The sequence below is a fragment of the Bradyrhizobium sp. ARR65 genome (genome assembly GCF_000472385.1).
GTDB lineage: Bacteria > Pseudomonadota > Alphaproteobacteria > Rhizobiales > Xanthobacteraceae > Bradyrhizobium.
Window position 1 is genome coordinate 56920 of sequence record NZ_AWZU01000026.1, and the last position, 50318, is coordinate 107237.

The 50318-nt window shown below is 63.5% G+C and carries 44 protein-coding genes, 1 tRNA gene and 3 pseudogenes (1 of these 48 running past the window's edge); 20 read left to right on the plus strand and 28 right to left on the minus strand.

What is annotated here, in order from left to right; translation table 11 throughout:
- From mctP to F758_RS50940, 3 genes are all read right to left on the minus strand, one after another.
- Positions 1-140 carry the beginning of a monocarboxylate uptake permease MctP gene (gene mctP, locus F758_RS0125655; protein ID WP_024510564.1) on the minus strand. The gene continues 1360 nt to the left of window position 1, outside the view, so the window shows 140 of its 1500 coding nt (coding positions 1-140); the start codon lies at positions 138-140; its stop codon lies beyond the left edge, outside the window.
- 11 nt (positions 141-151) lie between these two features.
- Positions 152-331, minus strand: a complete 180-nt coding sequence (locus F758_RS0125660; protein WP_024510565.1) for a DUF3311 domain-containing protein — start codon at positions 329-331, stop codon at positions 152-154.
- A 135-nt stretch (positions 332-466) separates the two neighbouring features.
- A complete protein-coding gene (locus tag F758_RS50940; protein WP_198026565.1) occupies positions 467-754 on the minus strand; it encodes a hypothetical protein in 288 nt (95 codons plus the stop codon).
- A 164-nt stretch (positions 755-918) separates the two neighbouring features.
- Here F758_RS50940 and F758_RS0125670 point away from each other — a divergent pair, with 164 nt between their 5' ends.
- Positions 919-2010 carry a peptidyl-alpha-hydroxyglycine alpha-amidating lyase family protein gene (locus F758_RS0125670; protein WP_024510567.1) on the plus strand — a complete coding sequence of 364 codons (1092 nt, stop codon included), beginning with the start codon at positions 919-921 and terminating at the stop codon, positions 2008-2010.
- On the opposite strand, the gene F758_RS0125675 is transcribed toward F758_RS0125670, so the two are convergent.
- Positions 2001-2912, minus strand: coding sequence for a LysR family transcriptional regulator (locus F758_RS0125675; protein ID WP_024510568.1), 912 nt, complete (start codon positions 2910-2912; stop codon positions 2001-2003). The two genes, F758_RS0125670 and F758_RS0125675, sit on opposite strands and share 10 nt — an antisense overlap.
- A 143-nt stretch (positions 2913-3055) precedes the next feature.
- On the opposite strand from F758_RS0125675, the gene F758_RS0125680 reads away from it, so the two are divergent.
- From F758_RS0125680 to F758_RS0125690, 3 genes are all read left to right on the plus strand, one after another.
- Positions 3056-4210, plus strand: a complete 1155-nt coding sequence (locus F758_RS0125680; protein WP_024510569.1) for an HlyD family secretion protein — start codon at positions 3056-3058, stop codon at positions 4208-4210.
- Between the two features lie 191 nt (positions 4211-4401).
- The gene (locus tag F758_RS0125685) at positions 4402-5952 is read left to right on the plus strand and encodes an MDR family MFS transporter (RefSeq protein WP_157450159.1); all 1551 of its coding nucleotides are present in this window, start codon (positions 4402-4404) and stop codon (positions 5950-5952) included.
- Positions 5953-5978: 26 nt separating this feature from the next.
- Positions 5979-6443 (plus strand): carboxymuconolactone decarboxylase family protein, encoded by a 465-nt coding sequence (locus F758_RS0125690; RefSeq protein ID WP_024510571.1) that lies wholly within the window; start codon positions 5979-5981, stop codon positions 6441-6443.
- A gap of 756 nt (positions 6444-7199) precedes the next feature.
- On the opposite strand, the gene F758_RS0125695 is transcribed toward F758_RS0125690, so the two are convergent.
- The 3 genes from F758_RS0125695 to F758_RS0125705 all read right to left on the minus strand — a co-directional run bounded on the left by F758_RS0125695 (position 7200) and on the right by F758_RS0125705 (position 10196).
- Entirely contained in the window at positions 7200-8372 is a 1173-nt protein-coding gene (locus F758_RS0125695) for an aspartate kinase (RefSeq protein ID WP_245286592.1), read from the minus strand.
- Between the two features lie 166 nt (positions 8373-8538).
- A complete protein-coding gene (locus F758_RS0125700) occupies positions 8539-9699 on the minus strand; it encodes a M15 family metallopeptidase domain-containing protein (RefSeq protein ID WP_063614948.1) in 1161 nt (386 codons plus the stop codon).
- A 263-nt stretch (positions 9700-9962) separates the two neighbouring features.
- Positions 9963-10196 carry a hypothetical protein gene (locus tag F758_RS0125705; RefSeq protein WP_084305651.1) on the minus strand — a complete coding sequence of 78 codons (234 nt, stop codon included), beginning with the start codon at positions 10194-10196 and terminating at the stop codon, positions 9963-9965.
- An 87-nt stretch (positions 10197-10283) separates the two neighbouring features.
- Here F758_RS0125705 and F758_RS52045 point away from each other — a divergent pair.
- Positions 10284-10367: pseudogene (locus F758_RS52045) on the plus strand (bleomycin resistance protein); the annotation flags it as partial.
- Between the two features lie 56 nt (positions 10368-10423).
- On the opposite strand, the gene F758_RS0125715 reads toward F758_RS52045, so the two are convergent.
- The 7 genes and pseudogenes from F758_RS0125715 to F758_RS0125745 form a co-directional block, all read right to left on the minus strand.
- Positions 10424-11281, minus strand: a complete 858-nt coding sequence (locus F758_RS0125715) for a D-amino-acid transaminase (RefSeq protein WP_024510575.1) — start codon at positions 11279-11281, stop codon at positions 10424-10426.
- Between the two features lie 210 nt (positions 11282-11491).
- Complete coding sequence (locus F758_RS0125720; protein ID WP_024510576.1) at positions 11492-12223, minus strand: amino acid ABC transporter ATP-binding protein; 732 nt, start codon at positions 12221-12223, stop codon at positions 11492-11494.
- Between the two features lie 10 nt (positions 12224-12233).
- Positions 12234-12926 carry an amino acid ABC transporter permease gene (locus F758_RS0125725; protein ID WP_024510577.1) on the minus strand — a complete coding sequence of 231 codons (693 nt, stop codon included), beginning with the start codon at positions 12924-12926 and terminating at the stop codon, positions 12234-12236.
- 2 nt (positions 12927-12928) lie between these two features.
- On the minus strand, positions 12929-13660 hold the full coding sequence (locus F758_RS0125730; RefSeq protein WP_024510578.1) for an amino acid ABC transporter permease: 732 nt from the start codon (positions 13658-13660) through the stop codon (positions 12929-12931).
- Between the two features lie 242 nt (positions 13661-13902).
- Positions 13903-14819, minus strand: a pseudogene (locus tag F758_RS44545) (amino acid ABC transporter substrate-binding protein).
- 74 nt (positions 14820-14893) lie between these two features.
- Positions 14894-16195 carry an MFS transporter gene (locus F758_RS0125740; protein ID WP_024510579.1) on the minus strand — a complete coding sequence of 434 codons (1302 nt, stop codon included), beginning with the start codon at positions 16193-16195 and terminating at the stop codon, positions 14894-14896.
- A gap of 1 nt (position 16196) precedes the next feature.
- Entirely contained in the window at positions 16197-17591 is a 1395-nt protein-coding gene (locus tag F758_RS0125745; RefSeq protein WP_024510580.1) for a M20 family metallopeptidase, read from the minus strand.
- A gap of 148 nt (positions 17592-17739) precedes the next feature.
- Here F758_RS0125745 and F758_RS0125750 point away from each other — a divergent pair, with 148 nt between their 5' ends.
- Positions 17740-19116, plus strand: coding sequence for an LLM class flavin-dependent oxidoreductase (locus F758_RS0125750; RefSeq protein WP_024510581.1), 1377 nt, complete (start codon positions 17740-17742; stop codon positions 19114-19116).
- A gap of 104 nt (positions 19117-19220) precedes the next feature.
- On the opposite strand, the gene F758_RS0125755 is transcribed toward F758_RS0125750, so the two are convergent.
- The 4 genes and pseudogenes from F758_RS0125755 to F758_RS0125770 form a co-directional block, all read right to left on the minus strand.
- On the minus strand, positions 19221-20882 hold the full coding sequence (locus F758_RS0125755; RefSeq protein ID WP_024510582.1) for a thiamine pyrophosphate-binding protein: 1662 nt from the start codon (positions 20880-20882) through the stop codon (positions 19221-19223).
- A 277-nt stretch (positions 20883-21159) separates the two neighbouring features.
- The gene (locus F758_RS0125760; RefSeq protein WP_024510583.1) at positions 21160-21663 is read right to left on the minus strand and encodes a GFA family protein; all 504 of its coding nucleotides are present in this window, start codon (positions 21661-21663) and stop codon (positions 21160-21162) included.
- A 107-nt stretch (positions 21664-21770) separates the two neighbouring features.
- A pseudogene (locus F758_RS44550) lies at positions 21771-22897 on the minus strand (alkene reductase).
- A 348-nt stretch (positions 22898-23245) separates the two neighbouring features.
- The gene (locus F758_RS0125770) at positions 23246-24742 is read right to left on the minus strand and encodes an aldehyde dehydrogenase family protein (protein WP_024510584.1); all 1497 of its coding nucleotides are present in this window, start codon (positions 24740-24742) and stop codon (positions 23246-23248) included.
- A gap of 232 nt (positions 24743-24974) precedes the next feature.
- Between F758_RS0125770 and F758_RS0125775 the strand changes: the two genes are divergently transcribed.
- From F758_RS0125775 to F758_RS44570, 6 genes are all read left to right on the plus strand, one after another.
- Positions 24975-25826 carry an SDR family NAD(P)-dependent oxidoreductase gene (locus F758_RS0125775; RefSeq protein WP_024510585.1) on the plus strand — a complete coding sequence of 284 codons (852 nt, stop codon included), beginning with the start codon at positions 24975-24977 and terminating at the stop codon, positions 25824-25826.
- Positions 25827-26159: 333 nt separating this feature from the next.
- Positions 26160-26702 (plus strand): hypothetical protein, encoded by a 543-nt coding sequence (locus F758_RS50945; RefSeq protein WP_024510586.1) that lies wholly within the window; start codon positions 26160-26162, stop codon positions 26700-26702.
- Positions 26703-26974: 272 nt separating this feature from the next.
- Positions 26975-27430, plus strand: coding sequence for a MarR family winged helix-turn-helix transcriptional regulator (locus F758_RS0125785; protein WP_024510587.1), 456 nt, complete (start codon positions 26975-26977; stop codon positions 27428-27430).
- A gap of 12 nt (positions 27431-27442) precedes the next feature.
- Complete coding sequence (locus tag F758_RS0125790) at positions 27443-28003, plus strand: isochorismatase family protein (protein WP_024510588.1); 561 nt, start codon at positions 27443-27445, stop codon at positions 28001-28003.
- 15 nt (positions 28004-28018) lie between these two features.
- Positions 28019-29245: an MFS transporter gene (locus tag F758_RS44565; protein WP_035723045.1), complete on the plus strand. Its 1227-nt coding sequence runs from the start codon at positions 28019-28021 to the stop codon at positions 29243-29245.
- An 80-nt stretch (positions 29246-29325) separates the two neighbouring features.
- Entirely contained in the window at positions 29326-29913 is a 588-nt protein-coding gene (locus F758_RS44570) for an alpha-ketoglutarate-dependent dioxygenase AlkB (protein ID WP_035723048.1), read from the plus strand.
- Between the two features lie 12 nt (positions 29914-29925).
- On the opposite strand, the gene F758_RS0125805 is transcribed toward F758_RS44570, so the two are convergent.
- The 5 genes from F758_RS0125805 to cpdR form a co-directional block, all read right to left on the minus strand.
- The gene (locus F758_RS0125805; RefSeq protein WP_024510589.1) at positions 29926-30486 is read right to left on the minus strand and encodes a DUF488 domain-containing protein; all 561 of its coding nucleotides are present in this window, start codon (positions 30484-30486) and stop codon (positions 29926-29928) included.
- Between the two features lie 54 nt (positions 30487-30540).
- Positions 30541-30756: a hypervirulence associated TUDOR domain-containing protein gene (locus F758_RS0125810; protein ID WP_024510590.1), complete on the minus strand. Its 216-nt coding sequence runs from the start codon at positions 30754-30756 to the stop codon at positions 30541-30543.
- A 133-nt stretch (positions 30757-30889) separates the two neighbouring features.
- Positions 30890-31855, minus strand: coding sequence for a Bug family tripartite tricarboxylate transporter substrate binding protein (locus F758_RS0125815; protein WP_024510591.1), 966 nt, complete (start codon positions 31853-31855; stop codon positions 30890-30892).
- Between the two features lie 436 nt (positions 31856-32291).
- Positions 32292-32366, minus strand: a tRNA-Val gene (locus F758_RS0125820).
- 95 nt (positions 32367-32461) lie between these two features.
- The gene (cpdR, locus tag F758_RS0125825; protein ID WP_024510592.1) at positions 32462-32821 is read right to left on the minus strand and encodes a cell cycle two-component system response regulator CpdR; all 360 of its coding nucleotides are present in this window, start codon (positions 32819-32821) and stop codon (positions 32462-32464) included.
- 312 nt (positions 32822-33133) lie between these two features.
- Here cpdR and F758_RS0125830 point away from each other — a divergent pair, with 312 nt between their 5' ends.
- Both F758_RS0125830 and hisN read left to right on the plus strand, forming a co-directional pair.
- On the plus strand, positions 33134-34021 hold the full coding sequence (locus tag F758_RS0125830) for an N-formylglutamate amidohydrolase (RefSeq protein ID WP_024510593.1): 888 nt from the start codon (positions 33134-33136) through the stop codon (positions 34019-34021).
- 623 nt (positions 34022-34644) lie between these two features.
- Positions 34645-35427: a histidinol-phosphatase gene (gene hisN, locus F758_RS0125835; protein WP_024510594.1), complete on the plus strand. Its 783-nt coding sequence runs from the start codon at positions 34645-34647 to the stop codon at positions 35425-35427.
- Between the two features lie 93 nt (positions 35428-35520).
- Here hisN and F758_RS0125840 read toward each other — a convergent pair whose 3' ends face one another.
- Both F758_RS0125840 and F758_RS0125845 read right to left on the minus strand, forming a co-directional pair.
- Positions 35521-35910: a tautomerase family protein gene (locus F758_RS0125840; protein WP_024510595.1), complete on the minus strand. Its 390-nt coding sequence runs from the start codon at positions 35908-35910 to the stop codon at positions 35521-35523.
- 121 nt (positions 35911-36031) lie between these two features.
- Positions 36032-36928 (minus strand): LysR substrate-binding domain-containing protein, encoded by an 897-nt coding sequence (locus F758_RS0125845; RefSeq protein ID WP_024510596.1) that lies wholly within the window; start codon positions 36926-36928, stop codon positions 36032-36034.
- An 87-nt stretch (positions 36929-37015) separates the two neighbouring features.
- Here F758_RS0125845 and F758_RS0125850 point away from each other — a divergent pair, with 87 nt between their 5' ends.
- Entirely contained in the window at positions 37016-37777 is a 762-nt protein-coding gene (locus F758_RS0125850; protein WP_024510597.1) for a sulfite exporter TauE/SafE family protein, read from the plus strand.
- 227 nt (positions 37778-38004) lie between these two features.
- Complete coding sequence (locus F758_RS0125855; protein WP_024510598.1) at positions 38005-39804, plus strand: adenylate/guanylate cyclase domain-containing protein; 1800 nt, start codon at positions 38005-38007, stop codon at positions 39802-39804.
- Between the two features lie 4 nt (positions 39805-39808).
- Here F758_RS0125855 and F758_RS0125860 read toward each other — a convergent pair whose 3' ends face one another.
- Both F758_RS0125860 and F758_RS0125865 read right to left on the minus strand, forming a co-directional pair.
- Positions 39809-40453 (minus strand): LysE family translocator, encoded by a 645-nt coding sequence (locus F758_RS0125860; protein WP_024510599.1) that lies wholly within the window; start codon positions 40451-40453, stop codon positions 39809-39811.
- Between the two features lie 6 nt (positions 40454-40459).
- The gene (locus F758_RS0125865) at positions 40460-41407 is read right to left on the minus strand and encodes an alpha/beta fold hydrolase (RefSeq protein WP_024510600.1); all 948 of its coding nucleotides are present in this window, start codon (positions 41405-41407) and stop codon (positions 40460-40462) included.
- A gap of 233 nt (positions 41408-41640) precedes the next feature.
- On the opposite strand from F758_RS0125865, the gene F758_RS0125870 reads away from it, so the two are divergent.
- Complete coding sequence (locus F758_RS0125870) at positions 41641-42117, plus strand: Hsp20 family protein (protein WP_024510601.1); 477 nt, start codon at positions 41641-41643, stop codon at positions 42115-42117.
- Positions 42118-42364: 247 nt separating this feature from the next.
- Here the strand turns inward: F758_RS0125870 and F758_RS0125875 are convergent, their stop codons facing one another.
- Positions 42365-43105 (minus strand): hypothetical protein, encoded by a 741-nt coding sequence (locus F758_RS0125875; RefSeq protein WP_024510602.1) that lies wholly within the window; start codon positions 43103-43105, stop codon positions 42365-42367.
- A gap of 418 nt (positions 43106-43523) precedes the next feature.
- Between F758_RS0125875 and gltB the strand changes: the two genes are divergently transcribed.
- The 3 genes from gltB to F758_RS0125890 form a co-directional block, all read left to right on the plus strand.
- On the plus strand, positions 43524-48257 hold the full coding sequence (gene gltB, locus F758_RS0125880; RefSeq protein WP_024510603.1) for a glutamate synthase large subunit: 4734 nt from the start codon (positions 43524-43526) through the stop codon (positions 48255-48257).
- Between the two features lie 153 nt (positions 48258-48410).
- Positions 48411-49865, plus strand: coding sequence for a glutamate synthase subunit beta (locus F758_RS0125885; RefSeq protein WP_024510604.1), 1455 nt, complete (start codon positions 48411-48413; stop codon positions 49863-49865).
- A gap of 207 nt (positions 49866-50072) precedes the next feature.
- Positions 50073-50318 (plus strand): hypothetical protein (locus tag F758_RS0125890; protein ID WP_024510605.1); only part of this gene is annotated, 246 nt, incomplete at its 3' end.

Consider the following 50318-nt stretch of genomic DNA (forward strand, 5'->3'; position numbering starts at 1 on the left):
CGGCCGCCCAGTCCCCATTCGTCAAGATGCGCATCCACGGGACCGGATTTCCAGCGCGCCGCCAGAAAGCCCATCACCGTGACGAGCACGAAGAAGAAAATGAAAACCGAGAGTGCGACCCACTCAAGCTCAACGGACATGACGGCTCCTCTCAGCGAGCTTCGTCATGCGGCTGGCTGCGGTAAACCAGCCAGATCAGAACCGAGGTAATCGGCACCCAGGCGAGCTGATACCAATAAAAGAAGGGGAAACCGAACAGCGCGGGGTCTTTGAAATTGTAGAAGGGCACCCACAACAGACCGATAAACGGCAGCAGCAACAACATCCACATCAGCGATCTCAGCAACGAGCCGGTTCCTCCGGCCTCTCTGATCCAACGAACTGGGCGGCGGCTTAGAGGCAAATGAACTATATTGCAACGTGCGATGCCGAAAATGTGATCGAGCGATCGGCCGAGCTCCGTCGTCTATTCGACCTTGATGCCGGCCTGATCGATCACGTGACGCCAGTGCTCCTCCTGGTCACGAAAATAGCGATCGAGCTCGTCCGGCGGACGCGCCACCAGGACGAGGCCCTCACTGACGCTGAGCTTCTTGAACGCTTCCGATTGCACGGCCTTGGCAGCCGATTTGTTCAACCGATCGCGCTCAGGATAGGATGCGCGCGCAGGACCGTTCGGCAGCAAGCTCAGCGACACACATGCTGCCAACGCGAACAGATACCAGCTCAGCCGCCCCTTGCTTGGCAAGCCCATGGGATCTTCCTCGCTGAAAGCACACGCTTCCTTGACCCTTCTCTTCTCCGCCATGCATCCGACGAAGAACGCCCGCGCGCCATTCTGCGTGGACGTTCGGACTTTGGTGAGACTAGCATCCGCCTCGCATCTAAAAGGCAAACAAAACGATCGGGGAGGAATGCATGAAACGCGGACTGTTCGGCCTGTTGCTGCTGATCGCGTCGCCCGCGCTGGCGCAGCAATCGGTCCCAAGCATAGCCTTCGATTCCGTCCCCAATCCGCTTCACCTGCCACGCAACGTGTATTTTGGCGAAGCCTCGGGCGTCGCCGTCAATTCCAAGGGCCATGTTTTCGTGCTCTCGCGCGGCAACACCTCCGGGCCTGCTTATGCGGCGGCTGCGGCGCAGCTCTTCGAGTTCGATGCCAATGGCGATTTCATCGGCGAGATCGGCAAGAACCTATATGCCTGGTCGTTCGCCCACACCGTGAAGGTCGATCCCGCCGACAACATCTGGGTCACCGACAAGGGCTCGGACATGGTGATTAAATTCGATCCCGACGGCCGGGTCCTGATGGTGTTCGGCCGCAAGCAGGAGGCCTCCGACGAAGAGACCGGGCCGCTCAAACATCCCAAGCCACCTCTGCCCGCCGAAGAGGGCCGATTTCGGCAGGTCACCGACGTCGCCTTCGACAAGGACGGCGATACTTTCATCAGCGACGGCTACATCAATTCGCGCGTCGCCAAGGTCGACAAGGACGGCAACTGGCTGAAATCCTGGGGCGACCGCGGCAAGGAGCCTGGCCAGTTCAATACGCCGCACTCGATTGCGACCGACGCCCAGGGCAATGTCTATGTCGCTGATCGCGGCAACCGGCGCATCCAGGTGTTCGACGGCGAGGGAAAATTCCTCCGCCAAATCACCATCGACGTGCCGGTGCCATCGGACGCCAGACCAGCCATCGGCAAGATACCCGACGAAGCCATGATCGCAGGCGGCACGTTCGCGCCGGGCTCGCCGTGGGCCATTTGCATCACGCCGCCGCCGAACCAGGTGCTGTATTCTTCCGATGCCTGGCCCGGCCGCATCTACAAGCTTTCTCTCGACGGCAAGGTGCTCGGCGTGCTCGGCCAGTCCGGCAAACAACTCAAGCAGTTCGGCTGGATTCACGCGATGGCATGTCCATCGGAGAATGTGCTCTACGCCGCGGAGTTACTGAACTGGCGCGTGCAGAAGCTGATCTTGAAGCAGTCGCCTAACGACACTCACGAATAGGGATTGATCAGTTTCTGCTGCTCGGCCGAGTGGTGCACCAGCATGTCGATGAAGGTTCTCACCTTCGCCGACAAATGATGCCGGTGCGGGTAAACCGCACTCATCGAAAGCTCTACCGGTCGATATTCCGGCAAGAGCCGAACCAGACGACCTGCCTCCAGATCGTCGTGCACCAGAAANCCCGCCGCGAGGCAAATGCCGACGCCCTGCAGCGCGACGATCCGCAAGGCTTCGCCGCTATTGGTGACGAGGCTGCCCGCCACCCGCACCTTTGCCGGCGCGCCCTTGCGGTCCGCGAACTGCCACTCGTCGCCAAAAGGATACATCAGGTGGCGAATGCAGTTGTGGCTGGCGAGGTCGGATAATTGTTCCGGTCTATTGTGCTTTTCGAGATAGCCGTGCGAGCAACAGAGCACATGCCGCCAAGTGGCGAGATTGCGCACGATTAGGCTCGAATCGGGCGGGGGCGTCATCCGCAACGCGACGTCAAAGCCCTCTTCGATCAAATCGACGTTGGACTCGCCCATGCGAAGATCGACCTTCACTTCCGGATAGGTCGCGAGAAACTCGCCGATAACAGGCGCGATGAAGGGCACCATGTGGGTCGCGCTATGCACACGCAGCGTGCCGCGCGGCGTCGACTGCAGGGCGCTGGCGATATCGTCGGCCTGTTCGAGGTCGGCGAGGATTTGCGTGGCCCGGTCGTAATAGGCGCGGCCGACTTCGGTCAGGCTCACTTTGCGCGTGGTACGGTTGAGCAGCCGCACGCCGAGGCGCTCCTCCAGCGCCTGCACGTGATTGCTCACCATGGTGGTCGACATGTTCAGTTTGCGTCCGGCGGCCGAAAATCCGCCGCTGTCGACGACCCCGACGAAGGTGGTGAGGCTCGTAAGCCGGTCCATCGGCGCCCTCTGATTGTTTTCTTCTGCTGGATAATGCTTCCCGTTTTTAGGAGATTATCAGACCGGAGGGGACATTGCATCTTGCTTGCCGTGAGGCAGCGGCCACGGCGTTGGCCGCTGTCCAAAAGGTTTTGGAGGGTGTCATGTCGACGGCGTCTTATGTCTCTGAAGAAAAAGGGAAAACCCGCCTTCGCCTATCCCGGTCGGCGATCAAGCGGACCGGCCTTGTCCTGGCATTGACGCTTGGGGTCGCCGCCGCGGCCGACCTTGGTTACGGCTATCTCACCACCGGTCGCTATCTGGAGACCACCGACGACGCCTACGTCAAAGCCGATTCGACGATCGTGGCGCCGAAGGTATCTGGCTATATCGCGGAGGTTGCGGTCTCCGATAATGAACCGGTGAAGGCCGGCCAACTCCTTGCCCGCATCGACGACCGCGACTTCAAGGCCTCGCTCAACCAGGCGCAGGCCGATGTTGCGGCGTCCGAAGCCGCCGTGCGCAACCTCGATGCGCAGATCGAGTTGCAGCAGCCGATCATTCAGCAGCAGGAGGCCGAGGTCGACGCCGCCGACGCCAATCTGAAGTTCGCCCAGCAGGAACGCACCCGCTACGACGACTTGATGAAGACCGGCGCCGGCACGGTGCAACGCGCGCAGCAGACTGACGCCGCGCTGCGCGCCAGCGCGGCGCAATTGCAGCAGGGCAAGGCCGCGCTGATGGCGGCCAACAAGAAGCTCGACGTGCTTTCGACCGAACGGGCCAAGGCAGTCGCTCAGCTTGCCCACGCCCGCGCGGTGGAGCAGCAGGCGGCGCTCAATCTCTCCTACACACGGATCACCGCCCCGGTCGACGGCACCGTCGGCGCGCGTTCGTTGCGCGTCGGCCAATATGTGCAGGCGGGAACGCAGTTGATGGCGGTCGTGCCGCTCGACGCGATCTATGTCGTTGCGAATTTCAAGGAGACCCAACTCACTTACGTGCGCGACGGCCAGCCCGTTGAGCTGCGGATCGACAGCTTCCCCGGCCACAAGCTACGCGGCCATGTCGACAGCCTGTCGCCCGCGAGCGGCCTCGAATTCGCACTGCTGCCGCCCGACAATGCCACCGGTAATTTCACCAAAGTCGTGCAGCGCGTGCCCGTGAAGATCGTGCTCGATGATCACAGCCTGACCGGACTGTTGCGCCCCGGCATGTCGGCCGAGCCGACCGTCGACACCAAGGCGACCGTGCTTGCCGAGCGCGAGCGTCATAGCCAGCTTGCCGCCAATCCCGTCTCCGTCCGCCACGGCAGCTAGCGGGTGCGCGAGAGCCGAGATCTTCAAGTCCCGCCGGATAGTCCTTCGCGCTTTTGTCCAATTATCGAACTCCCTGCTTCAATGCATCTTCCTCGCCAAGACGAGAGGAGACATCCATGACCGCGCTCCAAGCCGCCCTCGGGCCCACGGACAAGACCAGTGAAGTCCGGACCTCGACCGCAGCGCCGCCGATGGCTCCGAGCGTCTCCGCGAAGACCTGGATCGCCGTGTTGGGGGCAACGCTGGGCGCGTTCATGGCGGTGCTCAACATCCAGATCGTCAACGCGTCTCTTGCGGACATCCAGGGCGCGATCGGCGCAGGCATCGACGATGGCGGCTGGATCTCGACCTCCTATCTGATCGCCGAGATCGTGGTGATCCCCTTGAGCGGCTGGCTCGCCCAGGTGTTCTCGGTCCGCATCTATCTTTTGACCAACGCCGTGCTGTTCCTGGCGTTTTCCGCGGCCTGCGCGCTGGCTCAGGACCTGCCGCAGATGATCGCGATCCGCGCGTTGCAAGGCTTCAGCGGCGGCGTGCTGATCCCGATGGCCTTCACGCTGATCATCACGCTCTTGCCGAAAGCAAAACAACCGATCGGCCTTGCCCTGTTCGCGCTCTCTGCAACCTTTGCCCCGGCGATCGGCCCCACCATCGGCGGCTATCTCACCGAGAACTGGGGCTGGCAATACATCTTCTATGTCAATCTGGCCCCGGGCGCGTTGATGGTCGGCATGCTCTATGTCTCGCTGGAGGCCAAACCGATGAAGCTGCATCTGCTGCGCGAAGGCGACTGGCCGGGCATCATCACCATGGCGATCGGTCTCGCCGCGCTGCAGACCGTGCTGGAAGAGGGCAACAAGGATGACTGGTTCGGCTCGCCCTTTATCGTCCGTCTGTCGGCGATCGCAGCGGTCGCGCTGACGCTGTTTCTGGTGATCGAGCTGACGACCAAGAAGCCGCTGCTCAACTTGCGCCTGCTGTTCCGCCGCAATTTCGGCTTCGGCATTCTTGCCAACTTCCTGCTCGGCGTCGCGCTCTACGGTTCGGTTTTCATCCTGCCGCAATATCTGTCGCGCATTCAGGGCTACAATGCCGAGCAGATCGGCATGGTGCTGGCCTGGACCGGCCTGCCGCAGCTCGTGCTGATTCCGCTGGTGCCGCGCCTGATGAAGCGGCTCGACCCGCGCATTCTGATCGCCATCGGCTTCGCGCTGTTCGCCGCCTCCAACTTCATGAACATTTATATGACCGCCGATTATGCGACCGATCAGCTCTTCTGGCCCAATGTGGTGCGCGCGATCGGCCAGGCGCTGGCGATGACGCCGCTGTCGGCGGTCGCCACCGCGGGCATCGAGGCTGAGAACGCCGGTTCCGCATCGGGCCTGTTCAACATGATGCGGAACCTCGGCGGCGCCGTCGGCATCGCGCTGCTGCAGACCTTCCTCACCAAGCGCGAACAGTATCATTCTAACGTACTGGCACAGTCGGTCTCGCTGTTAGAACCGGCCACCCGCAATCGGCTGGATCAGCTCACGCATTATTTCATGAGCCACGGCGTCGCCAACCCTGCCGATGCGCTCAATCGTGCCTACGTCGCGATCGGGCACGTCGTGCAGAAGCAGGCGTTCATCCTGGCCTTCAGCGACACCTTCTATCTGCTCGGTGCCGGGCTGATCGTCGCGCTGATCGCAGGCCTTTTGCTCAAGAAGCCGGATCACATGCAATCCGGTGGCGCTCATTGAATCGTTCACAGCAAGGAGAGACCACCATGAAGCCCCGAATGGACTTTTACAAAGCCGCGCCCGAAACCATCGATGCTCTCGTCGCACTGGAAAAGAAGGTGCAATCCAGCGGCCTTGAGCAGTCACTGATCGAACTGGTCAAGACCCGCGCGTCCCAGATCAATGGCTGCGCCTTCTGCATCAACATGCACACCCAGGACGCGCGCAAGCACGGCGAGACCGAGCAGCGGCTCTATCTCTTGAACGCCTGGCGCGAAGCACCCGCCTATAGCGAGCGCGAACGCGCGGCGCTGGCCTGGACCGAAGCACTGACGCTGATCTCCGAAACCCACGCGCCGGACGACGTCTACGCGCAGGTCCGCGCGCAGTTCTCGGAAGCCGAGACCGTCAACCTCACCATGCTGATCGCGGCCATCAACGCCTGGAACAGGCTGGCGATCTCCTTCCGCGCGATGCCGCCGGTAAAGGCGAAGGCTGTGAGCCCGGCGTGAGGAGTCGGGAAGTTGTTCGTCCCTATTCAATTGTCAAAACAGCGGGTGGCGTCATTGCGAGGAGCGAAGTGACGAAGCAATCCAGAGTCGCCGCGAGGCTCTGGATTGCTTCGCTTCGCTCGCAATGACGAGAGGATGCGACTCCGCATTCCCGCGGCGCAGTTCGCGCCCGAGCTTTGCCAAAGATCACCCTCTCGAAAATCAAAGAGGGCGCAGGGAATGCCGGGTGCTGGCCTCACCCATGGCCCCCGCGCGAAAAAAGTGCGCGGGGCGTTGACCACAGGTTCAGCCGAGACAGCCCGGCATTCCCTGCACAGTGGTTTTACGGCTTACTCCGCGCTCTCCCCGGTGAACCAGACGTTGTTGTCACCGTCAGCCGCGCGATGCGAGAAGCATCGTCGCGACCTTAGCGCCAGCCATGGGGCGCCAGACCACGCGGCTTCGCCGTCCGCGCTGGTGCCGCACGTCCATCGGCACTAACGCGTCCACCGCATCCCGCACTCAACGTCCGTGACGACGCGTACGCCCCTCATCGAGGCGGGATGGATGCAGTAATCACCGAGTTCGGAAAAAAAGAAAGCAGAATATTTTTGCGCCGCCGTCTTGAACGCCTCCACACGCTTGATTCCGCTCCGAAAACTTCTCTTTGCGCGCACGAAAATGCGAGGCTGCGAAGCTGCGTCCAGGCAAGGGCCAAAGCAAAATTGAACTCACTTGCGCGCGCTCGCAGCTTTGCCGCGTCCACGAACGCGCTTGTCAGATCAGCGAGTGCAACGCCTTGACCGCGGCCTCGCGGCTTTCCACGGAAACAAACAGATTCACCGAATGCGGCGACAGGAGATATTTGTCGACGGTGATCCCGTCCTGTTGCAGGATCTGAATTGCCCGGAATGGCAGCTCGGAAGAGACGCCGCCGAAGCAGGTGAGGCTCACCGAGCTCAAGGTCTCGCGCTGTTTGCGCAGGCCTTTGCTGCCTTCGAGCGTGCGCAGCAAAGTGTCGAGCGACTCCGGGTCGCAGGTCATCATGATGCGCGTTTTTCCGCCGGAGAAAGCCGAGGCGAGGAGCTGCGGCCAAGATAAGCCGTTTTGCTTGAGATGCTCGGCGAATTTCGCAAAGCCCTGATTGAGATCAGCCGAATCGATCTCGACGTGCTCGATGCGAGCCAACGAGTTGACGGCCAGGACTTTTCCGCTTTCCATCCCCGCGACCTCCTTCATAACCTCGGTGCTGTGTTCGGCGGCGCCCCATTTTTTAACGGTCAAAACTACATTTTGGCTTTGCGCCAACTCGACGCTGCGAAAATGCAAGACCTTGGCGCCCCAAAAACACATTTCGGACAGGGACGCAAAATCAAGCTGACGCAAGGGTCTTGCATTCGCCACGATGCGCGGATCGGCCGAGCAAACCCCGTCGACATCTTTGATGATTTCGCAGCAGTCGGCCTTTAGCGCGGCCGCCATGGCGACCGCCGTGGTATCGCTGCCGCCCCGTCCCAGGGTGGTGATTTCCTTGGTTACCGGATTCACGCCCTGAAAGCCCGCCAACACGACGACGCGTCCGCGGTCGAGTTCTTCGCGCACGCGAATGGGCCGCACATCCAGAATGCGCGCGGAGGAATGCGAGTCATCGGTCATCACTCCGGCTTGACTGCCGGTAAAACTGATGGCCGGCACGCCGAGATCGGCGAGCGCCATGCTCATGAGCGACATGCTGATGCGCTCGCCCGTGGTCAGCAACATGTCGAGTTCACGGCGATTGGGATGCGGGCTGACCTGATAGGCCATCTTGATCAGTTCGTCGGTGGTCCGCCCCATCGCCGAAACGATCGCCACGACACGATGACCGCGGCTGTGCAAATCGGCGAGAGCGCTCGCGACCGCGCGGATTTTTTCCGGTGTTTCAAGGCAGGCGCCGCCGTATTTTTGCACGATGATGGAACTGTTCCGCATTCTGCTTAGTCGGTCAGAAATCGCCTCCCTGTTTTGTCTAACCGCCGGCGCTCCCGCCAGAGCGAGCAGCAGCGGCTTGTGAGATCGCTGGCCGCTTCAACCTTGTAGCACGGTCCGCATCGTATTGGATCTGTGCTTGAACGGATCAGATCGTTCTCACCTTCGACGACCTTGCGGTCCTCGGGCGTTTGCCAGTGCTACGGTCGTCCCGCACAGCCAGTCGCTTGTGCTTCTTCGTCTCCGATGCAATGTGTTGAAGTTTTGTCCCGCCGCGGTGGGCGGCATATTCCTTGCCGTCGATCGGCGCCACATGCGGCGGGTCTCTATCAAGGTACGGTCGCCCGATTCCAAATTCGCCCCCGTGTGCATCGATCCATTTCCAAAGAACTTCAGTGGAGATCCACCGCTCCGCCCGCGTGCCGCCTTTGACGCTCACGATATCGGCCGCAAGCCCATGGCCATAGCCGCCGCGTAAGCTTCCGCCGTGATACGACCTGTTCGTCGCCGCCGTCAGGCCGCTTGCAATCGATTGGCGGTAATCATCGCGGAACGCGCTGGTGATGCCAGGCGACAGTCCGGCCTGCTCTGCCGCGTAAAGCGCGTGAAAGAGCCTCAGCTTGAAGCTCCGATCCATGCCTCCGATCACGTAGTCCGGCATGGGCATGCCGGCTCTTTCGGCCGCCTTCACGTCCTTCCAGGCGAACTCCTCGTCGACAAGCTTGGTAACTGTTTTGGTGACGCTGATCGTTTTGCCCTTCTTCTTGACCGTCACCTTCCTCCGCTCCTGCACCTTGATGGTGTCCTCCTTGGGCGTGCGCTCGTAAAGCGCCCACAGGTATCGGTCGATACAGGCGTCCCCTGCCAGGCACTCATCGAGAATTCCGCTGGAGCTCGCCGCTTCCTTGTCGCCAGGCACCGGATCGGAGGCGGCTGCCGTCGCCACCTGCACGGGCGGCGTTTCCGGGGACGGCATCTGCGGCGACGCGGTCAACGCGCCCTGGGCGATCGTTTCCGACTCATTCGGCGGTGCCGTCGTCTCGGCGGCCGTTCCCGTGAGCGGTTCAGTGGCTGTCGCCGGGGCGCCAGCAGCAGCAGCAGCGGCGTTTGCCATTGGGGTTGCCCGCGGTACGTCCAAGGGCTCGGCGTCGGCCGTGAGAGAGGGGGCGCGTCGCTCCACCACTGCGGCTGCGCCAGTGTTCTCGATGGCGGCCGAACCGAAGCCAGCGAGCCACGCGACAAGCGAGGCCGCGAGAACGACCGTTCCGCACAACGCCGGCGTCACTATCGCAAATCGCCGCGGCCTCATGATCGCAGCCTCCATCTGGGCCAGATTGCACAGCCAAGCATGCGACGTCGCTAATTGTTCGGATCACGATAATGGCCGCGCCATGGCGAAAACTGCTGGCCGTCAATTTATCGAAGGAATGTTGCCCGAATGCAACGAGCACGAGCAAGCAACCTGGCGTACCGCTTTCTCTCGGGCGATGCGGCTTCGGTTCGGCGGGCCTTCGTGCAGGCGCCGGTAAGTCAGCATCACTTTGTGGAATTATTGTGCGGTGCACTGTAATGCTACGCGCCAGGAAATTCACCCCTGAAAGGGTCGCTGGCACCTAACTCTGGCGCGGCAAGAGATTCCTGCAGGAGCTGGGAGATTTTCTTGAAGCGCATTTCATTTGCCGCCATGCGGTCCATCCAACTGAAGATTGCCTCGATTGCCGGCCTCGCAACCACGGCATCGTCCTGATCGCGCCTGTTATCGACCGAGCGGATGAACCCTACGTCACCGACGAAGTGATGCAGCATGATCTTTTCGGAAAACCGGTTTCCAGTTTTCCGGATCATGCTCCTGGGTCAGGAGCCGTCGTCAAAGCTCTCCCAGTCAACAAAGGAGAGGAGCGCGGCAACAGGCAATTCCTGGTGCAGGATCCTGATGGCTATCTCCTGCGCTTCGCACAAGATTTGGGAACGAGGTAACCTCGTCCGAGGGTCCCATCGAGCGACGACCTGAGACGAGACGCTCCGTCAGAGGATCACACTGCCGTTGCCCGCGCGAACTCGATATAGATCTCGCGCAGTCGGTTCGTCATCGCGCCCGGCTTGCCGTCGGCGACCGGCTTGCCGTCAATGGAGACCACCGGCTGCACGAACAGGCTGGCGCTGGTGGCGAAAGCTTCCTTGGCTGCGAGCGCCTCCGAGACCGAAAACGGCCGCTCCTCGATGCGGAGCTGGCGCTCTTGTGCGAGCTTCACTACCGCTTTCCGCGTGCAGCCGGGTAGAATCTCGTTGCTGTTGTGCCGCGTCACCAGCACGTTGTCCTGCGTCAGGATGAATGCCGAAGACGAGCCGCCTTCGGTCACCATGCCGTCCTCGATCATCCAGGCTTCGGCCGCGCCGGCTTCGGCCGCGGCCTGCTTGGCAAGCACCTGCGCGAGCAACGCAACACTCTTGATGTCGCGCCGCTCCCAGCGGATATCGGGTACCGTAATCACGGCGATGCCGGTCCTGGCGGAAGGCGCGTTGATGATGTCCTTCACCGAGGTGAACATGATCAGCGTCGGCTTGAGGCCCTTGGGAAAGGCAAAATCGCGGCCCTTGTCCGCGCCGCGCGTCACCTCGAGATAGACCAGGCCGCTTTCGAGCTTGTTGCGCGCGATCAGCTCCTTCTGGATTTCTTCGATCCGCTCCAAACTCTCCGGCAGCTCGAGCGAGATTTCGCCGACCGAGCGCTGCAGCCGCGCCAAATGCGAAGCGTTGTCGACGAGCTTGCCATCGAGCACAGCCGAGACCTCATAAATGCCGTCGGCGAACAGAAAGCCGCGGTCGAGTATCGACACTTTGGCCTCCGAGAGCGGCACAAACGAGCCGTTGACGTAAGCGATGGGGTCCAAGCGAATGTCTCCTGTGGGGACCGGAGTTGGTTGTGATGAGAACGTATAGGACAATCGTCAATGCCGATAAACCCTTGGACGCCGATAAACGTTCTCGACGTCATTCCGGGGCGGTGCGAAGCACCGAACTATGGTGCGCAATTGCGCACATGAGAATCTCGAGATTCCGGGTTCGCTCGCTCCGCGAGCGCCCCGGAATGACGGTGGGCGTCAGTGCGACAGGATCTTCGACAAAAACTTCTGCGCGCGGTCGCTGCGGGGCTTGCCGAAGAAATCCGCCTTCGGCGTGTCCTCCACGATCTCGCCCTGGTCCATGAAGATCACGCGATGCGCGACCTTGCTGGCGAAACCCATTTCGTGGGTGACGACCATCATCGTCATGCCCTCGCGCGCGAGATCCACCATGACATCCAGGACCTCGCTGATCATTTCGGGGTCGAGCGCCGAAGTCGGCTCGTCGAACAGCATGGCGATCGGGTCCATGGCGAGCGCGCGCGCAATCGCGACGCGCTGCTGTTGGCCGCCGGAAAGCTCGGCGGGGTATTTGCGCGCATGGGTCGTCAGGCCGACGCGCTCGAGCAGCTTCATGGCCTTGGCCGCCGCCTCGTCGTGCGAGCGGCCGAGCACCTTCTCCTGCGCCAGGCAAAGATTGTCGATGATCCGCAAATGCGGAAACAGCTCGAAATGCTGGAACACCATGCCGACCCGGGCGCGCAGCTTCGGCAGGTTGGTCTTGGGATCGGTGAGACTGATGCCGTCGATGATGATCTTGCCCTGCTGGAACGGCTCCAGCGCGTTCACGCATTTGATCAGCGTCGATTTGCCCGAGCCGGACGGACCGCAGACCACCACGACCTCGCCCCTGGCCACGGAGGTTGTGCAATCCTTCAGCGCCTGGAACAGCGGGCCGTACCATTTGCTGACGTGGTTGATCTCGATCATGCGCCCTCGCTTAGCGGACAATGGCGATGCGTGCCTGCAGCTGGCGGACGCCAAATGACGCGACACAGGAAATGACGAAGTAGACCAGCGCCGCGAACAGGTACATTTCCACCAGTCGCCCGTCGCGCTGCCCGACGATGCTCGCCGCACCCAGAAAGTCCGGGATCGACACCACATAGACCAATGAGGTGTCCTGGAACAGCACGATGGTCTGCGTGAGCAGCACCGGCAGCATGTTGCGGAAGGCCTGCGGCAGCACGACGTAACGCATGGTCTGGCCGTAGGTCAGGCCCAAGGCTTGCGCCGCCGCCGGCTGCCCCCTCGAGATCGACTGGATGCCGGCGCGCATGATCTCGGAGTAATAGGCCGCCTCGAACATGATGAAGGTAATGAGCGAGGAGGCGAAGGCGCCCACCTTGATCGGCCGCGCCGCGCCGGTCAGCCATTGTCCGATATAGGGCACCAGGAAATAGAACCAGAAGATCACCAGCACCAGCGGCAGCGAGCGTATCAGATCGACATAGAGCGCGGCGATGCGGGACAACAGCCGGAAGCCGGACAGCCGCAGCAGCGCGATCAGCGTCCCCACGACGATTCCGCCGAGCGCCGAGAGCGCGGTCAGCGTCAGGGTAAAGACCATGCCCTCGCGGAATAGATAGGGCAGCGCGCGGGCGATGACGTCGAAATCGAAATTGCCGAACATGCTCATTTCCCCGCGATGTAGCCGGGGATCGCGACACGCCGCTCGACGATGCGCATCGCGGTGACGACGACGATATTGATCAGGAGGTACATCACGGTCGCGGCGGTAAAGGCCTCGAACACCTGGAAGGAAAATTCCTGCATCGAGCGCGCCTCGCCGGTCAGCTCTAGCAGGCCGATGGTGATGGCGACCGCAGTGTTCTTGATGGTGTTGAGAAACTCGGAGGTGAGCGGCGGCAGGATGATGCGGTAGGCGATCGGCAGCAGCACGTAAGTATAGGTCTGCGCCGTGGTGAGCCCGAGCGCGGTCGCGGCTTGCTTCTGCCCGCGCGGCAGCGCGCCGATGCTCGCCCGCACCTGCTCGGCAACGCGCGCCGACATGAACAGGCCGATTCCGATCGCGGCCGTATAGAACGGCGCATACGGAAGCTGCTTCAGCCACAGGCCCCAGGCGTGCGGCAGCAGCTCCGGCAGCACGAAGAACCACAGGAAGATCTGCACCAGAAGCGGCATGTTGCGGAAGAATTCGACATAGGCGAAGCCGAACCAGGACGCCGCCTTCGACGGCAGCGTGCGCATCACGCCGACGACCGAGCCGAAGATCAGCGCAATCACCCAGGCGCAAATCGAGGTCTCGATGGTCAGCCACAGTCCCGACAGCAGCATGTCGAGATAGGTGCCGGCCCCGGTCGGGTTCGGTTCAAAGAAGATGTGCCAGTTCCAGTGATAGTTCACGGGAGCTTTCCGCTTGAGGGGCTCAGGTAGCCGCGTCCAGGTTCACCTCTCCCCAGCGGGGAGAGGTCGGATTGCGGAGCAATCCGGGTGAGGGGCCGCAGTTCTCGGTCGAGACCGTAACCCCTCACCTGGATCGCATCTTTCGATGCGCCCCGACCTCTCCCTACGGGAGAGGTGAAGCTTCGGCACCGCCCATGTGATAGCCCGCCATCACGTGAGCAGCCGCCTCCCCTCATCGGGGCCTACTCCACCCTGTAGGAGGCCGGGTCCGGCGAATCCGACGGCTTGGCGAATTCAGCCTTCAGCTCCGGCGACATCGGCGTGTTCAGGTTCAAGCCCCTGGGCGGGATCTTCGACATGAACCATTTGTCATAGAGCTTCTGGCCTTCGCCGCCGGTATAGACCGCGGCCACCGCGGCATCGACCACCTTCTTGAACGCCGGATCGTCCTTGCGCAGCATGATGCCGTAAGGCTCGGGCGTGGAGAACGCGTCCTTGGAAATCGCGTAAATGGAAGGATCTTTCGATGAGGCGACCAGGCTCGCCAGCAGAATGTCGTCCATCACGAACGCGACGGCGCGATCCGTCTCCACCATCAGAAACGCCTCGGCATGGTCTTTGGCCGGAATGATGTTGGCGCCAAGCTTGCGCGCGGCGTTGGCCTCGGTGAGCTGCTTGATGTTGGTGGTGCCGGCGGTCGAGACCACCGACTTGCCTTTCAGGTCATCGATTGACTTGAGATTGCTCGACTTCTTGAAGACATAGCGGCTCGCCGTGAGAAAATGCGTATAGGTGAACGCGACCTGCTTCTGGCGCTCGGCATTGTTGGTGGTCGAGCCGCATTCGAGATCGATGGTGCCGTTGGCGAGCAGCGGGATGCGGTTCGACGAGGTCACCGGCTCGAGCTTGCGTCGAGCTTGTCGAGCTTGAGCTCCTTCTTCACGGCATCCACGATCCGGTAGCAGATGTCCATGGCGAAGCCGATCGGCTTCTGGTTGTCGTCGAGATAGGAGAACGGGATCGAGGACTCACGATAGCCAAGCGTGATCGTGCCGGTGTCCTTGATATTCTTCAGCGTCCCCGTCAGCTCCTCGGCCTTGGCCGAGCCGGCGCAAAATGCGGCCGCGACCGCGAGGGCAAGGATATCCAAACGCTTCATGATGACTCCCCCTTCTTGGATTGGCGGAATGCTTGCACAAACCGGGCCAGAATAGAAATGTGACTTTCGGCGGGTCAGGCCCCGAAAGCATCCGCGGATGCCCGCCGGATGGTCACCAGCGCGAACAGGCTCAAGATGGCAATACCGGTGAGGTAGTAGCCGGGGGCAAGATCGCCGATCAGCGCAAAGCTGCCGAGCCAGGTCATGGTCGCCGGCCCCATGCCGCCGAACAGGGTGACGCCGATATTGTAGCTCAGGCCGAGCCCCGTCGCCCGCGTGCCGGGCGGAAACAGTTCCGACATCAGTGCCGCCAGCGGCCCGTAATAGAGCCCCTTCAGGACACCGAGCCACAGCACCCCGATGACGACGAGGGCGGGCGTCGGGTGCCCCGTCAGCAACAGGAAGGTCGGGAAGATGAAGAAGAGGAGCAGCGCGCCGCAGGTGATCATATGCGTGGTGCGTCCGATCCGGTCGGAGACGGCGCCGGCGATCGGCGACAGCAGCATGACCGCGGTCTGCCCGGCGAACGCCGCGATGAAGCCGACCGACGGCGGCAGATTGAGCGTCTTCACCACATAGGTCGGCATGAAGACGATGAGGTAGTTGACCGCGGTCGAGACCGCGAGCGCGCCGATCGCGAGAATGACGCGCAGCTTCTGCTCCTTCAGGACTTGTCCGATCGGGGAACCATGCTTGGCTGCGGCTTGCGCCGGCGGCTCATCGATGTGGTTGCGGATATAGATGCCGACCGGCCCGATCAGGACGCCGAACAGGAACGGAATGCGCCAGCCCCACGCCTGCAGATCGGCGGGAGACAGCACCGCCGTCAACAGCGCGCCGAAGCCGGCCCCTAGCAGGCCGCTGAGACCCTGGCTGGCAAATTGCCAGCTCGCGACGAATCCGCGCCTATGCGGCATGTGCTCAACCAGGAAGGCAGTCGACGAGCCGAACTCGCCGCCGGCGGAAAAGCCTTGCACCAGGCGGGCGAGGATGACCGCAAGCGGCGCCAGCACGCCGATGGTCGCAAAGGTCGGCATCAGCGCGACCGCCAGCGTGCCCAAGGTCATCATCACGATCGAAACCATCAGCGAGGCCTTGCGGCCGCGACGGTCCGCATAGGCGCCGAGCATGACGCCGCCGATCGGGCGGATCAGGAACGACAGGCCGAACGTGCCGAAGGTCAGCAGCAGCGAGGTGGTCGGATCGTCGGCCGGGAAGAAGGCCTTGGAGATATAGACCGCGAAGTAGCCATAAATGGCGATGTCGAACCACTCGAGCGCATTGCCGATTGAGGTGGCGGCGATCAGCCTGGTGACATTTTTCCGGGCACCGGCCACGCGTGTGCCTTCGTCCTGCTCGACGTGAGCCAGCGCCATCTCAATGCCCTTTCCCGAGCGGGCGCGGCATCTCGCCGAGATCCCAGAACAGGCCGGCCATGATGCCGAGCGCCTCCTCGGTCACCGGGAGCAGAATGTGCTCGTCGGGCGCATGCTGCGAGCAGCCGGGGTAGGAATGCGGTACCCACAGCGTCGGCAGGCCGAGCGTGTCGGAAAACACGTCGTTGGGCAGCGAGCCGCCGAAATTCGGCAGCACGGCCGGCGCCTTTCCTGATGTCTTTTGGATCGAATCCGCCGCCCATTTGATCCAGGGACTGTCGAAATCGGTCCGCGAAGCGGCAAAGCGCTGCGCGCCCGAGACCTCGATCATCGGAAAGCCGTGTTCGTGCAGATGGGCGCGAATGGCTTCGATCAGATCATCGATCCTGGTGCCGACCACAAAGCGCAATTGCAGCACGGCGCGCGCCCGTCCCGGAATGGCGTTGGCGGGATTGTCGACGTTGCCGGCAGAGATCGCCAGCACCTCCAGCGTATTCCAGGCATAAAGCCGTTCGGCGGCGGAGAGGCCTTCCTCGCCCCAGTTCTCCGACAGCGCCGGCTCATCCGCCGTGGGCTCGACCTTGACGTCGGCGAGCCACTGCCGGATCTGGTTGGAGAGGCGCGGGGGCTTGAGCTGTTCCATCAACAGCCGCCCGCGGCCATCGACCAGCGTCGCGATCGCATTGGCCAGGATCGTCGCGGGATTGGCGAGCACGCCGCCCCAATTGCCGGAGTGATGCGCGCCCTCGCGCAGGTTGACGTCAAGGTGGATGCGATAGCCGCCGCGGCAGCCGAGAAACAGCGTCGGGCGATCCGCCGACAGCCGCGGCCCGTCGGACGCGATCAAGACGTCGGCCTTCAATTCGTCGCGCAAGGAGGCGCAGACCTTGCCGAGATCTGGAGAGGCAATCTCCTCGCCCATCTCGATGATGAACTTGGCATTGAAGCCGAGCTTGCCGCTACGCGCCTTGCGCACGGCCCGCAAGGCCGCGAGATTGATCGAATGCTGGCCCTTGTTGTCGGCGGTGCCGCGGCCATAGACGCGGTTACCGACCTGTGTCGTCGCCCAAGGGTTCAAGCCGTCGCGCCATTCGCCGACCATGCCATCGACGACATCGCCATGGCCGTAGATCAGCACGGTCGGCGCGGACGCATCTTCCTGATGCGATGCGACCAGGAAGGGCGACTTGCCGCTGGGGGATTCGACGACCCGGCTCTCGAAGTCGAGCGCGGCAAAGGTCGGCTTGAGCTCGTCTTCCAGATACGCCCGCAGCACGTCGCTGCGCGCGGCATTCTGGCTTTCGGTCTTGTAGGCCACCCTGCGATCGAGTTCGCGCAAAAATTCGCCGGAGCGGAGCTGCTCTCGCGCATGTGCGATGGCGTCGTTTCTGGTCATGTCGTCCTTCGTAAACTACTTTGTCGGCACCGCATCGATACACGGCGGCGCCCGTCAGTGGCAATTCCCGTGCCAGATTTGTATTGCCAAAGCGAGCCCCGATGTAACAATTCAGTCGCGATCCCGCGTTTCGGTTCCCTGGTCTGTCATGCCCAAAGAAATCCGGCTCAATGCCTTCGCCATGAACTGTGTCGCGCACCAGTCGCCGGGACTGTGGACGCATCCGCGCGATCGCACGGCTGAGTACAACCGCCTCCCCTATTGGCTCGATCTGGCGAAGACGCTGGAGCGCGGCCGATTTGACGGCCTGTTTCTGGCCGACGTGCTCGGCGTCTATGACGTCTACGGCAACAGCCCCGATGCCGCGCTGCGTAATGCCACGCAGACGCCGGCGAACGAGCCGCTGCTCCTGATCTCGGCGATGGCCGCGGTGACCAAAAATCTTGGTTTCGGCGTCACCAGCAATCTTTCCTTCGAGCCGCCCTATCCGTTTGCGCGGCGGATGTCGACGCTCGACCATCTGACCGAAGGCCGGATTGGTTGGAACGTCGTCACCGGCTATCTCGACAGCGCCGCGCGCGGCGCGGGCAAAGACAAGCAGACCGCGCATGACGACCGCTACGACATCGCCGATGAATATATGGAAGTGGTCTACAAGCTCTGGGAAGGAAGCTGGGAAGATGGCGCCGTGCTGCGCGACCGTATCAGCGGCGTCTTCACCGATCCCTCCAAAGTGCATCGCGTCACGCATGAGGGCAGGAACTACCGGCTCAATGCGATCCACCTGAGCGAACCGTCGCCGCAGCGCACGCCCGTGCTGTACCAGGCCGGCACCTCGCCGCGCGGACGGCAATTCGCGGCGCAGCACGCCGAATGCGTGTTCATGTCGGGACCTTCGGCCAAGGTGATCGCGCCGCGGGTGAAAGCAATCCGCGAATTGGCCGCGGCGCAGGGACGCAAGCCCGCGGACATTCTGATGTTCAGCATGTTCACCGTGATCCTTGGAGAGACCGAGGCGAAGGCCAAAGCGAAATACGAGGACTATCGGCGCCATATCAGCGCGGAGGGGGCGCTGACGCTGATGTCCGGCTGGACCGGTGTCGACTTCTCGACCTACGCGCTCGACCAGCAAGTGCGCCATGTCACCAACGATGCCGGCCGCACGGCCATGGATAATATTACGCGCGCCGATCCGGATCGCGTATGGACAGTGCGCGAGGTCGCCGAGCATGTCGGCATCGGTGGCATCGGGCCTGTCTTCGTCGGCACGCCCGACAAAGTCGCCGACGACATCGAGGCCTGGTTCGAAACGACCGATGTCGATGGACTCAATATTCCTTTTGCGGTCTCGCCCGGCGATTTCGAAGATATCGCGGACATGCTGGTGCCGGAATTGACCCGACGCGGGCGCTACAAGCACGCTTATGCGGAAGGCACGTTGCGCGAGAAATTATTCGGTGCGGGACGTGCGCGGCTGGCCACGCCGCATCCTGCGGCGCAGTATCGGCCGAAGGTGTCGCGGTGATCACCACACTGCCAGTTCCGTCGTCCTGAGGTGCTCGCGATAGCGAGCCTCGAAGGATGACGGGAGAAAGCTGAGCTTGCTTCGCTCGGCTGTGGTGCGGCTCCTCAAACGCTCCCGTCCACCACAACTTCAATCAGCTTCGTTCCCGGTCGGCCAAACGCTGACGACAGCGTCGGCTTCAACTCCGCAGGGTCGGTGATCTTGATCGCTTCGAGCCCGAGCGACCGGCCGATGCCGGCAAAGTCCACCGGCGGATCGACGAAATCCATGCCGATATAGTTATCGTCGCCATGGAACGAGAGCAGCCGCTGCTTGATGATGCGGTAGCCGCCATTGTTGACGATCACGACCGACAGCGGCAGCTTGTGATGCGCGGCGGTCCAGAGCGCCTGGATCGAATACATCGCGCTGCCGTCGCCGGAGTAGCACACGACCGGCCGGTTCGGATTGGCGAGGCTGACACCGACCGACGCCGGCACGCCCCAGCCGATGCCGCCCGATGCCAGCGCGTGGTAGCCGTAACGATCGCGGTGCGGCCGCAAGCTCAGGATCTGGCGCGAGGAGGTGAGCCCTTCGTCCACCAGGATCGCATTGTCCGGCATCGCCTCGACGACTTGCAGCGCCAGGACATCGGGATCGATCGGGGATTTGCCTTTGGCTTTGGCAATCTGCTCTACCAGGGCGGCGCGCTTCGCGCTCCAATTCCGCGATGCGAGCTCGGCAAGGCTCTGCTTGGCGCGGGCTTCCAATGCGCTGCCGCCGGCCTCCTTCAATGCCGGCACCAGCGCGCGCAACGTCTCCTTCACGTCGGCCTTCAGCGCGATCTCCACGCCGTAGTTCTTGGCGAGGTCCCATTCGACGAGGCCGATCTGCACAATGGCAAGCCCCTCTGGCATCGGATCGGTCTCGCTATGCACCGACATGCGCAGGGGATCGGCGCCCAGCACGATCATGAGATCGTAAGGCGATAATACGTCGCGCACCTGTTTCTGCAGGCGCGACAGACCGCCCATGAAGCTCGGGCTTTCCGAGAGGAAATGCGCGCCGTAAGCAACCGACTGCTGGTAGGCCGGACAGCCGAGCGTTGCCGCGAGCGCGGCGGCCTCCTCCAGTGCATCGCTCTTGACGATCTCATCGCCCGCGATGATCACGGGCCGCTGCGCTCTCAGGATGCGCTGTGCAAGGAGCTGCAGGGCTTCATCGGAGGGGCGCACGCGGGTATCGACGCGCGTGGAGCGGCCGAGCTCGATCCCGGCCTCCGAATTGAGAATATCGCCTGGCAATGAGATGAACACCGGCCCGGTCGGCGGCGTGGTCGCGACCTTGGCGGCGCGGCGCACGATGCGCGGCAGATCTTCCAGCCGCGTCACCTCGACCGCCCATTTCACCAAGGGCTCGGCCATGCGGACCAGCGGGCCATAGAGCAACGGCTCCATCAACCCATGCCCCTGCTCCTGCTGGCCGGCGGTGAGGATCATTGGCGTGCCCGTGAACTGCGCGTTGTAGAGCGAGCCCATCGCGTTGCCGAGGCCCGGCGCGACATGGACGTTGCAGGCCACCAGCCGGCCCGACGCGCGCGAAAAGCCGTCGGCGATGGCGACCACGAGGCTCTCCTGCATGGCCATTACGTAGGTGAGGTCGGAATGGTCCTTCAGCGCGTGCATGATCGGCAGCTCGGTGGTGCCGGGATTGCCGAACAGGTGCGTGATGCCCTCGTCCTTGAGCAGGGCGAGAAATGCCGAGCGACCGGTAATGCGATTTTTCATGTTTCCTCCCACCCGCGGCCGTTCTCGCGCGGTGTGCGCACATGACCAAACTTAACCCGACGAGGCAATGAAGCGCGCTCATGGCTGACCTGCGGGCTGGTCGCACGGACTTCCCGGGCCTCATGGTTGGAGACGGCGCCGCGCGCCTCCTCACCATGAGGGTCCGGCGGCGTGCCAAGTAGACGACCTCATCCTGAGGAGCGGCCGCCAGGCCGCGTCTCGAAGGATGGGCCACGACAAGGCCGCCGCCACGCATTCCGCAAAACGGCCGGTGCGTTCACGGCTCCTCACGCGCGAGCTCGAAGGGATCCTCGCCGGCCGAACGCCGCTTCTTTTTCGAGCGCTGCCAGACGACGCCGGGAAAGCCTTTGAGCGGCACCAGCGGCTCGCCGGTATAGGCCCATTCCTGCAGCTCTTCGATCGCAATGTGATAGAGCGGCTGCCGCCCGGTGCGCCCCGAAAACAGCGCGCGTGGGATGTTGACCATGTGCGGCGAGCGGGCGCGTTCGTAGATCAGGGGTGTGCCGCATTGCGTGCAGAAACTGCGCACGGTGCTGGTTGCCTTGTCCTCGTACCGCGAGATCGCCCCCTCGCCCTTGGTAATGCGGAAGCGTTTGCGCCAGCTTCCGACATAGGTGGCATAGGCCGCGCCATGCGCGCGGCGGCTCGCGGCGGAGTGATCATGCCAGGCCCAGCGTGCCGGCACGTCGATCTCGAAGGCAACCTTGCCGCACAGGCATTGGCCCTTTGCGAGTCCGGCTGGTGATGTGGGTTTTGTCATGCGCCGTTACCTCCGCCGTCATTCCGGGGCGATGCGTTAGCATCGAACCCTGAATCTCGAGATTTCCGGGTTCGCCTCTGCGAAGCGCCCCGGAATGACGCCACCCGTCAAACCGGCTCCAGCTCGTCATACACCGGATAGTCGGTATAGCCGACCTCCTCGCCGCCATAAAAGGTCCCGCGGTTGTAAGGCGTGATCGGAAAGCCATGGCTCAAGCGGCGCGGCAGATCGGGGTTGGAGATGAAGATGCGGCCGAAGGCGATCGCATCCGCGTGGCGCTCCGCAATCGCGGCATCCGCCGTGTCGCCGGCAAAGCCGCCGGCGGCAATCAGTACGCCGCCCCAGAGCGGACGAAACAGCACCATCGCGGACGGCACGTTCTGCCAGTTGACCTCCGCACGGCCGGCGCCGCTCGACCGCGGCTCGATCAGGTGCAGATAGGCCAGCCCAAGCTTGTCGAGCGATCTGGCCACGTAGCTGTAGAGCGGCATCGGATCCGGCTCGCCGGAATCGTTGGCGATGCCGTAAGGCGACAGCCGCACCCCGACGCGGTCCGCGCCCCAGACATCGATCGCGGCCTGGGTGACCTCCAGCAAGAGCCGCGCACGATTCTCGATCGAACCGCCATACTGATCGGTGCGCAGGTTAGTGCGCGATTGCAGGAACTGCTCGAGCAGATAGCCGTTGGCGCCGTGGATCTCGACGCCGTCAAAGCCGGCGGCAAGCGCATTGTGTGCGGCCTGCCGAAAGTCGGCAATGATGCCGGGGATTTCGTCGGTCTCAAGCGCCCGCGGGGTTTCATAGGTGGTCGGCTTACCCTCCGCGGTCATCGTCTTGTATTCGGTCGAAATCGCTACCGCCGACGGCGCGACCGGCAACGCTCCATTCGGCTGGAACGAGGAGTGCGAAACGCGTCCGACATGCCAGAGCTGGAGGAAGATGACGCCGCCCTTGGCATGGACGGCATCGACGACGCCGCGCCAGCCCGCGATCTGCCGTCCGTGTAGATACCGGGCACGCCGGGATTGCCGAAGCCCGTTGCTGCCACGGGCGAGGCTTCGGCGACGATCAATCCGCCGGGCGTGGCGCGCTGTCCATAATATGCCGCGTTCAGCGCGCGCGGCGCGAGCGACGGCTTTGCCGCGCGCATCCGCGTCAGGGGTGCCATCACGACGCGGTGCTTGAGTTGGTAAGGACCGATCTTGAGCGGTGAAAACAAGTGCGGGAATTTCATTTCTGCCCCGAAGGTCTGTTTAGAGGATCATCGTCATCTTAAAATCATAAGGAGCGGCTGCCGAACAGACAGCCACTCCCCATGACACTCTTCCTCGCCCCGTTCTTACGGGGACGCGACGAGCAAAGCTCGCACTGTGAGGGTCGGGGTGAGAGGCCTGCCTCCACGCAATGAGCTCATGGAGAGTGCCCCCTCACCCGGATCGCATCTGGCGATGCGATCCGATCTCACCCCGACGCAAGTCGGGCCTGCCAGACTTACGCATATTGAGATGCGCAACCGGGGTAAACCCCGGTTATTGAGATGCGCAACCGGGGTGAACCCCGGTTGCGGTGGGGCGAGTTGGATCTAAGCCGTCTTGATCCAGACCGCCTTGATGTTGAGATATTCTTCCAGATGCTGCTTGCCGGACTCCCGGCCGTAGCCGCTCATCTTGTAGCCGCCGAAGGGCACGGCTGGATCCATCGCCTGGTAGCAGTTCACCCAGACCGAGCCGGCGCGCAGCGCCTTGGAGACGTGGTGCGCCTTGGCGACGTCGCGCGTCCACACGCCGCTGCCGAGGCCGAAGGTGGTCGCATTCGCCCGGCGGATCAGCTCGTCCATGTCCTTGAACTTGATCGCCGAGATGACGGGGCCGAAAATTTCCTCCTGCGCGATGCGCATATTGTCCTGCACATTCGCAAACACCGTCGGCTGCACGAAATAGCCCTTCGCCAGTGGCCCCTCGGTCACGCGTGCGCCGCCGGCGAGCGCCTTGGCGCCTTCCGTCTGGCCGATCGCGAGATAGCCGGTGACGCGCTCGAGCTGCTGCTCGGAGACCAAGGGACCGATCTGCGTGTTGGGATCGAGCCCGTTGCCGACCTGCAGCTTCCTGCCGAATTCGGCGACGCGGCCGACGAACTCGTCATAGATCTTTTCCTCCACGAACAGCCGCGTGCCGGCGCTGCAGATCTGACCCGAATTGGCGAACACCGCCATCGATGCCCCGGGCACCGCCGCATCGAGATCGGCGTCCGCGAACACGATATCAGGCGACTTGCCGCCGAGCTCGAGCGAGACGCGCTTGAGATTGCCGGCGGATGCACGCACGATCGATTGCCCGGTGATGTGCGAGCCGGTGAACGCGACCTTGTCCACATCCGGATGCGCGGCGAGCGCCGCGCCCGCGGTTTCGCCGAAGCCCGGCACCACATTGACCACACCAGGCGGAATGCCGGCTTCCATCGCAAGCTCCGCGAGCCGCAGCGAGGTCAGCGGCGCCTCCTCGGCGGGTTTGAGCACCACCGTGCAGCCGGTCGCGATAGCGGGGCCGATCTTCCACACGGTTGCCGCCAGCGGCCCATTCCAGGGAATGATGGCGCCGACCACGCCGACCGGTTCCTTCAGCGTGTAGGAGAAGATCTCGCCGGGCAGCGAGTTCTCGATCGTCTCGCCGTGGAGCGAGGTGGCCTGGCCGGCATAGTAACGCAGCATGCCGAGCACGCGGAGGCGGTTGCCGCGGGTCCGGCTGATCGGCGCGCCCATGTCGAGCGTATCGAGCTGCGACAGCTCCTCGAAATTCTTCTCGACAAGCTCGGCAAGCTTCAACAGCAGGTTCTGCCGCTCGAACGGCTTTGCCTTGCTCCACGGACCCTCGAAGGCCCGGCGAGCGGCGGCGACCGCGCGGTTGATATCCTCCGCATCGCCTTCGGCGACGGTCGCGAGCATTTCACCGGTGGCGGGATTGAGCGTCTCGAATCTCTTGCCGGAGGCGGCATCGACCCATTTGCCGTCGATCAGCATCTTCTTGTAGGAACCATCCGCAAAGGGATGGCGCGTGATCGGAACAGCCTGTGATACGGCCATAGTCTCTCTCCCTGTTGTCGCTTGATCTCGTATGAATTGATTCAGTGAGTTGATTTAGTTGATGTCCATCGCTTGCGTGGGACCGTTATAAATGAAAATCTACAGCGGCAAATTTATGCCGTAAAGCTGACAGGGCGACGCGCCGCGCGAAGACCTCCCATGCTTGCGCGTAGGTGGTTTGCACCCCGCGCACGACTTAGCTCCAAGCTTGATTGATCACAGGAGACCTCACGTGCCACATTCCGTGCTTGTTGCTGACAATGTTGCCGTGATCACCGGCGGCGCCTCCGGCATCGGCCTCGCCGCCGCGTTTGCATTCGCGCGGCTTGGCATGAAAGTCTGCATCGCAGATGTCGGCGGTGAACGGCTGCGTGAGGCTGAAACAAAACTGTCATCTGTCGCCCGCGGTGGCGCCGCCAGCGTCATGGCGGCGGCGACCGATGTCGCAAACGCCGAGAGCGTGAAGCAACTGGAGGCCGCGGTGCGCCAGCGCTTCGGCGGCACCGACCTGTTGATGAACAATGCCGGCATCCAGCCCGGCAGCAAGATGTTCGGCCCCTCGGACAATTGGCAGCGGATCATTGCGGTCAATTTGTGGGGCGTGATCCATGGCTCGCAGATCTTTGCCCCGCAGATGATCGAACGCGGCCGGCCCGGGCTCATCATCAACACCGGCTCCAAGCAGGGCATCACCACGCCGCCCGGCGATCCCGCCTACAACGTCTCCAAGGCGGGCGTGAAGGCCTTCACCGAAGCACTGCAGCACGAATTGCGCAGCACGCCGAACTGCAAGATCAGCGCGCATCTTTTCATTCCCGGATTCGTGTTCACGCCACTGACGGCGCAGGGCCGCACCGCAAAGCCGGCCGCTGCCTGGACGCCGGAGCAGACGGTCGACTTCATGCTGCAAAGTGTGGAAGCCGGCGACTTCTATATTCTCTGCCCGGACAATGACGTGCCGCGCAAACTCGATGAGCGCCGCATCCTCTGGGCGGCCGGCGATATCATCGAAAACCGCCCCGCGCTATCACGCTGGCACCCGGATTATGCGGAGAAGTTTGCCGCCTTCGTGAAGGGTGGTTAGCTCTCTACTCGTCCCGGCCAATCCGCGCTCGCGATCGCTCGCTTGTCCGGGACCAGGTGCGATGGTTTCGATTTCATTTCTCAGGCTACTCCGTCGTTGCGAGCGTAAGCGAAGCAATCCAGAGCCACGCGGACGATACTGGATTGCTCCGTCGCTCCGCTCCTCGCAATGAGGACTTCCCCGTCGTTCACGCCAACGCGATTTTGAATTCTTGTTTAATGAGTCTCGCGCCGAGTTGAGCGGCGGACACGGGCAATCCTGACGCGCCATCGCCATCTGCAAGACGTCCGACACGACGTGGTTGGGAGCGAAATCCTTGGACGGAGAATGATGATGTTACGCAAGAAACTCTTCGCGTTGTTTGCCGTTGCCGCGGTTGGCTTGGCGTCGCCGACGATAGCGCTTGCGCGTGGTGGCGGTGGTGGTGGCGGTCATGGCGGTGGCGGCTTTGGTGGTGGCTTCGGCGGTGGCGGCTTCCATAGCGGCGGTGGTGGTTTTGGCGGCGGCTTTCATGGCGGCGGCTTCGGCGGCGGATTTCACGGTGGCGGCTTTGCAGGCGGCTTCCATTCCGGCGGCTTTGCCGGCGTGCATCCGGGCGTCGTTGGCGGCATGGCGGCAGCCGGCGCCATTCACGCTGGCGGCTTCGATCGTGGATTCCGTGATCACGGGTTTCGTGGTCGCGATTTCGCCCACCGCCGCTTCGTAGGCCTGGGATTCGGCTTCTATCCCTACGACTATTACGACGACTACGCCTACGATTATCCGTACGGCTATTACGACGATACGTATTACGACAACGGCAGTTGTTACGTCGTGCAGCGGCGCGTGCACACGACGGCCGGCTGGCGCCTGCGGCCGGTTGAGGTGTGCGGCTAGACGGCTCGCAGCCCGGATGAGCGGAGCGACATGCGGGTCAGCCCCGGGTGTCGCTGCGTCACCCGGGCTGCCGCTAAGGGCGTGGAAGAATCGCCTTCATCCGCATCACATCTTTCGATGCATGCGACCTCCCCCGCAAGGGGCGCGGGCTTAAAGAACCTATCGGCCGAAGCCACAGCTCCCGAGCCCGATCACTTCACTTCCGCTTGATGTGAAGGATAGCTACAAAGTTTAGCTTTGTAGTTGTCCTTCATATCTGCTAGTCAGGCCGCATGAGCAAACGCAAGGCGGAACCTGCTTCCTCGCCGGCGGAGGCGCTGGCCTCGGAGCTGGGCGGGCTATTCGGCAAGCTGAAGCGCCGGCTGCGCGAGCAGGCCTCTGCCGGCGACCTCACGCCGTCGCAGATCGCCGTGCTGGTGCATCTCGATCGCGAGGGCCCCGCCACGGTCAGCGCGCTGGCGCGGCTGGAAAGCGTTCGCCCGCAGTCCATGGGCGCCACCGTCGCCAGCCTCGAAGCGTTAGCCCTGGTCAGAGGCTCTCCCGACCCCACCGACGGAAGGCAGACGATCCTGTCTCTGACCCCGCGGTGCCAGGAGATGATCCGCAGCGGGCGCGCCGCGCGTCATGAATGGTTGCTGCGCGCCATCCAATCGAAACTCACACAGCAGGAGCAGGCACAGCTCAAGGCTGCGCTGCCCCTGCTCAATCGCATTGTCGAAACCGAGTAGATGGAGAACAAGATGGCGATAAGCACGCTCGATCCCAACACCGCCTTGCTGGTCATCGACCTGCAGAAGGGCATCGCAGCGCTGCCGACCGCGCACCCGATGCAGGACGTGATCAACAACGCGGCCACCTTGCTCGATGCGTTTCGCGGCCGCGATCTCCCCGTCGTGCTCGTCAATGTCGACGCCCGCGCTCCCGGCCGCACCGAGCGCTCGTTCTCGACCGACGGCTTTCCCGCCGATTGGACCGATCTCGTGCCCGAGCTGAAGCAGCAGCCCGGCGATCATGCCGTGACCAAGCGCACCTGGGGCGCTTTCACCAACACCGATCTCGAAAGATACTTGCGGCAACGCGGCGTCACGCAGGTGGTCGTGGCCGGCGTCGCCACTTCGGCCGGGGTCGAATCCACCGCGCGGCACGCGCATGAGCTCGGCTTCAATGTCGCGCTCGCGGTCGATGCCATGACCGACATGGACAGTGAGGCACACCTCAACAGCGTGACGCGGGTTTTTCCCCGGATCGGCGAGACTGGCACGACGCGCGAACTGATCGATCGGCTTGGCTCTCACGCATAAAGGAATGGCCCAGCCTTGAAAGGTCCGTTTCGTTCGCTGGCGAACGCCAATTACCGAATCTGGGCGGCGGGCGCGCTGATCTCTAACATCGGCACCTGGATGCAGCGCACCGCCCAGGACTGGCTGGTGCTCACCGGGCTGAGCCATCAGAACGCAGCCGCGGTCGGGATCGTGATGGGCCTGCAGTTCGGCCCGCAGATCCTGCTCCTGCCCCTCACCGGCTATGCTGCGGATCATTTCGATCGGCGCAAGCTGCTGTTCTGCACGCAAGCCGGCATGGGCGTGCTGGCGCTCGGCCTCGGACTCCTGGCCGTCACCGGCCTGGTCCAGCTCTGGCACGTCTATGTGTTTGCGTTTCTGCTGGGTTGCGCGGCCGCGTTCGACGCGCCAGTGCGTCAGGCCTTCGTCTCCGAGCTTGTCGAGGAGCGCTACCTGGCGAACGCGGTGGCGCTCAATTCGACCTCGTTCAATGCCGCGCGCATGATCGGGCCGGCGATCGCCGGCGGCGTCATCGCGGCTGTCGGTTCGGGCTATGTGTTTCTGGTCAATGCCGTCTCGTTCCTGGCGGTGCTGAGCTCGCTCACCTTCCTGCGCCTGGAGGGACCTGCGCCCGGCCATCGCCTCTCCGCTTCGCGCGGCGGCTTCGCCGAGGGTTTTCGCTACGTCTCGCAGCGACCTGATCTGCGGGTCGTCCTGCTCATGCTGTTTCTGGTCGGCACGTTCGGGCTGAATTTTCCGATCTTCATCTCGACAATGGCGGTGACCGTGTTTCACGTCGGCGCCGGCCAGTACGGGCTGCTGACGTCGATGATGGCGGCCGGCTCCGTCAGCGGCGCGCTGCTCGCCGCGACACGCGCCCGGCCCAGCCTGCCGCTGTTGCTGACCGCTGCAGCCATGTTCGGCCTGACCTGCGCGGCCGCGGCCGCCGCGCCGAGCTATCTCGCCTTCGGCCTCACCCTGTTCACGATCGGCCTCGCCGCGCAGACGTTCACCACCTCTACCAACAGCCTGGCGCAGATCTCCACCGAGCCTCACATGCGCGGCCGCGTGATCGCGATCGTTCTTGCGATTGCACTCGGCGGCACGCCGATCGGCGCACCGATCGTGGGCTGGATCGCCAACACTCTCGGTCCGCGCTGGGCGCTCTGCGTCGGCGCAGCGTCCGGCCTCGTGGCCGCCGCGGTGGCCGGGCTTTACCTCGCCGAACGCCGCCGCCCCAATCCCGACGCCGGCCCGGCTTGAGCCGCTCGAGCGCGCCCTTGCCTACCAAAGCGTCGGAGCGCACCCATATAGAGGCGGCCGGTGAAAGTCACGGTTGGTTGATGACTCAGCTCGCGCTCTTTGAACAAGAACACGCGACCGGTCCGCAAGGACTGCGCTATATGCCTGAATTCGTCCCTGCGGCGACGGAGCAGGCGTTGATCGCGCACATTACCGAATTGCCGTTAAAGCCGTTTCAGTTCGGTGCGTTCGAAGGCCATCGTCGGGTCAAATCGTTCGGCTTCCGCTACGACTATACCGAGCAGCGGCTGGTCGGGGCGGAGCCGATCCCGCGATGGCTCCACGGCATCGCGCACGCGGTCGAGGCCTTTGGCGATTTGCCCGAGCACAGCGTGCGCCAAGTGCTCTGCACCGAATATGATGTCGGCGTCGGCATCGGCTGGCACCGCGACAAGCCGCATTTCGAGAAAGTCTTCGGGCTCTCGCTGGGCTCAGCCTGCAAGTTCCGCTTTCGCCGCCGCATGGGCGACAAATGGGAGCGGTTTACGCTGCAAGCCGAGCCGCGCTCGCTTTATCTGATGGACGGCGAGGCGCGGCGGGTCTGGGAGCACAGCATCCCCGGCGTGGAGCAGCGCCGCTATTCGATCACTTTTCGCACGATGAAGCGTGACAGCGGCACGCGGGGCTGAAGATTTCGGCCTCTACGGCTGCTCACCGAACAGATCACGCTGCTCCGGCGGATAAATCATACTGCCGTCGGCTTGAGGCCTTGCTGCCTCATTCATCTTCGCCTCTTCGACATGTCCGGGGCCGAGAATGTGCAACACCGTCTCGCCGGCCGCGAGCAGGTAATCGGTGATGATGCGGCGATGGCAGCGCCACCACACGGTTTCCGCGCACATGATGGCGCAGCGCTGCGCGTGACCGCGTTCGCGCAAGTGCCTGAGGCCCTCGCGAAACGGCTTGCTCATGGCATAGTCGGCATAGTTGTGAAAACTGTCGTTCTCCCAATAGCCATTGAGGTGCGCCGGCACAGTGCGTTCGCGGCCGCGCAGGCCGCCGAGCGCCGCCATGTGCTCATAGGCGATGGCGAACGGCATCAGCGATTGCGGCAGGGTGTCCCGGTTGTATTGCGGATTGGTGCGCGAGCGCGGCACGGTGCGGACGTCGACGAGCAAGTTGACCTCGACGCTGCGCAGGAGATCGACGAACTCATGGAGAGTCCGGGTCCCGTGGCCGATGGTGTAGAATGGATGCGGCATCCGCAAATCCAGCTTGCATGCGAAGGCGCTGCTCTCGTTGCGCCGATCGGGACGTCAACGCGCAAGATGCCGTAATGCGCGCCCCTTGTGCAGGGCGATATGATCGGTCTTGTCGCTCTTGATCTCGTATTGCGGGTCGTCGGGGCTGGCGTGATGGATATAGCCCTTGTAGTTCACGTCCTTGGTGTGCACGCGCAGGACGGTGCCGCGCACGCGCCCCGCTTCGGAATTCCAGCTCACGTGATCGCCGACTTTGAATGTTCTCGCCATGAGGACACCCGCAACGAGACCGAAAGACGCCCACTACAGGAGCACCCGCAATCAATATAAGCGCGAACCGCGGCTTCCGGTTGCATATTGAGCCCCGCGCCGCGGCACGCCCGCGGGCATCAACGCAAGCCGGTCAATCGGCCTTGATATCGGCGTCACGCACCACGGGAAGCCATTTGGCGTCCTGGCCCTCGAGATAGGTCCTGAACTCCGCAGGTGTCATGATGACCGCCTCCGCGCCCAGTTTCGTGAATTTCTCCACGACGGCCGGATCCTTCAGGATCGCCGCCGTCACCTCGTGCAGCGTCTCGACGACGGCGGCCGGGGTACCGGCGGGCGCGAACAGGCCGGTGAAGGACTGCGCGTCAAACGTGGCATAACCGAGTTCGGCGAAAGTGGGCACGTTCGGCAAGGTCGACAGCCGATGGGCGCTGGTCACGGCCAACGCGCGGAGTGCTCCGCTCTTGATGTAAGGCAGCGCGACCGAGATATGGTCGAACGCGAATTGCACGTGCCCGGCGACGAGGTCGTTGGTCGCGGGCGCGTTGCCGCGATACTGCACGGTGGTCCATTTCACGCCGAGCGTAGACTGCGCGAGTTCGCCCAGGAGATGGTTGGTCGTGCCGGCGCCGGGAGAGGCCATCGTCACTTTGCCTTGCCGCTCGCGCACGAGGGCGAAAAATTCCTTCGCCGTGCGGGCCTGCACGGAGGGATGCACCTCGAGCACCAGCGGCGTCATCGAGATCGTGGTGATCGGAGCGAAATCCCGCTTCCATTGATAGGCATCGCGCTTGTTGATCGCGGGCGCGAACAACACCGGGCCGTTGGCGCTGACGAACAGGGTGTAGCCGTCATTGACAGACTTCGCGAAGGCCTCGCCCGCAGCCAGCCCCTCGGAACCGGGCTTGTTTTCGACGATGAAGGGCTGGCCGAGGCGCTCCTGCAGCTTGCCGGCCAGGATGCGGGCGGCACCATCGACATTGCCGCCGCGCGGATAGGGGACGATGATGCGAACATTGCGGATCGGCCATTGCTCGGCCGCGGCCGGGGCGGCCAATGTTGCCGCGACGACAGCAAGCATGATGGCCAAAAATCTCATCGCATTCTCCGGAAGACCTTGCGGCGGTTCGAACCCGCCTGATTGTTTGAGCGCCGATCGTTACCGCTACGATGGCGGTCCGATCCCACTGCCATCATTCGGTCGGGAACATTGAGCTGTCGACCGAATTATGCCGGCCCTGCCCCTGTTGTGGACAACGCAGCGTGACCTGATGGCGCGCGAATCGAGGGGCGCACATCTCAGAGAGAGGTTTGAGACTGAATGTCGTCGGAACCGACCGGACGCCCCGCATTTCCGGCCGTCCGTCTTCGCCTTCGCTGTGCTCCAGCTACGCCGGACACGGTTCGCCCTTCGGGGCTATGCGCGGAGAGCGGCCCGCCTTCGCCAACGCTTCGGCGGGGCAGCCTTCGCTCACTTCGCTATGAAAGCGCGGAACGTGGCTTGCCCAGCCGTAGCTCGCGAAGCGAGCGAAGGCTGGTGGGCACGACAGGGATCGAACCTGTGACCCCTACCATGTCAAGGTAGTGCTCTCCCGCTGAGCTACGTGCCCGAAAGGTCTTAGATCGGTTGCGGTCCGTATATCGGCTCAGGCGCGGGCAGGCAAGGACCGTTGCCCCCGGTCGGCGCCGATTTTGGACGGCCGAATCAGGCCGCCAGCATCTTGTTCACCTCGCTGACCAATTCGCGCAGGTGCACCGGCTTGGACAGCACCTTGGCGTTCTTGGGCGCTTCCGAATCGGAGTTCAACGCCACCGCGGCAAACCCGGTGATGAACATGATCTTGATGTCGGGATCGAGCTCGGAGGCGCGCCGGGCAAGCTCGATACCGTCCATCTCCGGCATCACGATGTCCGTGAGCAGCATCTCGAACGGCTCCTCGCGCAGCCTCTGATAGGCCGACATGCCGTTGTCGTGAGGGGAAACCTGAAAGCCGGCATTTTCCAGCGCCTTGACCAGGAAACGGCGCATATCGTTGTCGTCTTCGGCGAGAAGGATCTTGGGCATGGACGGACTTTCGGCGGATCAGGGCGTTTACTAAGCCCGACAGACGGTAAATTTCGGGTGAAAGTCGGTCGGGCACAATCAACCCAAACCTACATCTATTTCTGAACCGGAACGCGCCCTAAATCAATCAGAGCGGCGAGCCCGACGCCTCTTGAGAGACGTTTTGAGAGACGTTCCAGCCCGAGCGAAGACTTTTTCGCTTGGCAGAATGATTGTGATTATCGACAATGCACGCCCACAAAAGCCCCGCTTTCTGGCAGAATCGCGTCAGCGAGCTCGAAGCGGATCAGAAGCGAAGGGACGGCGCCCGACATGACCCGGCTTGATGGCGAAGTGTCGCCCGCGTTCGAAATCATCGAGCCGGAGGCGTGGCGGGCACCGATCATCTTCAACTCTCCGCATTCCGGCTCGGTCTATCCAGAGGCTTTCCTGAATGCGTCCCGGATCGACCTGCCGACGCTGCGCCGCTCCGAAGATTCCTTCATGGACGAGCTGATCGGCAATTTGAGCGCGCTCGGATTTCCTGTCGTGCGGGTCAATTTTCCCCGCTCCTATGTCGATGTGAACCGCGAACCTTACGAGCTCGACCCCCGCATGTTCTCCGGGCGGCTGCCCAGCTTCGCCAACACGCGCTCGATGCGGGTCGCCGGCGGGCTTGGCACGATCCCACGGGTGGTCGGCGACGGTCAGGAAATTTACCGCGAGCGGCTGTCGGTTGAGGATGCGCTGAGCCGGATCGAGACATTGTACAAGCCCTATCACCGGGCGTTGCGCCGGCTGATCGCGAAGGTACACCAGAGTTTTGGCACCGTCGTTCTGGTGGATTGCCACTCCATGCCGTCGATCGGAGTGTCGCGGGATGAGCCGCGGCGACCGGACGTGGTGATCGGCGACCGCTACGGCACGAGTTGCGCGCCGGTCCTGCCCGACATGGTCGAAGAGACCATGATCCGTCTCGGCTATTCGGTCGGGCGCAACAAGCCCTATGCCGGCGGCTTCATCACCGAACATTACGGCAATCCGGCCAGCGGCCTTCACGTGGTTCAGCTCGAATTGAACCGGGCGGTTTATATGGACGAGCGGCGGCGCGAGAAGGGACCGCGCTTTGCGCAAGTGGCCGCGGATTTCGGCACGCTGGCAGAGACGCTGGCGAACGTTCCCCTCGGGGACCTCGGCCCGTTCCAGGCCGCCGCGGAGTAAAGTCAATTCTCGCTCGACGGTCATCCCGGGGCGCGCAAGGCGCGAACCTCAGACGCGCAATCGCGCATCGGGGAATATCGAGATTCAAGGTTCGGTGCTTGCGTGCCCCGGAATAACGGAGCCAAGAACTGAGCGACGAGCTGAAACGATGGCCAAAAGAAAAAAGGGCCGCTTGTGATGACAAGCGGCCCAAGTCTAGGGAGGAAACGCCCAAGGAGGGCAGCGATAGCCAGCGGCTACCGCACCGCAACAATATGCGACCGCGCTGCACAAAGCGCAAGGGTTTTTGACGCTTTTTCCATGCAAAATTCGCAGCCCTGGCAGAACCGCAACGGTTCCCCCTCGGCACGACATCCTGCTGTATTTTCAAATACTTACCCACTAAAGCGGTTCGCAGCGAGCCGCCCGTGCCCTGCAAATCCGGCAGCTCTCGATTTCGTGATCACTTTCGATACCAAGGAATTCGCCTGGTAGCTCGACAAATTCGGCATTCAAAATGCCAGCCGAAAACTCTTCACTCCCGTCGCGCAGCGGAACGGATTGGGCTAGGCAGGAACGCAGGAACAGGGACTCCATCCGCTCGCTCCCTGTTCCCGGCTCGCTCTCGATTTTAAGGAATCGCCGTGACGGTCATCGATTTCAAAGCCTTCATCGGGCGCCTGGCGACGACCTCCGGCGAAACCATCCTGCCGTACTTCCGCACCTCCCTGTCGATCGAGGACAAGAGCCTCAACCGCGATTTCGACCCCGTGACCGAGGCCGACCGCGCAGCGGAAGCCGTGATGCGGCGGCTGATCAAGGCCAGTTTCCCCCAACACGGCATCGTGGGCGAGGAATTCGGCAATGAACGCACCGATGCCGAATATGTCTGGGTACTGGATCCGATCGACGGCACCAAATCCTTCATCGCGGGCTTTCCGATCTGGGGCACGCTGATCGCACTTCTGCACAAGGGCATGCCAGTGTTCGGCATGATGCACCAGCCCTTCATCGGCGAGCGCTTCTCTGGGGACAACGGCTCGGCCCGATACCAGGGCCCATCGGGCGAACGGCGGCTCGCGGTGCGCCGCTGCGCCTCACTGCAAGAAGCCACCTGCTACACCACGAGCCCGCTTCTGATGAATGAAGCTGACCGAGATGCCTTTACGCGCGTGCAGAACACCGCACGGCTCGCGCGCTATGGCGGCGACTGTTATTCCTACTGCATGCTCGCGGCCGGCCATCTCGACCTCGTGATCGAGACCGAGTTGAAGCCCTACGACATCGCCGCGCTGATCCCGATCATCACCGGCGCCGGCGGCATTGTCACCACCTGGGAGGGCGGACCCGCCCAGAGTGGCGGCCGCATCATCGCGGCGGGTGATCCTCGGGTGCACGAGGCGGCGCTGAAGCTGCTCAACGGCTGACAATCCCATGGCGCTTGCCCATGGCGCTTGCGCTCGCAAATGACGCCGGAGTTCGGGCGCGTCTCCTCGATTCGCGCAGCTCGGCGAGTGCTCCTAGACCGTGATCTCGTAGCCGATGTCGAGATCCGAGGCGGCAACCCCGCCCCGCATTCCCACGCTTTCCGGCGGCACCTCGATCAATATGACTTTGATGTCGCTTGCTGGGACACCGAAGGGCCCGAGATGCCGGACGATCGCCTTGTAGAGCGACCGCTTGGTGGCAGGCGTGCGGCCCGCAAACATCGTGATCTCGATATGGGTGTAGCGCTCGCCGGCTGATGCCGGAATCGCGAAATGTGTCGGCGGGTGTTCGACGAGGCGCAGCACCTTGTCGTGCTCCGGAGTATGCAGCGTCTCGACGATGGCTGTGTGGATGGCACTCAGGAACGCGGCCCCCTGCTCTTTTATCCAGCCTTGCCTCACCTCGGCCAGAACGTCCGGCATGTCTTCCTCCCATGCGCTGTACATAGACAAGCATGCCCCGGCCCAGCGGCTCGGACAATCCGGGAGTGACCAAGCCCAGCTTCGCCGCAGACGAAGGCTGTTTGTCGGCGCGACGAGCTCATCAACGTGCGACAGCAGTCGAGCGCAGATGCTCCACCAACAGCTTCGCCGGCCGCGGCAGGCTCTTGAAATTGCGGGCGCAGATCACGAGCCTGCGGTCGGCCCAGGAATCCCTGATCCGCACGATCGCGATTGGCATCGACCGCGCGCAGCGTCTGGCTGCAGCTTCCGGCACCACGGCAACGCCGACATCGGCCGCTACCATCTGGCAGATGGCGTCGAAGTCGCGCAGGCGAGCGCGGAAATGCAGGCGCATGCCGAGCCGTGCGGCATGCTTGCCGATATGGACCTGCAGCGCGGTGGCGCTGGTGAGGCCGACAAAGGCGTGACCCGCGGTATCCTTGAAATCGATCTGCCGGCGCCCACCCAAGACGCTGCGGCGCGACGCCACCAAGGTCAGGCGGTCCTCGCTGAAGAGAAAGCGCTCGATGGTCTCGGGCAGTGCGTGCTCGGCGGCGAAGCCGAGATCGGCGGCGCCGCTCGCGATCGCCGCGGCGATGTCGGTGCTCTCGCGCTCCTCGACATCGACATTGATGTCGGGATGCTCACGCAAGAAGCTTGCCAATGCGCGTGGCAGATGTTCCGACAATCCGGATGTGTTGGCGAGCAGGAGCACGCTGGCGCGAACGCCCGAGGCAAAGCGGGCGAGATCGCCGCGCATCGCTTCCACGTTATGGATCACGAGGCGCGCATGATCGAGCAGGCTTTCGCCGGCGGCGGTGAGCTCGACACCGCGGCGGCCACGCTTGAAGAGCGCAACGCCAAACGCCTGCTCCAAGCCCTTGATCCGTTCGCTCGCGGAGGCGAGCGCGAGGTGAGCGCGGTCCGCCCCGCCCGTGATGCTGCGGGCATCCGCCACCGCGATGAAAAGCTGCAGATCGACGAGATCGAAGCGCATGCGAGCCTCCTGCCTTCGGTGTTCTCGAAGGCTGTCTCCGTAACCTCCAGATTGTGCGCATTTCGCCGATCGGTCAATGTGCCCGGCATGTTCGAGCCCATGCTGTTGCTGATCGCCGCCGTCTTCCTGCTTGCCGGATTCGTGAAGGGGGTGATCGGGCTGGGCCTGCCCACGGTCTCCATGGGGCTTCTGGCCGTGACGATGCAGCCGAGCAAGGCGCTCGCCATCGTCATCGCGCCCGCCATCATCACCAATATCTGGCAGACCTTCGGCGGCCCCTATTTGCTTGATATCGTCAAGCGGCTGTGGCCGTTGATGCTGTGCACGGTGGTGGGCAGCCTGTTGAATGCCGGGGCGATGAGCGGGCCTTACGCCCGCTACGGCACCATCGCGCTCGGGCTTCTGCTCGTGATCTACGCCGTCATCGGCTTGCGGCAATTCCGCCTGCGCGTCGAGCGCCGCAATGAGAAATGGGTCGGCGGCATCGTCGGCTTCGTGACCGGTATCATCTCCGCCTCCACCGGCGTGCAGGTGATCCCGTCGATGCCGTTCATGCAGGCGATCGGCATGGAGAAGGACGAACTGGTCCAGGCGCTCGGCGTGTTCTTCACGGTGGCGACGCTAGCGCTCTCGGTCAATGTCAGCGCCGCCGGCATGCTCACCGCGGCCACCGCGATCCCCGGCGGCATCGCCCTGGCGTGCTCCTTCGCCGGCATGTTCGTCGGCCAGGCGGTCCGCGCCAAGATGCCGACCGAGGCCTTCCGCCGCTGGTTCCTGGTCGCGATGATTCTGCTCGGCCTCTATCTGGCGGGCAGCGCGACCTACGAGCTGGGTGTGCACCGGAGCTGATATTCAGGGGCGCATCGCAGGCCGGCCTCCTTCGGGGGCGGCTCCACATTAAGAATATCCCCCGACTTTGCCGGATCTCTGCGACTGCGATGCTTGGCAGCGGTGCCAAGCCTGGCCGAGTTAGGTTACACTCGATTTCCGAAAGGCTTCCGCCGGTAACAAGGTGTTCCCTAGGGCGGGCGGCCCGCCGCGTCCTGATCAGCCTGCAATCTGGAGCGCCCGAATCAATGGAGAGACGTCTCGCGGCCATCATTTGCGCTGACGTCGCCGGCTACTCGCGCATGATGGGCGCTGACGAGGCAGGGACGCACGCGGCCTTCAAGGCGCATCGCGGCGCCATTTACCCCGTTATTCTCAACCATGGCGGCCGTGTCGTCAAAAATACCGGCGACGGCTTCCTGCTGGAATTTCCCAGCATCGTCGGCGCCACGCAAGCGGCCATCGCAATGCAAATGCTGATGGCGGAGCGCAACAAGCACCTGCCGGCCGATCGCGCCATGCATTTTCGCCTCGGCGTGCACATGGGCGATGTGATCGCCGATGAAGACGAGGTCTTCGGCGACGATGTGAACATCGCCGTTCGCCTCGAGCAGGTCGCGCCGCCGGGCGGGCTCGCGATCTCGGCAAAGGCCTATGGCGAGGCCGGCAGGCATCTCGCCGTCACGATGCACGGCGCCGGGAGCCATCGTTTCAAGAACATCGCCATGCCCGTGGACGTCTGGACCTGGCGGCCGACAGGCTCCGACGCGCGCCCTCGGGAGTTCGAGGGAATTCCCGGCCTTTCGGCGCAATACCGGCTGGCGATCGTGGGCGTTCTCCCCTTCGCCAATCTCAGCGACAGCGCCGACGAATATTTCTCCGACGGATTGACGGAGGACCTCATCCACGCGCTCTCGCTGCAATCCTTCTATCGGGTGCTGAGTCGAAATTCGACCTTCCCGTTCAAGGGACAAAGCTTGAGCGCACGCCTGATCGCGCGGGAGATCGACGCGACCTATCTGGTTCAGGGCTCGGTCCGCCGCGCGGGCGCGAAAATTCGCGTGACCGCCGAGCTCGTCGCTCCCGAGAGCGGCGAGCAACTATGGACCGGTCGTTACGACAGGGACATGGGCGAGCTGTTCGCGCTGCAGGACGAGATCACCACGAGCCTGTCGGCGGCGATCGCACCGGAGATTTTTCGCGCCGAGGCTTCCGCGCCGAACCGGTCACCGGCCACCGATCTGACCGCCTGGGATCGCTTCCTGCGAGGTCTCTCCCACTATTATCGCCAGACCAAGGCGGATTTCGAAACCTCGATCGACCTGTTCAAACAGGCCATCGCGCTCGATCCGGCACTCTCGATCGCACACGCCTATCTTGCGACCATCATGGTGCAGGGCGTGCATTATGGATGGATCAAGAGCACCCGCGACCTCTGGAGCTCGGCGATGACGCTCGCGGAGACCAGCGTGCGCCTAGATCCGCGCTCGTCGTTTGCGTTCTCGATCCTGGCCTATCTGCACGCGATGGGCGGGCACCACGAGGCCGCGCAGGATGCGATCAGAAAGGCGGTCGCCTTGAACCCCTACGACATGGGCGCGCGTGGCGTTCAGGGACTATGCCACCTTGCGAGCGGCGAACAGCGAGAGGCGATCGAGCTGTTTTCGATGGCGGTCCAACGCGGCAACAGCGATCCAAGATATCAATGGGCGGCACTTTCCGCGTTCAGCCATTACCTGCTCGGACAATATGATGCCGCGCTGTCCTGGGCGCGCGAGGCGCTTTATTCGAATCCCAATCACCTTCAGGTTCTCGCGATACGCGCTGCTTCGCTCGCGCAGTTGGGGCGGGCCGAAGACGCGACAAAGGCTGCCGGAGTTTTGCTGAAGAACTATCCGGGTTTCACGGTCGAACGGCATTTGCGGAATTTCCGCTGGAAGAATCCTGATGATATCGCCCACTACCGCGATGGGCTTTTGAAGGCGGGCGCGCCCTTCGCGCGACTGACGCTCGTCGAATCCGGCCCCAAGCGCGCGGCCGATTCGTGATGCTTCACCTCGCCTGCAGCAGAGCGATGCGGGCGCCGAGATAGACGAACATGCCACCCAGCGCGCGATTGATCCAGGCCATCGCCCGGCCCGATCCCCTGACACGGTGCGCCGTCCTTGCCGCGAACGCTGCAACGCCGAGGCACCACAGCAAACCGTTGCAAATGAAGATCAGGCCCAGCGCCAGGAAGGCCAGCCCCTTATGCGCCGAATCCGCCGCCACGAATTGGGGCAGGAAGGCAAGGAAAAACAGCGCCACTTTGGGATTGAGCACGTTGGTGAGCGCGCCCTGCCAAAACACAGGGCGCAATGAGATCTCGCTGTCCTTGGTCGCCGTTTGCTCGGGCTGCGCGTGTGCCGTTTGGCGCGACAGCAGCATCCTGATCCCGATGAAACACAGATAGGCCGCGCCGGCCCACTTCACCACCGTGAATGCCGTCGCCGACGCCGCCAGCAGCGCCGAGAGCCCAGCCGCGCAGGCAAAGACATGGACAAGGCAACCGGAGCTGATCCCGAGCGCCGCCGCCGCTCCGCCGCGCCAGCCGAGCTGCGCGCTGCGGCCGACGATGTAGGCCGTATCAGGTCCCGGCGTGATGTTGAGCACGAGACCCGAGACGATGAACAGCCAGAGATCGTGAATGCCGAGCATGGTGTCTCACTTGAACGGCGGCGAGCCCGGGATGAAGGCGTCGAAGGCCGCCCAGAACTGCGAGCGGTAGCGGTCCTGCTCCTGCAGGATCTCGTGCTTGGAGCCGGCGATGACGAGATGCGAGCCGGCGCGCAAGTGATAGGCGAACTCTTCAATCGCCGGCGTCGACACGACAGTGTCGTTGGAGGCCGCGAGCATCAGGATCGGCTGGCGGATTTTCGATGGGTAGTCGTATTTGCGAAAGGTGACCATGGCGCGAAAGGCGCTGTCGGCCCAGGCGACGGTTGGCGCGGCGATGCCAAGCGTCGGGTCCTCGTCCAGGATCGCGGCGTTGCGGGCATAGCGCACGGGATCGCTGGTCACGGGATTGCTGAGGAAAGCGTCGGTACCGGTGAGCTTGCCGCTGCCGCCCGGCACATACTGTCCACCCTGGCCCAAGAGCCGGAGCGCGCGCGCAAATGCGCGCACCGGAAGCGTCGTCAGACGTCCCGGCAGATCGATCATCGGCGCCGACAACACCACGCGGTCGAACCAGCGCTTGCCGGCATGCGCGATCCGCAGCAGCACCGTCCCGCCCATCGAGTGGGCGAGCGCGAAATAGGGCGGCGGGCAATCCGGCAGCACGACCTGCTGCACGAAGCTTTCGACGTCGATCTCATAGTCGGCGAAACTTCGCACATAGCCCTTGCGCGGATCGCGCAACCGCCGCGACGAATGGCCCTGCCCGCGCCAGTCGATCATCGCCACCGCAAAGCCGCGGTCACGCAGATCGCGCACGGTCTCGAAATATTTCTCGATCATCTCGCCGCGCCCGGTGAACACGCAGACCGTGCCCTTGCGGCCCGACGGCGGCAACCAGCGCGCGAAGCGCAGTTCGGCACCGTCAGGGGTCTTGATGATGCCGCTGACCGCGCCCTCGGGGACGGGATTGGCGGGGATGGAGACCAGCGTCATGACGTTTCGCGCGGTAGGTGAAGAGTGCTGGAATTCAAGGGATGGACAAGGGAGGGAACATCAAAAAGGGACGTCGGTCGCGCCCTCTTGAACGCGGATCTCATCCCTCCCATATCACCATCGTGCAGGCCGCTACCAGTGTTTCGGATCTCCGGACATCAGGCTGCACAAGTTTAAAGCCCGGCCCGATGGCGGGCGGGTTCACTGCAACAGTCGCTCAATGGAGGACTTACATGCGTACCTACGATCTCACCCCGTTTTATCGTTCCACCGTCGGTTTCGACCGTCTCTTCTCCCTGCTCGACCAGGTGACCTCGGATGGCAGCCCAGGCTATCCGCCCTACAATATCGAGCGGACCGGCGAGAACGCCTACCGTATCAGCGTCGCGGTCTCCGGCTTCTCGAGGGATGAGCTTTCCATCGTCGCGAAAGAGAACACGCTGACGATCAAGGGCGAGAAAGTCGCCAACGAGAACAGCAAGGACAAGGCCGAAGTGCTCTATCGCGGCATCGCCGCCCGCGCCTTCGAACGTGTCTTCCAGCTCGCCGATTTCGTCGTGGTGAAGAATGCTTCGCTCGAGAACGGCCTGCTCCACGTCGACCTCGTGCGCGAGATCCCCGAGGCCAAGAAGCCCCGGCAGATCCCGATCAACGGTGCTGCGCAAGCTGCGCAGGTGACCAGCGGCTCGGCTGACAAGGCCGCCGCCTAACCGTTGAAATTCTGACGAACTGATCAAGACGCCCCGGAGAAACCGGGGCGTTTTTTGTTGGCCTGCTGCAGCAAGCACGCCAGGCGGCCCAGTCACGCGATCCCGTCATTCCGGGGCGGTGCGCAAGCACCGAACGTGCAATCTCGCGCCATAAGCTCTGGATTCCGGGTTCGCGCGCTTTGCGCGCGCCCTGGAATGACGTTCGCTTGGGGACGCTTGTTTGGGGACGATTGCTGGGGGACTGCCCCTACTCCAGCCCCTGTACCGGGGGCATGGGCTCGGTCGGCTTGATCTGCGACTCCGGCGGCTTGGTCTCGCCGACGGTGGCGCCAATGGCGCTGGCCGGCGGTGGTGTGACCGCCGCTGTTTGCGGCTGCGGCGGGGCGGACTTCTCCGCAGACGACTGCGGCACCCGCTCGGCCGACTTGGCGGGAACCGTGGCCGCCGGCTTCGGCGCGCGACTGGCCATATGCGGGATCGGAGCCGGCGGCCGTGGCACGCCGCGGACCACGGTCGGCATCGGCACCGCGGCCTGTGCTCCGTAAGGCGTCCTCAGCCCGGAATTATCGGTCCTGCCGCCCCAAAAGGCCGGCATGAAACGGATGATCCGTCCGGTGCGACCATCGATCACGAGCCTGCCGTCCTCACCATCCGGATCGATGGCGGAGATTTCGTAGACATAGCCTTGGCGGCGCGGCAGGCCGAACGGCAAGAACCCGTTTTCGCGCAACACTGCGTAGACCTCGCGAGGCGGCAGCAGCGCCGGCTCATAGCCATAGGACTCGGCGCCATAGGGCTCGGCGGGGACGTAAGATGGCGCGCCGTAAGGCGGTGGCGCCGGCGGCGGACCGCCATAGGGGCCATCGAAATCGGACACCAGGTGATAGAATGTCCGGCCGGTATCGGCGGGCGCCGGCGCCTGCGCGCCAGCGGCCGAGACCAAAAGAACTGATACGGCCGAGACGGCCCACCTTGTGAGCAGCTTCATTGCTTTATGGCTCCACTTGAGCCCCCAATGGTTAAGAGTCTTTGGGGATTTCGGCGGTCCTTGGGCCGGATCACGGCGCGCTTGCTTCAAATCCGGGGCGCGCTAAATGTTGACCTGCGGACATGCCAGCCGCGCAAGGACTTTCACGCGCTTGTGTGATAGACAAAAGTTTGGCATGGTCGGTGTTAGGACAGTCTTGCTGTCTCAAATTTTTGGGCAACCCCGGCACTGGGATTGCAGCGAAGATTCGGCGCTTAACGAGCACCGGAAAGTGCAGGCAAGGCCGTTCTGAACGCCAGCGCCTGAAACCTAAAAATCCGGCTCGCGGAGGACGAGCGGTGGCCCGGTGGGTGCCGCGGAACGCCGAAGGTGCGCCGGACGATGAGCCACCGCACCCAGCCGGATTGAGAGGAATAAAATGAGCGGGTTGGAAATCGAGCGCCAAAACATCTTCAGCGATGAATCGTCGGCGGATTTCAACTCGAAACCGGCCGAGGCGACGCGCGAGCACACTTGGCGCCCTGCCGCCGAAGGCCTGTATGATCCGGCGCTGGAGAAGGATGCCTGCGGGGTCGGCTTCATCGCCGACATCAAGGGCCGCAAGTCGCATCAGATCGTCTCCGATGCGCTCAACATCCTCTGCAACCTCGAACATCGCGGCGCTGTCGGCGCCGACCCGCGTGCCGGTGACGGCGCCGGCATCTTGGTGCAGATCCCGCACGCATTCTTCAAGCGCAAGACCGCCGAGCTCGGCTTTGATCTGCCGGAGCCCGGAGAGTACGCCATCGGCGCGCTGTTCATGCCGAGGGACGCGGCATGGCGGAAGGTGATCAAGAGCATCATCGCCGACCAGATCAAGGACGAGGGCCTCACGCTGCTCGGCTGGCGCGACGTGCCCACGGATAATTCCTCGCTGGGCGAGACGGTCAAGCCGACCGAGCCGACCCACATGCAGGTCTTCATCGGCCGCAACGGCGCGGCGAAGACCGAGGAGGCGTTCGAGCGCAAGCTCTACATCCTGCGCAAATCTATCTCGCAGGCGATCTATCAGCGTCGCGACCGCGGCGGCGCCGGCTATTACCCCTGCTCGATGTCGTGCCGCACCGTGATCTACAAGGGCATGTTCCTCGCCGACCAGCTCGGCAAGTACTATCCCGATCTGCACGAGCCGGATTTCGAGAGCGCGCTGGCGCTGGTGCATCAGCGCTTCTCGACCAACACCTTCCCGACCTGGTCGCTCGCGCATCCCTACCGGATGATCGCGCATAACGGCGAGATCAACACGCTGCGCGGTAACGTCAACTGGATGGCGGCGCGGCAGGCATCCGTGAGCTCCGAGCTTTACGGTAAGGACATCAGCCGTCTCTGGCCGATCTCCTACGAGGGACAAAGCGACACCGCCTGCTTCGACAACGCGCTCGAATTCCTGGTGCAGGGCGGCTACTCGCTGCCGCATGCGGTGATGATGATGATTCCGGAGGCCTGGGCCGGCAATCCGCTGATGGATAAGCAGCGCCGCGCCTTCTACGAATATCACGCCGCTCTGATGGAGCCGTGGGACGGCCCCGCCGCGATCGCCTTCACCGATGGCCGCCAGATCGGCGCCACGCTCGACCGCAACGGCCTGCGGCCGGCGCGCTATCTCGTCACCAAGGACGGCCGCATCGTGATGGCGTCCGAGATGGGCGTGTTGAAGATTCCGGAGGAGCAGATCGTCACCAAGTGGCGGCTGCAACCCGGCAAGATGCTCCTGGTCGACCTCGAACAGGGCCGGCTCATTCCCGACGACGAGATCAAGGCCTCGCTCGCCAAGAGCCACCCCTATCAGGAATGGCTCGACCGCACCCAGATCGTGCTCGAGGAGCTGCCGGATGCGCCGACCACGAGCGCGCGCTCCAACCTGCCGCTGCTCGACCGGCAGCAGGCCTTTGGCTACACCCAGGAAGACATCAGCCTCTTGATGACGCCGATGGCCTCGACCGGCGAAGAGGCGGTCGGCTCGATGGGCAACGACACCCCGGTCTCGGCACTGTCTGACAGGCCGAAGCAGCTCTTCACCTATTTCAAGCAGAACTTCGCGCAGGTGACCAACCCGCCGATCGACCCGATCCGCGAGGAGCTAGTGATGAGCCTGGTCTCGATCATCGGGCCGCGGCCGAACCTGTTCGACCTCAAGGGCCTGGCCTCGACCAAGCGGCTCGAGGTGCGCCAGCCGATCCTGACCGATGCGGACCTGGAAAAGATCCGCTCGATCTCGGAGGTGGGCGACAGCCATTTCGTCTCGCGCACCATCGACACCACCTTCCATGCGGGGTTAGGGGCTTCCGGCATGGAGCAGGTGCTGGATGAGCTCTGCGCCCGCGCTGAAGCCGCGGTGCGCGAAGGCGTCAACATCATCATCCTCTCCGACCGCATGGTCGGCACCGACCGGATCCCGATCCCGTCGCTGCTCGCCTGCGCCGCCGTGCATCATCACCTGATCCGCGTGGGCCTGCGCACGTCGGTCGGCATCGTCGTCGAATCCGGCGAGCCGCGCGAGGTGCACCACTTCGCCTGCCTTGCCGGCTACGGCGCGGAAGCGATCAACCCCTATCTCGCGTTCGAAACCATCATCGCGATGAAGGACAGGTTGCCGGCCGCGCTGGACGACCATGAGATCGTCAAGCGCTACATCAAGTCGATCGGCAAGGGCCTTTTGAAGGTCATGTCCAAGATGGGCATCTCGACCTATCAATCCTACTGCGGCGCGCAGATCTTCGATGCGGTCGGATTGAAGGCGGACTTCGTCGCGAAGTATTTCGCGGGCACCCACACCCGCATCGAGGGCGTGGGCCTGAACGAGATCGCGGAGGAGTCCGTGCGCCGCCACAGCGACGCCTTTGGCGAGGCGCAGGTCTACAAGAGCGCGCTCGACGTCGGCGGCGAATATGCCTTCCGCACCCGCGGCGAGGATCACGCCTGGACGGCGGAATCGGTGTCCCTTCTGCAGCACGCGGTGCGTGGCAATTCGCAGGAGCGCTACCGGGCCTTCGCCAAGATCCTCAACGAGCAGTCCGAGCGGCTGCTGACGCTGCGCGGCCTGTTCCGCATCAAGTCGGCCGAAGAGGACAAGCGCAAGCCGGTCCCCCTCGACCAGGTCGAGCCTGCCAAGGAGATCGTCAAGCGTTTTGCCACCGGCGCGATGAGCTTCGGCTCGATCTCGCGCGAGGCGCATACGACGCTCGCGATCGCGATGAACCGGATCGGCGGCAAGTCCAACACCGGCGAAGGCGGCGAGGAATCGGACCGCTTCAAGCCGCTGCCGAACGGCGATTCGATGCGTTCGGCGATCAAGCAGGTCGCCTCGGGCCGCTTCGGCGTCACGACGGAATATCTCGTCAATTCCGACATGATGCAGATCAAGATGGCGCAGGGCGCCAAGCCCGGCGAAGGCGGACAATTGCCCGGCCACAAGGTCGACGCAACGATCGCGCGCGTGCGGCACTCGACGCCCGGCGTCGGCCTGATCTCGCCGCCGCCGCACCACGATATCTACTCGATCGAGGACCTGGCGCAGCTCATCTATGACCTGAAGAACGTCAATCCCGAGGGCCAGGTCTCGGTCAAGCTCGTCTCCGAAATCGGCGTCGGCACCGTCGCCGCGGGCGTTTCGAAAGCGCGCGCCGACCATGTCACCATCGCCGGGTTCGAGGGCGGCACCGGTGCCTCACCCTTGACCTCGATCAAGCATGCCGGATCGCCCTGGGAGATTGGGCTGGCCGAAACTCACCAGACGCTGGTGCGCGAGCGGCTGCGCAGCCGCATCGCGGTGCAGGTCGACGGCGGCTTCCGCACCGGACGTGACGTCGTCATCGGCGCGCTGCTCGGGGCCGACGAGTTCGGCTTCGCCACCGCGCCCCTGATCGCGGCCGGCTGCATCATGATGCGCAAGTGTCATCTCAACACCTGCCCGGTCGGCGTGGCGACGCAGGATCCCGTCCTGCGCAAGCGCTTCACCGGCCAGCCCGAGCACGTGATCAACTACTTCTTCTTCGTCGCCGAAGAAGTGCGGGAGATCATGGCCAGCCTCGGCTATCGCACCTTCAACGAGATGGTGGGCCAGACCCAGATGCTCGACCAGACCACGCTGGTTGCGCATTGGAAGGCCAAGGGCCTCGACTTCTCCAAGCTGTTCGTGCGGCAGAAGGAAGCCAAGGGGCAGAAGATCTATCACTCCGAGCCGCAGAACCATCATCTGGAGGCTGTGCTCGACCGCAAGCTGATCGAAAGGGCTGGACCCGCGCTCGATCGCGGCGCCCCGGTCAGAATCGAAGCCGAGATCCACAACACCGACCGCTCCGCCGGCGCCATGCTGTCGGGTCAGGTCGCGAAGATCTACGGCCATGCCGGCCTGCCGCAGGACACCATCCATGTCGGCTTCAAGGGCACCGCAGGCCAGGCCTTCGGCGCCTGGCTCGCGCACGGCGTCACCTTCGATCTCGAAGGCGAAGGCAACGACTATGTCGGCAAGGGTCTCTCCGGCGGCAAGATCATCGTCAAGCCGCCGCGCAACGGCGGCATCGTGCCGGAGGAGAGCATCATCGTCGGCAACACCGTGCTGTATGGCGCGATCGAGGGCGAATGCTATTTCCGCGGCATCGCCGGCGAGCGCTTCGCGGTACGCAACTCCGGCGCGATCGCCGTGGTCGAAGGCGCGGGCGATCATTGCTGCGAGTACATGACCGGCGGCATCGTGGTCGTGCTCGGCAAGACCGGACGCAACTTCGCTGCCGGCATGTCGGGCGGCGTCGCCTATGTGCTGGACGAGACCGGCGACTTCGACAAGCTCTGTAATCTTGCCATGGTCGAACTCCAGCCGGTGCTGTCGGAGGAGATGGTCAATGAGAGCGCCTACGGCGCGACGGGCGATCTCGAGGCGCACGGCCGGGTCGACGTGTTCAAGAATCTGCTCGGAAGCGACGTCGAGCGGCTGCACGTGCTGATCACGCGGCATGCCAAGGCCACGGGCTCGAAACGCGCCGCCGAGATCTTGGCGAACTGGAAAGAATGGCTGCCGAAATTCCGCAAGGTGATGCCGGTCGAATACCGGCGCGCCCTGCGTCAGCTTCAGGCCAACGCGGACGCCGAGCCGAAAATCGCGATCGGGGCCTAAATAAATCTTCGGCCCTCATGGTGAGGAGGCGCGAAAGTGCCGTCTCGAACCATGAGGCCACCAGCGGGGCCTTCATCCTTCGAGACGCGCGTTCTGCGCTCCTCAGGATGAGGTCCGGAGAAACAAGTTAGAGCGGCAGGGACTACGGGTTAAATGGGCAAGGTCACAGGTTTTCTGGAAATCGAGCGGCACGATCGCAAGTACGCGCCCGTCGCCGAGCGCATCAAGCACTTCCGCGAGTTCGTGGTTCCGCTCCCTGAGAAAGAGCTGCGCGACCAGGCCGCGCGCTGCATGAACTGCGGCATTCCCTATTGCCACGGCACAGGCTCCGTTGCGCCGGGCACGCCGGGCTGCCCGGTCAACAACCAGATCCCCGACTGGAACGATCTCGTCTATCAGGGCAATTGGGAAGAGGCCGCGCGCAACCTGCACTCGACCAACAACTTCCCGGAATTCACCGGGCGCATCTGCCCCGCGCCATGCGAAGCGTCGTGCACGCTCAACATCGATGACAACCCGGTCACCATCAAGACCATCGAATGCGCGATCGTCGATCGCGCCTGGGAGAACGGCTGGGTCAAGCCGGAGCCGCCGCAGCAGACGACCGGCAAGAAGGTCGCGGTCGTCGGCTCGGGACCGGCCGGCCTCGCCTGCGCACAGCAGCTCGCGCGCGCCGGGCACGAGGTGCATGTGTTCGAGAAATACGCCAAGGCCGGCGGGCTTCTGCGCTACGGCATTCCCGACTTCAAGATGGAAAAACACATCATCGACCGCCGCATCGCGCAGATGGAGGCGGAAGGCGTGGTGTTTCACTACGGCGTGCATGTCGGCGGCAGTGGCAGCGGCGCGCTCGATCCGCAGGCCATGCTGAGGGATTATGACGCGGTGGCGCTCACCGGCGGCGCCGAGGCTCCGCGCGATCTGCCGATCCCCGGCCGCGGTCTTGCCGGAATCCATTTCGCGATGGATTTCCTGCCGCAGCAGAACCGCCGCGTCGGCAAGGAGCCGATCACTGGTGCCGAGATTCTTGCGACCGGCAAGCATGTGGTCGTGATCGGCGGCGGCGATACTGGCTCGGACTGCATCGGCACCTCGTTCCGGCAGGGCGCGAAATCGGTCACACAGCTCGAGATCATGCCGGCGCCGCCCGAGCGCGAGAACAAGGCTCTGACCTGGCCGAACTGGCCGGTGAAGATGCGCACCTCCTCGAGCCAGGCCGAAGGCGCGCAGCGCGATTACGCGGTGCTGACGCAACACTTCTCCGGCGCCGACGGCAAGGTCACGAAGCTGCACTGCGTCCGCGTCGACAGCCAATTCAAGCCGCTGCCCGGCACCGAGTTCGAGCTCGATGCAGAGCTCATCCTGCTCGCGATGGGCTTCGTCCACCCGGTGCATGAGGGTCTGTTGAAGCAGCTCGGCGTCGAGCTCGACCCGCGCGGCAATGTGCGGGCCAACACGGCCGATTACCAGACCTCGGTGCCGAAGGTGTTTTCGGCCGGCGACATGCGCCGCGGCCAGTCGCTTGTGGTGTGGGCGATCCGGGAGGGTCGGCTGTGCGCGCAATCGGTCGACCGTTTCCTGATGGGACGGACGGACCTGCCGCGGTGATGTTCAGTCTTCGTCTGGAGAGAGGGCAGACGTCGCGCTGAGCGAACCAAGAGGACGCACGCCCAACTCCGGCGTCATTGCGAGCGCAAGCGAAGCAATCCAGTCTCTCTTCACGGATGCAGTCTGGATTGCTCGTCGCTTACGCTACTCGCAATTGTGCATGTTCACTAATTCGCTGATCGAATCCAGCCCAGCAGGGGGGATTCGATGCGCGACAACAGCTTCGACCGGACGATTGAACGGAATTACATTCAGAAGTGGCGGTTCTTGATCGCAGAATATGAGGAGGTGAAAGCGGGGCGATCGGCGACATTCCGCCGGGTCGGGGATTTCTACCGCCACCACGGCACGTGCTCGCAGACCTTCCGGAAGTACTATAACCGGTATCTGCGCAGCGGCGCGGAGGCCGACCTGCTGCCGCAGCGCCGTGGACCAAAATGGCGCGAACGCCGC

Excerpts from the sequence above, each read along its gene's own strand:
- F758_RS0125660 (WP_024510565.1), bottom strand. The coding sequence starts at position 331 with ATGTGGATGTTGTTGCTGCTGCCGTTTATCGGTCTGTTGTGGGTGCCC.
- F758_RS50940 (WP_198026565.1), bottom strand. The coding sequence starts at position 754 with ATGGGCTTGCCAAGCAAGGGGCGGCTGAGCTGGTATCTGTTCGCGTTG.
- F758_RS0125670 (WP_024510567.1), top strand. The coding sequence starts at position 919 with ATGAAACGCGGACTGTTCGGCCTGTTGCTGCTGATCGCGTCGCCCGCG.
- F758_RS0125680 (WP_024510569.1), top strand. The coding sequence starts at position 3,056 with ATGTCGACGGCGTCTTATGTCTCTGAAGAAAAAGGGAAAACCCGCCTT.
- F758_RS0125685 (WP_157450159.1), top strand. The coding sequence starts at position 4,402 with ATGGCTCCGAGCGTCTCCGCGAAGACCTGGATCGCCGTGTTGGGGGCA.
- F758_RS0125690 (WP_024510571.1), top strand. The coding sequence starts at position 5,979 with ATGAAGCCCCGAATGGACTTTTACAAAGCCGCGCCCGAAACCATCGAT.
- F758_RS0125700 (WP_063614948.1), bottom strand. The coding sequence starts at position 9,699 with ATGAGGCCGCGGCGATTTGCGATAGTGACGCCGGCGTTGTGCGGAACG.
- F758_RS0125705 (WP_084305651.1), bottom strand. The coding sequence starts at position 10,196 with ATGCTGCATCACTTCGTCGGTGACGTAGGGTTCATCCGCTCGGTCGAT.
- F758_RS0125720 (WP_024510576.1), bottom strand. The coding sequence starts at position 12,223 with ATGATCGAGATCAACCACGTCAGCAAATGGTACGGCCCGCTGTTCCAG.
- F758_RS0125725 (WP_024510577.1), bottom strand. The coding sequence starts at position 12,926 with ATGTTCGGCAATTTCGATTTCGACGTCATCGCCCGCGCGCTGCCCTAT.
- F758_RS0125740 (WP_024510579.1), bottom strand. The coding sequence starts at position 16,195 with ATGGCGCTGGCTCACGTCGAGCAGGACGAAGGCACACGCGTGGCCGGT.
- F758_RS0125745 (WP_024510580.1), bottom strand. The coding sequence starts at position 17,591 with ATGACCAGAAACGACGCCATCGCACATGCGCGAGAGCAGCTCCGCTCC.
- F758_RS0125750 (WP_024510581.1), top strand. The coding sequence starts at position 17,740 with ATGCCCAAAGAAATCCGGCTCAATGCCTTCGCCATGAACTGTGTCGCG.
- F758_RS0125755 (WP_024510582.1), bottom strand. The coding sequence starts at position 20,882 with ATGAAAAATCGCATTACCGGTCGCTCGGCATTTCTCGCCCTGCTCAAG.
- F758_RS0125760 (WP_024510583.1), bottom strand. The coding sequence starts at position 21,663 with ATGACAAAACCCACATCACCAGCCGGACTCGCAAAGGGCCAATGCCTG.
- F758_RS0125770 (WP_024510584.1), bottom strand. The coding sequence starts at position 24,742 with ATGGCCGTATCACAGGCTGTTCCGATCACGCGCCATCCCTTTGCGGAT.
- F758_RS50945 (WP_024510586.1), top strand. The coding sequence starts at position 26,160 with ATGTTACGCAAGAAACTCTTCGCGTTGTTTGCCGTTGCCGCGGTTGGC.
- F758_RS0125785 (WP_024510587.1), top strand. The coding sequence starts at position 26,975 with ATGAGCAAACGCAAGGCGGAACCTGCTTCCTCGCCGGCGGAGGCGCTG.
- F758_RS0125790 (WP_024510588.1), top strand. The coding sequence starts at position 27,443 with ATGGCGATAAGCACGCTCGATCCCAACACCGCCTTGCTGGTCATCGAC.
- F758_RS44570 (WP_035723048.1), top strand. The coding sequence starts at position 29,326 with ATGACTCAGCTCGCGCTCTTTGAACAAGAACACGCGACCGGTCCGCAA.
- F758_RS0125805 (WP_024510589.1), bottom strand. The coding sequence starts at position 30,486 with ATGCCGCATCCATTCTACACCATCGGCCACGGGACCCGGACTCTCCAT.
- F758_RS0125810 (WP_024510590.1), bottom strand. The coding sequence starts at position 30,756 with ATGGCGAGAACATTCAAAGTCGGCGATCACGTGAGCTGGAATTCCGAA.
- F758_RS0125815 (WP_024510591.1), bottom strand. The coding sequence starts at position 31,855 with ATGAGATTTTTGGCCATCATGCTTGCTGTCGTCGCGGCAACATTGGCC.
- cpdR (WP_024510592.1), bottom strand. The coding sequence starts at position 32,821 with ATGCCCAAGATCCTTCTCGCCGAAGACGACAACGATATGCGCCGTTTC.
- F758_RS0125830 (WP_024510593.1), top strand. The coding sequence starts at position 33,134 with ATGACCCGGCTTGATGGCGAAGTGTCGCCCGCGTTCGAAATCATCGAG.
- F758_RS0125840 (WP_024510595.1), bottom strand. The coding sequence starts at position 35,910 with ATGCCGGACGTTCTGGCCGAGGTGAGGCAAGGCTGGATAAAAGAGCAG.
- F758_RS0125845 (WP_024510596.1), bottom strand. The coding sequence starts at position 36,928 with ATGCGCTTCGATCTCGTCGATCTGCAGCTTTTCATCGCGGTGGCGGAT.
- F758_RS0125850 (WP_024510597.1), top strand. The coding sequence starts at position 37,016 with ATGTTCGAGCCCATGCTGTTGCTGATCGCCGCCGTCTTCCTGCTTGCC.
- F758_RS0125855 (WP_024510598.1), top strand. The coding sequence starts at position 38,005 with ATGGAGAGACGTCTCGCGGCCATCATTTGCGCTGACGTCGCCGGCTAC.
- F758_RS0125860 (WP_024510599.1), bottom strand. The coding sequence starts at position 40,453 with ATGCTCGGCATTCACGATCTCTGGCTGTTCATCGTCTCGGGTCTCGTG.
- F758_RS0125865 (WP_024510600.1), bottom strand. The coding sequence starts at position 41,407 with ATGACGCTGGTCTCCATCCCCGCCAATCCCGTCCCCGAGGGCGCGGTC.
- F758_RS0125870 (WP_024510601.1), top strand. The coding sequence starts at position 41,641 with ATGCGTACCTACGATCTCACCCCGTTTTATCGTTCCACCGTCGGTTTC.
- F758_RS0125875 (WP_024510602.1), bottom strand. The coding sequence starts at position 43,105 with ATGAAGCTGCTCACAAGGTGGGCCGTCTCGGCCGTATCAGTTCTTTTG.
- gltB (WP_024510603.1), top strand. The coding sequence starts at position 43,524 with ATGAGCGGGTTGGAAATCGAGCGCCAAAACATCTTCAGCGATGAATCG.
- F758_RS0125885 (WP_024510604.1), top strand. The coding sequence starts at position 48,411 with ATGGGCAAGGTCACAGGTTTTCTGGAAATCGAGCGGCACGATCGCAAG.